Source organism: Campylobacter sp. CNRCH_2013_0898h, assembly GCF_025772965.1.
Classification (GTDB): Bacteria; Campylobacterota; Campylobacteria; order Campylobacterales; family Campylobacteraceae; genus Campylobacter_D; species Campylobacter_D lari_D.
This window is the reverse complement of the sequence record NZ_JAKMTD010000004.1, coordinates 112,743-160,649: the sequence shown is the minus strand read 5'-3', so window position 1 is coordinate 160,649 and position 47,907 is coordinate 112,743. Positions and strand designations below refer to the sequence as shown.

Annotated in this window: 46 protein-coding genes and 1 tRNA gene (1 of these 47 cut by a window edge); 30 read left to right on the top strand and 17 right to left on the bottom strand. The window is 28.7% G+C overall.

All coding sequences use genetic code 11. The annotated features are described in order from the left end of the window. From L8X50_RS03760 to rpsU, 9 genes are all read right to left on the bottom strand, one after another. Positions 1-404 (bottom strand): PepSY-like domain-containing protein (locus L8X50_RS03760; protein ID WP_263660431.1); only part of this gene is annotated, 404 nt, incomplete at its 3' end. A 60-nt stretch (positions 405-464) separates the two neighbouring features. Next, a complete protein-coding gene (locus L8X50_RS03755; RefSeq protein WP_263659245.1) occupies positions 465-2,177 on the bottom strand; it encodes an ATP-binding protein in 1,713 nt (570 codons plus the stop codon). Between the two features lie 8 nt (positions 2,178-2,185). Continuing rightward, entirely contained in the window at positions 2,186-2,665 is a 480-nt protein-coding gene (locus tag L8X50_RS03750; protein ID WP_220566936.1) for a hypothetical protein, read from the bottom strand. After that, entirely contained in the window at positions 2,662-3,153 is a 492-nt protein-coding gene (locus L8X50_RS03745) for a YajQ family cyclic di-GMP-binding protein (protein WP_133319059.1), read from the bottom strand. Before L8X50_RS03745 ends, L8X50_RS03750 begins: the two co-directional genes overlap by 4 nt. Continuing rightward, on the bottom strand, positions 3,143-4,075 hold the full coding sequence (locus tag L8X50_RS03740) for a D-2-hydroxyacid dehydrogenase (RefSeq protein ID WP_263659243.1): 933 nt from the start codon (positions 4,073-4,075) through the stop codon (positions 3,143-3,145). Before L8X50_RS03740 ends, L8X50_RS03745 begins: the two co-directional genes overlap by 11 nt. Positions 4,076-4,078: 3 nt before the next feature. Next, positions 4,079-5,251 carry a glutathionylspermidine synthase family protein gene (locus L8X50_RS03735; protein ID WP_258107722.1) on the bottom strand — a complete coding sequence of 391 codons (1,173 nt, stop codon included), beginning with the start codon at positions 5,249-5,251 and terminating at the stop codon, positions 4,079-4,081. Positions 5,252-5,262: 11 nt separating this feature from the next. After that, a complete protein-coding gene (locus L8X50_RS03730) occupies positions 5,263-5,883 on the bottom strand; it encodes a UPF0323 family lipoprotein (RefSeq protein WP_133319062.1) in 621 nt (206 codons plus the stop codon). A gap of 76 nt (positions 5,884-5,959) precedes the next feature. Further along, positions 5,960-6,565 (bottom strand): LysE family transporter, encoded by a 606-nt coding sequence (locus L8X50_RS03725; protein ID WP_133319063.1) that lies wholly within the window; start codon positions 6,563-6,565, stop codon positions 5,960-5,962. 42 nt (positions 6,566-6,607) lie between these two features. Continuing rightward, the gene (rpsU, locus tag L8X50_RS03720; RefSeq protein WP_002780697.1) at positions 6,608-6,820 is read right to left on the bottom strand and encodes a 30S ribosomal protein S21; all 213 of its coding nucleotides are present in this window, start codon (positions 6,818-6,820) and stop codon (positions 6,608-6,610) included. 185 nt (positions 6,821-7,005) lie between these two features. On the opposite strand from rpsU, the gene ccoG reads away from it, so the two are divergent. The 5 genes from ccoG to L8X50_RS03695 all read left to right on the top strand — a co-directional run bounded on the left by ccoG (position 7,006) and on the right by L8X50_RS03695 (position 14,742). Further along, positions 7,006-8,379 carry a cytochrome c oxidase accessory protein CcoG gene (gene ccoG / locus L8X50_RS03715; protein WP_263660430.1) on the top strand — a complete coding sequence of 458 codons (1,374 nt, stop codon included), beginning with the start codon at positions 7,006-7,008 and terminating at the stop codon, positions 8,377-8,379. Position 8,380: 1 nt separating this feature from the next. Then, positions 8,381-9,004, top strand: a complete 624-nt coding sequence (locus L8X50_RS03710; RefSeq protein ID WP_133319065.1) for a TetR/AcrR family transcriptional regulator — start codon at positions 8,381-8,383, stop codon at positions 9,002-9,004. A gap of 83 nt (positions 9,005-9,087) precedes the next feature. Beyond that, on the top strand, positions 9,088-10,185 hold the full coding sequence (locus tag L8X50_RS03705) for an efflux RND transporter periplasmic adaptor subunit (protein ID WP_263660429.1): 1,098 nt from the start codon (positions 9,088-9,090) through the stop codon (positions 10,183-10,185). Next, on the top strand, positions 10,185-13,307 hold the full coding sequence (locus L8X50_RS03700; protein WP_263660428.1) for an efflux RND transporter permease subunit: 3,123 nt from the start codon (positions 10,185-10,187) through the stop codon (positions 13,305-13,307). The genes L8X50_RS03705 and L8X50_RS03700 overlap by 1 nt, the downstream gene beginning before the upstream one ends. After that, complete coding sequence (locus L8X50_RS03695) at positions 13,300-14,742, top strand: efflux transporter outer membrane subunit (protein WP_263660427.1); 1,443 nt, start codon at positions 13,300-13,302, stop codon at positions 14,740-14,742. Before L8X50_RS03700 ends, L8X50_RS03695 begins: the two co-directional genes overlap by 8 nt. Positions 14,743-14,760: 18 nt before the next feature. On the opposite strand, the gene L8X50_RS03690 is transcribed toward L8X50_RS03695, so the two are convergent. Further along, positions 14,761-14,952: a mini-MOMP protein gene (locus L8X50_RS03690; protein WP_263659238.1), complete on the bottom strand. Its 192-nt coding sequence runs from the start codon at positions 14,950-14,952 to the stop codon at positions 14,761-14,763. 75 nt (positions 14,953-15,027) lie between these two features. Between L8X50_RS03690 and L8X50_RS03685 the strand changes: the two genes are divergently transcribed. Continuing rightward, positions 15,028-16,365: a coproporphyrinogen III oxidase family protein gene (locus L8X50_RS03685; RefSeq protein WP_263660426.1), complete on the top strand. Its 1,338-nt coding sequence runs from the start codon at positions 15,028-15,030 to the stop codon at positions 16,363-16,365. Positions 16,366-16,386: 21 nt separating this feature from the next. On the opposite strand, the gene hemJ is transcribed toward L8X50_RS03685, so the two are convergent. The 3 genes from hemJ to glmM are packed head-to-tail and all read right to left on the bottom strand — an operon-like array spanning position 16,387 to position 18,615. Then, positions 16,387-16,836, bottom strand: a complete 450-nt coding sequence (hemJ, locus tag L8X50_RS03680) for a protoporphyrinogen oxidase HemJ (protein WP_039629243.1) — start codon at positions 16,834-16,836, stop codon at positions 16,387-16,389. Further along, a complete protein-coding gene (gene lspA / locus L8X50_RS03675; RefSeq protein ID WP_263659237.1) occupies positions 16,830-17,285 on the bottom strand; it encodes a signal peptidase II in 456 nt (151 codons plus the stop codon). Before lspA ends, hemJ begins: the two co-directional genes overlap by 7 nt. After that, the gene (gene glmM, locus L8X50_RS03670; protein WP_039629248.1) at positions 17,278-18,615 is read right to left on the bottom strand and encodes a phosphoglucosamine mutase; all 1,338 of its coding nucleotides are present in this window, start codon (positions 18,613-18,615) and stop codon (positions 17,278-17,280) included. The genes lspA and glmM overlap by 8 nt, the downstream gene beginning before the upstream one ends. A gap of 131 nt (positions 18,616-18,746) precedes the next feature. On the opposite strand from glmM, the gene L8X50_RS03665 reads away from it, so the two are divergent. The 7 genes from L8X50_RS03665 (at position 18,747) to L8X50_RS03635 (ending at position 29,618) form a co-directional block, all read left to right on the top strand. Continuing rightward, positions 18,747-19,922, top strand: coding sequence for a YdgA family protein (locus L8X50_RS03665; protein WP_263660425.1), 1,176 nt, complete (start codon positions 18,747-18,749; stop codon positions 19,920-19,922). Continuing rightward, positions 19,919-21,109, top strand: coding sequence for a replication-associated recombination protein A (locus L8X50_RS03660; protein ID WP_039627283.1), 1,191 nt, complete (start codon positions 19,919-19,921; stop codon positions 21,107-21,109). Before L8X50_RS03665 ends, L8X50_RS03660 begins: the two co-directional genes overlap by 4 nt. Before the next feature lie 46 nt (positions 21,110-21,155). Beyond that, positions 21,156-21,231: transfer RNA gene (locus L8X50_RS03655), tRNA-Val, on the top strand. A gap of 114 nt (positions 21,232-21,345) precedes the next feature. Next, positions 21,346-23,256 (top strand): type I restriction-modification system subunit M, encoded by a 1,911-nt coding sequence (locus L8X50_RS03650; protein WP_263660424.1) that lies wholly within the window; start codon positions 21,346-21,348, stop codon positions 23,254-23,256. Next, a complete protein-coding gene (locus L8X50_RS03645) occupies positions 23,253-24,491 on the top strand; it encodes a restriction endonuclease subunit S (RefSeq protein WP_263660422.1) in 1,239 nt (412 codons plus the stop codon). The genes L8X50_RS03650 and L8X50_RS03645 overlap by 4 nt, the downstream gene beginning before the upstream one ends. 11 nt (positions 24,492-24,502) lie before the next feature. Next, positions 24,503-26,704, top strand: coding sequence for an AAA family ATPase (locus tag L8X50_RS03640; protein WP_263660421.1), 2,202 nt, complete (start codon positions 24,503-24,505; stop codon positions 26,702-26,704). Next, positions 26,697-29,618 carry a type I restriction endonuclease subunit R gene (locus tag L8X50_RS03635; RefSeq protein WP_263660420.1) on the top strand — a complete coding sequence of 974 codons (2,922 nt, stop codon included), beginning with the start codon at positions 26,697-26,699 and terminating at the stop codon, positions 29,616-29,618. The genes L8X50_RS03640 and L8X50_RS03635 overlap by 8 nt, the downstream gene beginning before the upstream one ends. Positions 29,619-29,649: 31 nt before the next feature. Here L8X50_RS03635 and L8X50_RS03630 read toward each other — a convergent pair whose 3' ends face one another. Then, positions 29,650-30,270 (bottom strand): DUF305 domain-containing protein, encoded by a 621-nt coding sequence (locus tag L8X50_RS03630; RefSeq protein ID WP_133319078.1) that lies wholly within the window; start codon positions 30,268-30,270, stop codon positions 29,650-29,652. Between the two features lie 121 nt (positions 30,271-30,391). On the opposite strand from L8X50_RS03630, the gene L8X50_RS03625 reads away from it, so the two are divergent. Further along, positions 30,392-31,024 (top strand): hypothetical protein, encoded by a 633-nt coding sequence (locus L8X50_RS03625; protein WP_133319079.1) that lies wholly within the window; start codon positions 30,392-30,394, stop codon positions 31,022-31,024. A gap of 2 nt (positions 31,025-31,026) precedes the next feature. Here the strand turns inward: L8X50_RS03625 and ruvC are convergent, their stop codons facing one another. After that, positions 31,027-31,503, bottom strand: coding sequence for a crossover junction endodeoxyribonuclease RuvC (ruvC, locus tag L8X50_RS03620; RefSeq protein ID WP_263660419.1), 477 nt, complete (start codon positions 31,501-31,503; stop codon positions 31,027-31,029). A gap of 122 nt (positions 31,504-31,625) precedes the next feature. Between ruvC and dnaA the strand changes: the two genes are divergently transcribed. The 13 genes from dnaA (at position 31,626) to L8X50_RS03555 (ending at position 43,220) form a co-directional block, all read left to right on the top strand. Next, on the top strand, positions 31,626-32,954 hold the full coding sequence (dnaA, locus tag L8X50_RS03615) for a chromosomal replication initiator protein DnaA (RefSeq protein WP_133319081.1): 1,329 nt from the start codon (positions 31,626-31,628) through the stop codon (positions 32,952-32,954). Between the two features lie 132 nt (positions 32,955-33,086). Further along, positions 33,087-34,154 carry a DNA polymerase III subunit beta gene (gene dnaN, locus L8X50_RS03610; RefSeq protein WP_039617031.1) on the top strand — a complete coding sequence of 356 codons (1,068 nt, stop codon included), beginning with the start codon at positions 33,087-33,089 and terminating at the stop codon, positions 34,152-34,154. A 9-nt stretch (positions 34,155-34,163) separates the two neighbouring features. Next, positions 34,164-36,482 (top strand): DNA topoisomerase (ATP-hydrolyzing) subunit B, encoded by a 2,319-nt coding sequence (gene gyrB, locus L8X50_RS03605; RefSeq protein WP_115644741.1) that lies wholly within the window; start codon positions 34,164-34,166, stop codon positions 36,480-36,482. 275 nt (positions 36,483-36,757) lie between these two features. Beyond that, the gene (locus L8X50_RS03600) at positions 36,758-36,955 is read left to right on the top strand and encodes a hypothetical protein (protein ID WP_133319083.1); all 198 of its coding nucleotides are present in this window, start codon (positions 36,758-36,760) and stop codon (positions 36,953-36,955) included. A gap of 48 nt (positions 36,956-37,003) precedes the next feature. Continuing rightward, entirely contained in the window at positions 37,004-37,675 is a 672-nt protein-coding gene (gene ureB, locus L8X50_RS03595) for an urease subunit beta (RefSeq protein ID WP_133319084.1), read from the top strand. After that, positions 37,672-39,369: an urease subunit alpha gene (gene ureC / locus L8X50_RS03590; RefSeq protein ID WP_133319085.1), complete on the top strand. Its 1,698-nt coding sequence runs from the start codon at positions 37,672-37,674 to the stop codon at positions 39,367-39,369. The genes ureB and ureC overlap by 4 nt, the downstream gene beginning before the upstream one ends. Continuing rightward, positions 39,369-39,836, top strand: coding sequence for an urease accessory protein UreE (locus L8X50_RS03585; protein ID WP_052243344.1), 468 nt, complete (start codon positions 39,369-39,371; stop codon positions 39,834-39,836). Before ureC ends, L8X50_RS03585 begins: the two co-directional genes overlap by 1 nt. A gap of 2 nt (positions 39,837-39,838) precedes the next feature. Beyond that, complete coding sequence (locus L8X50_RS03580) at positions 39,839-40,507, top strand: urease accessory protein UreF (RefSeq protein ID WP_263660418.1); 669 nt, start codon at positions 39,839-39,841, stop codon at positions 40,505-40,507. Positions 40,508-40,517: 10 nt separating this feature from the next. Then, positions 40,518-41,117: an urease accessory protein UreG gene (gene ureG, locus L8X50_RS03575; RefSeq protein WP_039617044.1), complete on the top strand. Its 600-nt coding sequence runs from the start codon at positions 40,518-40,520 to the stop codon at positions 41,115-41,117. A gap of 1 nt (position 41,118) precedes the next feature. Next, positions 41,119-41,871 carry an urease accessory protein UreD gene (locus L8X50_RS03570; RefSeq protein ID WP_263660417.1) on the top strand — a complete coding sequence of 251 codons (753 nt, stop codon included), beginning with the start codon at positions 41,119-41,121 and terminating at the stop codon, positions 41,869-41,871. Between the two features lie 46 nt (positions 41,872-41,917). Further along, on the top strand, positions 41,918-42,304 hold the full coding sequence (gene queF, locus L8X50_RS03565) for a preQ(1) synthase (protein WP_039617048.1): 387 nt from the start codon (positions 41,918-41,920) through the stop codon (positions 42,302-42,304). A 52-nt stretch (positions 42,305-42,356) separates the two neighbouring features. After that, positions 42,357-43,001 carry a porin family protein gene (locus tag L8X50_RS03560; protein WP_263660416.1) on the top strand — a complete coding sequence of 215 codons (645 nt, stop codon included), beginning with the start codon at positions 42,357-42,359 and terminating at the stop codon, positions 42,999-43,001. Between the two features lie 9 nt (positions 43,002-43,010). Then, positions 43,011-43,220, top strand: a complete 210-nt coding sequence (locus tag L8X50_RS03555; protein ID WP_133319089.1) for an alkylphosphonate utilization protein — start codon at positions 43,011-43,013, stop codon at positions 43,218-43,220. Positions 43,221-43,234: 14 nt separating this feature from the next. Here the strand turns inward: L8X50_RS03555 and thyX are convergent, their stop codons facing one another. Then, entirely contained in the window at positions 43,235-43,867 is a 633-nt protein-coding gene (thyX, locus tag L8X50_RS03550; RefSeq protein WP_039617054.1) for an FAD-dependent thymidylate synthase, read from the bottom strand. Between the two features lie 100 nt (positions 43,868-43,967). Between thyX and L8X50_RS03545 the strand changes: the two genes are divergently transcribed. The 3 genes from L8X50_RS03545 (at position 43,968) to L8X50_RS03535 (ending at position 47,813) form a co-directional block, all read left to right on the top strand. Next, positions 43,968-45,605 carry a CTP synthase gene (locus tag L8X50_RS03545; RefSeq protein ID WP_263660415.1) on the top strand — a complete coding sequence of 546 codons (1,638 nt, stop codon included), beginning with the start codon at positions 43,968-43,970 and terminating at the stop codon, positions 45,603-45,605. Continuing rightward, a complete protein-coding gene (gene recJ, locus L8X50_RS03540) occupies positions 45,595-47,166 on the top strand; it encodes a single-stranded-DNA-specific exonuclease RecJ (RefSeq protein ID WP_263660414.1) in 1,572 nt (523 codons plus the stop codon). The genes L8X50_RS03545 and recJ overlap by 11 nt, the downstream gene beginning before the upstream one ends. Positions 47,167-47,234: 68 nt before the next feature. Beyond that, positions 47,235-47,813, top strand: a complete 579-nt coding sequence (locus tag L8X50_RS03535) for a lytic transglycosylase domain-containing protein (protein ID WP_220566962.1) — start codon at positions 47,235-47,237, stop codon at positions 47,811-47,813. A gap of 8 nt (positions 47,814-47,821) precedes the next feature. Here the strand turns inward: L8X50_RS03535 and prfA are convergent, their stop codons facing one another. After that, on the bottom strand, positions 47,822-47,907 hold the 3' end of the coding sequence (prfA, locus tag L8X50_RS03530; protein WP_133319093.1) for a peptide chain release factor 1. The gene runs 982 nt beyond the window's last position; the window shows 86 of its 1,068 coding nt (coding positions 983-1,068); its start codon lies beyond the right edge, outside the window; its stop codon occupies positions 47,822-47,824.

The window sequence follows — 47,907 nt, the reverse complement described above, 5'->3', positions numbered from 1 at the left end:
TGGCCTAAAATATTACCTTTAAAATCTGTATAAATTTCCATCATATTGTTTGTTCTAAATTTATAGCCATTTATTTTTTTATCTACTTCTACAATAGCTGCATTTGGTTGTACTGCTTGTACTTTTGCAATAATTTCTTTTGGGATAAATCCTGTTGGAATGCCTTTGTATTTACCATCAACTTCTTTCCAGTCTCCATTGATGATAAAGTCAATTTCAGTCCCATCAACTAAATTTACTTCATAAGAATCTACATCTTGTTTTACATAACCTATATTTACACCTTTAAAATGAGTGTTTAAAAACTCTTGAGCTTTTTGAGGTAGAGCATTTGGACTTACAACCATATCTGCAAACATAGAACTTGCACAAACTAAACTAGCTAACATTAATTTTATTTTCATTTTTTCTCCTTTAAATAAAAGTAAAAAATGATATTAACTGCTTGTGAAATTTATGTGAATTTAATTTTTAAAACCAACTATTTTATTTTTATCAAATGAAGATTCTATTTCTTTTTCTATTGTATGTAAAAAATCACTCATTTTAAAAACACCGTCCTTAGAAATAGCTGCTTTCAAAGCTGTATTTTTAACTACCATAGCAATTTGAGCTCCACTTAGATCATACAAAGCAAGGTTTTTTAAATCAAAATTATCATCAAATTTAGCATTTTTAGGTATAGCTTTTTGCCATATCATCAAGCGTTGTTCGTAATTTGGCTTTTTAAATTCTATTTTATACTCAAATCTTCTTGAAAAAGCCACATCTAAACTTTCTAAAAAATTAGTCGTAGCTATGATAACTCCGCTAAAACGCTCAATTTGTTCTAGAAAAATATTTTGCATTTGATTGTGCATTTTATCAGCACCGCCACTACTTTCTACCCTAGTACTTAAAAATTGATCAGCTTCATTTAAAAGCAAAATAGGACTTTGTTTGCTTGTTTGACAAAGCTCTTTATAAGTATCAAAAATTTTTCTTACATTTTGCTCACTCTCGCCCACATATTTGCTTAAAATTTTAGAACAATCAAAACTCAAAATAGATTTTTTCATAGCTTTTGCCATACTTAGCGCACTCATAGTCTTACCCGTGCCAGCAGGACCATAGAAAATTATCTTAGCTTCTATGTTTTTATTTGTTTTTATACCCCATTTATTTAATCTTTCCAAAACCTTTTTATCTTGTTGTTTTAATATACTTTCCAATAGATCTTTAGTGCTTTGGGGCATAATAACATCATCTATATTAATATTTGGCTCAATTAGCTCAAAAATATCTTGTTCTTTAACTAAATTTTGAAGTTTAATTTTTTTATTCTTCTTTGGTTCTTTAAAATTAATAATTCTTTGTAAAATATCATCACTTAAATAAAAAATCTTAGTTATATCACCCAAAGAATTAACAAATTCATCATATTCTAAAAGATTTGAACTAAGTAGCTTAGAATCTTCTTCTAGTAAGACTTTGTTTTCTTGTTTTTGAACATCATCTTCGCTAATTAAATGAAGTAAAAAATTAAAATCTCTACTATAAGAATTTTCAGTATTTAGCAAATACTCTTCTTTTAATAAACTAATAAATATCAAACATTCTTTATCGTTTAAAGCATACTCTTTAAAAATATCTGCCAAAACATTAGAAATTTTACTCTTTTTTAAACGCTCTTTAATATATGCTTCAAATATAGCTATATCTTTTTTAATATTCTTACTTTGAGAGCTTTTAGCAAAAAAACGCAATCTTTGATATAGCTCGATTTTAAAAAATTCATCTTTTAAATATGCAATATGATCTTCATAAATTTGATCTTGCATAAAATCTTGTATAGTTTTATTTTCTAAAATTTGTAAAAAAACCTCACTTAAACTTAACTCGCATTGTAACAAATTTAAAAATAAACTTGAGTTTTTACTCGATTTAAAATCAGAAAAAATTTGAATAATAAAACCTTTTTCTATAAGATTTTTAAGATCTTTTAAATGATCTAAATACTCATATTCATCATTTTTAAAAACTTCACTAAGAAGATTATAGGCATTAATGCTTACATTTGCTTGTAAATAATTTTTACACAAATGCTTTAAAATTAAAATTTCATCTTCACTGCATTGTAAGTTTTTATAAATATTGCTTTTAAAAGTATCATTAAGAAAAAGTTTTAAATCTTTCATATTTTCCTTTATATTGATTTTATGCTAAATTTAATTTTAGATTTTTTGTCACTAAAACTCATATTTTTATCACAAACCTCATAAAAAATATCATAATTTTTGCTTATAATATTTTGAGTAAAACCACAAGAAGTGATTTGCTTATTTTTCCCATAAAAAATAGGTTTTTTGTAAATTAAATCTTGCAAAAAATCATCATAATATTCATTATTAAAAAATCTTTTATTAAAAAAAGTTTTTGCATAACATACACCATTAATGCAAATTTTATCCATGATTTTTAACTCAAGTAAAGCCTTAGAGGCACTATAAAGTTCTAAACTTGTAAAATTTTTTCCCTCATATAAAAAGCCATAATCAGCAAATCTAAATTGAGGGGTTTTTAAAACAATATAAGCACTTTGTGATTGTGTTTTACTTTTTAAAGCACAAGAGCTTAAAAAAACACACACAAAACACAAAAAAATTATTTGAAGTGACTTTATCATTTAAGGTTTTTAAAACTAAGATTAAGTTCTAAATTTAACTCTTTTACTATTTTCATCACGCTTTGTAAATCATCAATTTGCTTACCAACTACGCGAATTTCATTGCCTCTAATACTTGAAGTTACCTTTAGCTTACTATCTTTTATAGCTTTATTAATCTTCTTAGCACTATCAGCATCAATGGCATCATTAACTTTTAAATTCAATCTAAAATTTGCTCCACTCTCCCTGTTTAACTCTTTAATACCATTAGGGTTAATCCCTCTTTTGATAAGTTTTGAAATAACAATATCTTTTAGCACTTCAATTTTTGCTTCACTTGAACAAGTAAGCTTATAAATACTTTCTTTTTCATTTAGCTCTATTTCACTTTTAATGCCTTTTAAATCATATCTGCTATCAAGCTCTTTTTTAGCTTGCTCTAAAGCATTTTTTAGCTCTTGTTTGTCAATTTCCCCACTAATGTCAAAACTATGTTCATTTGCCATTTTCTATAAACTCCTTAAGATTATTAAATACGATTTGGACTAAATTTTGTATGGATTCTTCACTAGCCCATGCAACATGTGGAGTGATAATTAAATTTTCTTTATTTTTTATATTAAGCAAAGGATGATTTTCAACCATAGGTTCTACTTCAAGTACATCAAGCCCTACTCTAATATTTTTTTCATCCATAATTTGAGCTAAATCTACTTCATTAATAATCCCACCACGACCTACATTAATTAAAATGGCCTCATCTTTTAAAAGCATTAATTCTTTCTTGCTTAATAAATTTTTTGTTTTTTCATTTAAAGGTGCATGGATACTTATCACATCAGAAGTTTTTAAAAGCTCTTCAAGGCTTACTTTCTCATATGTATCATCATTATTAACCCCTGAGGTAGAATAATAACAAACATTTGCTCCAAATATTTGCGAAGCCTTAGCTACCTCTTTACCTATAACTCCAAGCCCTATAATACCATGTTTTTTTCCTGTTAGAGTATGTAAAGTTCTACTAAAATCAGTGAATATTGGGCTTTTTACCCAAAGCCCTTGTTTGGTCCATCCATCATAATATGGGATTTGATTTAAAAAAGCAAAAAGCAAAGCAAATGTATGACTTAAAACACTTTTGGTAGAATACCCAGCTGCATTTTTTACTATTATACCTTTAGAATTTGCATAAGCTACATCTATATTATTTACCCCTGTGCCAAGCTGCAAAATGAGCTTTAAATTAGTGTTATCTATAACTTCTTGATCAATGATGACTTTATTTATCATCACAACTTGTGCATCAGATATTCTTGAGATAACCTCATCTTTAGATGTAAGTTCATAACTTATAAATTCCCCAATACTTTCAAAAGCTGTTAAATCAGCTCCACCTAAAGTAGCAGCGTCTAAACATACTATTTTCATTTTTTATCCTTTAACAATGTGCCCTACAAATTTAGAATAATTATCAAGCACCAAACCACCTTTTCTAAAACCTAAACCACAACCCTCATAAGCAAAGAAAACTCCTGCTTGATAATAATCATTTTCATTTTGATTAAACTCAGCAAATTCTTGATACACAAAACGATTGTTTTGATAATCTCCACTTGTTTCAAAACTTATATCTCCATTAGCCTCTATAATAGAAACATTTGCTCCTTCTCTACCAAAAACAGGCTTTTTAACACATTTTTTACCCACTAAAGGTTCATCACTTGTTTCAAGCAATAAAGGATGATTTGGATAAAGCTCCCATAAAATTTTCATTATACCCTTGCTTTGAAAAAGTAAAGTATAAGCAGGATTTAAAATAATTGCTTTTTGATTTTGCATAATTTGAGTTAAGAGCATAGCAAGTTCACCCTCTTCTATAGCTATACTTTCCCAAGGAATGAGTTTGAAAAAATACTCAAAATTTACATCATTTTTAAAAATTCCTTCGGGTGAAAATTCTACCTCATCAATATAAGAAAATTCACTCTCAAAACCAGCTTCACTAGCAATGTGTGCTAAAAGTTTTGTTGTAATCATATCCTCATCACTACCTGCAATTGAAGAAAACAATATTTTCCAACCTTCATAATATTTTTCAAATTCACTTACATCTTCTTCTAAGGTTATAAGTCTCTTAAAATTATCTCTTAAAGCTTCATATATATTATTAAATTGCGAGCTTTCATCTAGGTTGTTTTGCTTTAAAATAGCCCATTGCAAAATAGCACTTTCAAATAAAGATGTTGGAGTATCAGCATTAAATTCTATTAGTTTTATAGGCTTACCATCAAGCCCACCTGCTAAGTCAAACCTACCATATAAATGCCAATGCACATCATTTTCCCAACTCATCTTAATCGCATCAACCAAATTAAAAGGAATTCCAAGCTCGTCAAAACGATCATTATCAATCACTTCTTGTGCAGCAGCTACAAACATATCATAAAGCTCATTAACTGCTTCATAGTATGCATTTGCTTCATCTTCCCTTACACAAACTAAATTAGAATCTAAATAATCACTTCCATCATTATCCGTATGCCATGAAAAACCTATTTGCTCTAAATAAGATTTTTCTAAAGGATTTACTTTTAAAAAATTCATTTTTTCACCTTTTAAGAGCCAAAAGAATTTGTAGAGCTTGAAGTAGCTTTAGAGCCACCACCAAAAAAGCCTGATTTTTTTGCATTTGATCCTGAAGTAGCACTTGTACTTGCTTTATTAAAGCTATTTACACTTCTTTGATAAGCACTTTGATTTGAAAATGCTCCTCTTTGTTGATTTGCAAAATTTTGATTGTTAAAAAGCTTTGAACCTATCCAACTTCCCAAAATAGCTCCAGCCGCACTCGCAAGCAATGTCTCGCCTAAAGAAAGCCCCCCGCTACTCATTTGAGCATTGTTTGGATTTGTTAAATTTGAAGTACCATTGTCTATTTTAGCAGCTTCTTCTTGGATTAATTTATCCATTTCTTCTTTGCTTAAAACCCTTTCAGTTCCATCAAGTTGTTTTAAGACTACCCTAGTTTCATCACTTGGAAATTGATCTTTGATTTTGTATTGATTTGGAGCGGTTTCTTCAATAATAACAAAGGCCCCTTGAGTATTTGCCGCTTGACTTAAAGCGTTATTGCTAGAATCATTTGTATTATTACTACATGCACTTAAAGCACCTGCACTAATTGCAGCAATACCACTTATCATACTAAGTTTGAGTATAGTTTTAATGTGTTTCATAATCTTTCCTATAAAAATTTATAAATTTAACTTAATAAGATTTTAACAAAAAAAGTATTAATAAAAATTAATTGTTTTAGTTTATCATAGTCATTAAATTACTACTTAAAATAAACACAGCAAAAACAAAAAATATAAAAGCACTTAGATAATCAATAAGTTTTAAATTCTTTTGATAAATTCTTACCATAAATGGTTTAGAAAATAATAAAGAAATCAAAGAAAAATAAATTATAGTTTCTAAAATCAAAACAAATATCAAGACTATCAACATCCATCGCATTTGTGTAAAATCAAAACTTGCAAAAACACTGGCGAAATAAAAAATTGCTTTAGGATTAGATAAATTTGTAATCATTCCACTTAAAAATGCAGATATATAAGTTTTTTGAACTTTAATTTTGTCATTTTTTGTATTCTTGTAAATCTTAAAAGATAAATACAAAAGATAAAATGCTCCAAAACTTGATAGTATAATTTGTAAAAATGGGAATTTATGAAAAACGACATTTAATCCGAGTATAGAAAGTATAATCCATATACTAACAGCTAAACTTACTCCCAAGCTTGCCTTTAAAGCACTTTTAACCCCTTCTCTTAATGCATATGAACTTACTAAGAAAAAATCAGGTCCTGGTAAAATAAGTCCGAAAAAATGAATAATTATAATCCAAAAAAACATAAATATTTTAACGAAGAAAGCCGATTTCTCGGCTTTTTGGTATTAGAGTCTTGACTCGTAGCGTCTAAGCATATAAAGTCTTTTAAGCATTTTTTTGCGTGCTGAAATTTTTTGTTTTTTGCGAATTTCAGTCATAGGCTCAAAAAATCTTCTAGCGCGAACTTCAGTAACAACTAGATTTCTATCTACTTGCTTTTTGAATTTTCTATACGCTTCATCAAAAGACTCATTAGGATGTACCTTGATTCCTGGCACGACCCTCACCACCTTTCTTTAAATAAATTTTAAAATAAAGATTATATCATAATTTTCTTGAAAAGAAAACTTATTTTTGTAATAATTATATAAATAAAAATTAAATATAAATTATTAATTAAGACAAAGTTTGATTTAATTTTTCTAATACTACAATATAAAGAAATATTTCTAAGGAAAATAAAATGAATGCTCACATCACAAACTATACTAAAAAAAGATATATAGCTTATATCATTTCTATGATCATTTTTATAGCACTACCTTTTATAAAAATAAATGGAAATCATTTCTTTTTATTAAGCTTTGATCATAAAAAACTTAATTTATTTTTTATCGCTTTTGATACTCAAGAGCTGTATTTAATGCCTTTTGTTATCATGGGTATGTTTTTAACTATACTTTTTGTTACTACTTTAGCAGGAAGAATTTGGTGTGCTTGGAGCTGTCCTCAAACTATTGCTAGAGTTATTTATAGAGATCTTTTACAAACAAAAATCTTTAAAATTCATAAAAGCACAGCAAATAAACAAAAGCAAGTCAGTGGATTTTTCGTCAAAAAAGCTTTAAGTATTGTGATTTTTTATCTTTTTTCATTGTTAATGATGAGTGCATTTTTATGGTATTTTGTACCACCTGAAGATTTTTTTACATACATTCAAAATCCTGCTGATCATTTATTACTTTTAGGGATTTTATTTTGCGCTTCTTTGGCTTTTACTTTTGATATAGTATATTTGGGTGAAAAATTTTGTGTTTATGTATGTCCTTATGCAAGAATTCAATCTGTAATGTTTGATAATAACACCGTTCAAGTAATATATGATGATAAAAGAGGAGGTATGATTTATGATGGACATACCAAACTTTATCAAAAGCCACCACAAGGTGAATGTATAGGATGTGAAGCCTGTGTAAAAATTTGTCCTACACATATAGATATACGCCAAGGAATGCAACTTGAGTGTATTAATTGTCTTGAATGTGCCGATGCTTGTTCAAAAGTTCAAGCCAAATTTAATCGTCCTAGCTTAATTAATTGGACTAGTGCAAAAGCTATTGAAACAAGGGAAAAAGTAAAATATTTTAGATTTAGAACTATTGGATATTTAGTTGTTTTGTGTGGTGTTTTTGTGGCTTTAGTTTTTATGGGAAGTAAAAAAGAAAATATGCTTTTAAATATCAACCGTTCTAGTGAGCTTTATCAAATCAGAAAAACCCATGATGGAGAATTAATTATTAGTAATGCTTATGTATTTTTATTTCAAAACACCGATAATAAAACTCATGAGTATTATTTTGATGTAAAATTACAAGGCATTGAAGATGGCTTAGAAATCATTAGACCTAAAAAATCTTTTAAACTAAAAGCTGGCGAAAAAGATAAACATATAGTTGTTTTAAAAGCTACTAAAAAATTAGCCGATAATGATAGAAAAGACACTGTAATACCATTAACCATCAAAGCCTATGCACTTGATGATAAAAATATTGTCATATTACGCGAGAGTAATTTTGTATATCCTAAAAATTCTATCATAGAGCATAAAAAATACTAAAATGAAAAAAAGAATTTCTTCAAAATCTCAAGCAAGGCTTGAAAAAATCAAACAAATCGCTGCGGAGTCATTTTTAAAAAATGGCTACGAAGCAACTAATCTTAAAGATATTATCAAACAAGCTGGTGGATCTTTTTCTTGCGTATATGAGCATTTTAAAAGTAAAGAAGGTTTATTTGAAGCAGTTTTAAATGATTTTGCAGAAAATCATTTTTTAGCTATTTTGAAAAAGAATATGCGACTTTCACCTGATGCTAATTTAGAAGAATTCTTATATCAATTTGCAAAAGCTTATTTAGGGATTTTTAACGACACCAAAACTATAGCTATAGTAAGACTTTTGTATTCTGAAATTTATAATGAAAAATTTGATTTTGGAAAATGGTTTAAAGGAAGCAATAGAAAAGAAGTAGAATATGTTCTTCGAAAAAGATTTGAAGAAGAAAATGAAATTTTAGCTCAAAATGCTGAATTTTTAAGTTATACTTTTTGTGCTATGCTTAGAGGGACATTTTTTATACAAAGCACTTTTGAAAATAAAGTTTCAATGAATAAAAAAGAACAACAAAGCCATGCAAAAAAAATCGTAAAGCTTTTTACTCAAGGACTTGTTAATTTTAATTAACTAAAGATTGATAAAATAATATTTATTAATTTTGTAATATAAATTACTTTTTATTTAGCTAAATAAATAACTTAAGGAAACAAATGAAAACAAAACTTTTAACTCTAGCTTGCGCTTCTCTTATCTTTATAGCATGTTCAGATGATAAGAATGCACAAGTTAAACAACTCCCTCCTCAACCTGTTAGTATTATGACTATGCAAAGTGCTAATTTACCTTTAGAGTTTACTTATCCTGCGAGATTAAGCACTGAATTAGATGTAGTAGTCAAACCTAAAGTAAGCGGTGAAATCAAAGCAAAATACTTCAAAAGTGGTCAAGCTGTAAGAAAAGGCGATAAGCTTTTTCTTATAGAACCTGACAAATACCAAGCAAGTGTAAATATGGCTTATGGAGAAGCTTTGGTGGCAAGAGCTAATTTTGATGATGCTGAAAAAAATTTTAAAAGAGATAGTATTTTAATAGAAAAAAATGCTATTTCACAAAAAGAATTTGATGCAAGTTTAGCTAAATTTAACTCCACAAAAGCTAATCTAGAAAGCGCTAGAGCAAAACTTGCTAATGCAAGATTAGACTTAAAATACACCATAGTAAGTGCTCCTTTTGATGGAATTTTAGGTGATGCATTAATAGATGTGGGTGATTATGTAAATGCTTCATCTACTGAACTTGTACGCATTACAAACATTAACCCAATTTTTGCAGATTTTTATATTTCTGATGTAGATAAAATCAATATGAATAAAAATATTCAAAGCGGCAATTGGAAATTAGAAAATATCCAAGTACAAGCTAATGTTGGTGGAGAACTTTTCAATGGAAAATTATATTTCGTAGATAGCGTTATAGATACTCATAGTGGTGGAGTAAAAGCAAAGGCTATTTTTGATAACAACAATTCAAACTTAATGCCTGGCTCTTTTGCAAATGTTCATGTTGGTGGTTTTGTTCAAAAAGATGGTTTTGAAATTCCTCAAGTTGCGCTTTTGCAAGATGATAGTGCTACTTATGTTTATACCCTTGTAGATGGAAAAGTAGTTAAAACTATTGTTAATGTTATTTATCAAACTTCTGATAAAGCAATTATTGATAAGGGCTTAAAAAATGGGGATAAAGTGATTTTAAATAACTTCAAAAAAATCCGTCCTGGTGCAAGTGTTAGCGTAATGGAGAATAAATAATGTTTTCTAAATTCTTTATAGAAAGACCTGTATTTGCTTCTGTTGTAGCTATTATCATTTCTTTAGCAGGTATTATAGGACTTTATTCTTTACCCGTGGAGCAATATCCTTCCTTAACTCCACCCGTTGTTAAGGTAAGTGCAACTTACTCAGGAGCTGATGCTCAAACGGTGGCTCAAACGGTGGCTATTCCTCTTGAAGATGCAATCAATGGGGTTGAAAATATGATTTATATGGATTCAACTTCAAGCTCTTCAGGAGATATGAGCTTAAGTGTATATTTTAATATAGGTACAGATCCTGACCAAGCAACAGTTGATGTTAATAATAGAATTTCAGCTGCTATGGCAAAACTACCTGAAGATGTTAAAAAAACTGGCGTTAGTGTAAGAAAAACCGGTTCAAGTATATTAGAAGTTGCTACTTTATATTCTCCTGATGGCTCTATGGATTCACTCGAAGTGTATAATTATGCTGCATTAAATATTTTAGATGATCTTGCTAGGGTTCCTGGTGTGGGTAATGCCGTAGCTATTGGTGCAAGAAATTATTCTATGAGAATTTGGCTTAATCCTGATTTGTTAAACAAATATCAAGTTACTGCAACTGATGTTATTGCTGCAGTTAGCGAGCAAAATGCTCAATATGCTACTGGTAAGATAGGTCAAGAACCTGTGGTGGAAAGATCTCCTTATGTGTATTCAGTAACTATGCAAGGAAGATTAAAAAATACTAAAGAATTTGAAGATATTATCATAAGAGCAAATAGTGATGGCTCTTTTTTAAGACTTAAAGATGTAGCCGAAGTTTCTTTAGGATCAAGAGAATATACTTTTAAAGGTAGATTAAACGGAAATGACGCTACTCCTATTTTGATTTTCTTACAAACCGGAGCAAATGCTGTAAATACAGCAGAATTAGTGCAGAAAAAATTTGAAGAACTTTCTAAAAATTTCCCTGAAGGATTAACTTATAAAGTGCCTTATGATACAACTATATTTATTAAAGCTTCCATTAAAGAAGTGGTAAAAACTTTCTTTGAAGCATTAATTTTAGTTGTAATTGTAATGTATTTGTTCTTAAAAAATTTCCGCTCAACTATTATACCAATGATTGCTGTTCCTGTTTCTATTTTGGGAACTTTTGCAGGATTATATGTCTTAGGTTTTAGTATCAATCTACTTACGCTTTTTGCCTTAGTATTGGCTATTGGTATTGTTGTTGATGATGCAATTATAGTAGTTGAAAATATCGATAGAATTATGCATGAAGATCCAAATATAAGTATAAAAGAAGCAGCTATTAAAGCTATGGATGAAGTTGCTGCACCTGTTGTTTCTATAGTTCTTGTACTTTGTGCGGTTTTCATACCCGTTTCATTTATATCAGGTTTTGTAGGAGAAATCCAAAAACAATTTGCCATAACCTTAGCAATATCTGTTACTATATCAGGCTTTGTAGCTTTAACACTAACTCCTTCTTTATGTGCAATTTTTTTAAGAAGAAATGAAGGTGAACCTTTTTACTTTGTGAAAAAATTTAATGATATTTTTGATTGGTCTACCGAAGTTTTTGGCGCTGGTGTGGCTTATATACTTAAAAGAACAGTGCGTTTTATGTTAATTTTTGTAATCTTTTTGGGTGGTTTATATGGACTTTTCAAACTTGTTCCAAATTCACTTGTTCCAAATGAAGATCAAGGAAACTTTTTAACTATTGTCAATCTACCCGCAGCATCTTCGCTTAATAGAACTACTCAATCAATGGATGCTATGGCAGAAGAAATCCGCAAAAATGAGAATGTAACTAATGTGGTAGGACTTATAGGCTATGATCTTTTTACAGGTTCTTTAAAAGAAAATTCTGGAGCAATGTTTGTTAATTTGAAAAATTGGGATGATAGAGATATTAGTAGTTTTGATTTAGTTGGATCTTATAACAAACAATACTTCTTAAATCCAAATTTTCAAACTTTCTTTGTTAATCCACCACCAATCCAAGGTTTAAGCTTAACTGGTGGTTTTGAGATGTATGCACAAAATCGTAGCGGAAAAAGTTATGATCAAATTCAAATTGATGTAAATAAATTAGTTGAAGCAGCAAACAAGCGTCCCGAACTTCACAATGTAAGAACAACGCTTGATACTAATTTTCCGCAATTAAAACTAGAAATTGATCGCGATAAAGTAAAACTTTATGGTTTAAATTTAGCTGATGTATTTAGCACTCTAAATGCCACCATAGGAACTTATTATGTAAATGATTTTTCTATGCTTGGAAAAAATTATCGTGTAAATATAAGCGCAATTGGAGATTTTAGAAATACTCAAAATGCTTTAAAAAACATCTTTGTTAGATCAAAAGATGGTTCTATGATAGCTCTAGATAGCGTTTTAACATTACAAAGAAGTGTTGGTCCTGATGATGTAAAACGCTTTAATATGTTTCCATCGGCTTTAGTGCAAGGTGATCCTGCTCCTGGCTATACTTCAGGACAAGCCATTGATGCAATTGCACAAGTGGCAAAAGAAACTTTAGGAGAGGATTATTCTATTGCTTGGTCAGGTTCAGCTTATCAAGAAGTTACAAGTAGCGGTGCTGGACAAATAGCATTTATGCTAGGACTATTATTTGTATTTTTAATTCTAGCAGCACAATATGAAAGATGGCTCATGCCTTTAGCAGTAATTACGGCTGTGCCTTTTGCAGTATTTGGTTCTTTGCTTTTTGTATGGCTTAGAGGATTAGAAAATGATATATATTTTCAAACAGGACTTTTACTTTTAATAGGCCTTTCTGCTAAAAATGCCATTTTGATTGTTGAATTTGCTATGGAAGAGCATCTTAAAAAAGGAAAGAGTATTTTTGAAGCTTCTATTAGTGCAGCAAAATTGAGATTTAGACCTATTGTAATGACTTCATTGGCATTTATTTGTGGTATTTTACCGCTTTTCTTTGCATATGGAGCAGGAAGCGCAAGCCGCCATGCGATAGGTACAGGTATTATAGGTGGTATGATAGCAGCTTCTACTATAGCCATTTTCTTTGTACCTTTATTTTTCTATTTACTAGAAAGTTTTAATAAATGGCTTGATAAAAAAAGAGGTAAAATCAATGCGTAAGTTAATAATTTTTGCAAGTTGTTTTTTAATAACAGCTTGCAGTTTAAAACCAAATTTAGAAATTAAAGATGTAAATTACACTAAAAGCTTAGATCAAAACATTAGCATTAACAAACAATGGTGGAAAGCTTTTGATGATAATTATTTAAACACCTTAGTCGATCAAGCTTTAAAAAACAATAACGACTTGCAAATTGCATATATGAATTTACAAAAAGCTTATGAAGCTTTAGGTATAGCAAGAAGCGATCTACTTCCTAAACTAGACGGAAGTGCTAGCGGAGCAAGAGCAAAAACTAGCATCAATGCTCCAAGCAACAAAAGTAATGAATTTGTCTATGGCAATGATTTTAATATGGGTTTAAATTTAAGTTATGAAGTAGATTTATGGGGTAAATACAGAGATACTTATAATGCTTCAAAAGCAAAATTACAAGCTAGTGAGTTTGACTATGAAAGTGCAAGATTAAGCTTAATTTCTAATGTAGTAAAAACTTATTTTAATCTAGCAAGCTTAAGTGAGCAAGTAAAAATTTTAGAAGAAACAACCCAAAGTTACCAAAAAACTTATGAGTTAAAATTAGAGCATTTTAAACTTGGAGTAATTAGTGAGTATGAGCTTAACAAATTTAAAGCTGAACTTGAAAATTCAAGAGTTTTACTCACAAATGCTAAAATTCAAAAAGAAGCTAATATCAAAGCTTTAAAAATCTTAACTTCAAATGATATTGATGATATACTTTATAATAGCATAGAGTATAAAAAAATAGGACAATACGAGCTTAGCATACCTGAGGGCATTGGTAGTGAAATTTTGCTTCAAAGACCTGATGTACAAGCTAGTTTAAAAATTTTAGAAGAAAAAAACTATCTTGTTGGAGTAGCCAGAACTGCATTTTTACCAAACCTTTCTTTAACAGGACTTTTGGGCTTTCAAAGTAATGATTTAGATCTTTTAGTCAAACATGGAAGCAATACTTGGAATGTGGCTGGAAATTTTGCAATGCCGATTTTTCATTGGGGTGAGATTATGAATAATGTTAATATCGCAAAACTTACCAAAGATGAAGCGTTTTTACAATATGAAAACACCTTAAAAACAGCCTTTGGGGAAATAAGACTTGCTTTATTTAACCGCCAAAGCTATTATGAAAATGAGCAAAATTATAAAAATTTATTTCTAGCTCAAAGTAAAATTTATGAAATTTCTACCTTAAGATATGAAAATGGCGTGATTAATTTAGCTGATTTTTTACAAGATCAAAGAAATTACCTAAATGCTAAACTTTCTTATACTAACTCATCTTATGAGCTTGCAAATTCCATTGTAGATGTTATGAAAGCCTTTGGTGGTGGATTTAACGCTAAAGAAGAATCAAAAGAAAATATCAAAGCTATGGAAGAAAACTTAAAAGAAAACTTTTATAACAACTGAGCCTTTAAGGCTTAGTTATTAATGCATTTGAATTTGAATTCTTTGATTAAAATTATTATTTCCTCTATCTTTTGGGCTATTATGCTCAAAACGATAACGCATATTACCTGAAACATTAACATCTTGAAAAATTTCATCTAAAGGTGCAGAATTTGACACGCTTATAAGCCCTAATAAAAATACAAAAAATGCTATAAAAATATTTTTCATTATAAAGCCTTTGTAAAAATATGATACAATTATAGTCTTTTTAAATAACTACAAAATGAAATTTTTAGGAAAAATATGAATTTTTTACAAAACTTAGCTCTTTCTTACTCACATAAAGCCATGCAAAAATCTTTAGAGAATGGTTTTGATGTGAAACTTTTAAAAGAAGGACAAGAAAAAAAAGTTAATCCAAAAAAATCTTATATGCTCTATGCTCATATACCATTTTGCCATACTTTTTGTCCATATTGTAGTTTTCATAAGTATTATTATAGTGAAGATTTAGCAAAAAGATATTTTGAAAGCTTAAGAGAAGAAATCAAACAAATCAAAGACAAAGGATTTGATTTTACTTCTATGTATGTGGGTGGCGGCACTACTTTGATCAACGAAGAAGAACTTGCTAAAACTTTAGAACTTTGCAAAAAATTATTTAATATTAAAGAAATTTCTTGTGAGAGCGATCCTAATCATATCGAACCTAAAAAGCTAGAAATGTTTAAAGGGCTTATAGATCGTTTAAGTTGTGGTATACAAAGTTTTGATGATGATACTTTAAAAAAAGTAGCAAGATATCATAAATTTGGTTCAAGTAAAGAGCTTCAAGAAAAGCTTTCTAAAGCTATAGGCGTGCTTCCTATTATGAGTCTTGATTTGATTTTTAACTTTCCTTCTCAAACTAAAGAGCAATTACTCAATGATTTAGAAATAGCCAAAAATTTAAAACCTCAACAAATCACAACTTATCCTTTAATGAAATCAAACCTCACAAAAGATAATATCGCAAAAACTCTAGGAGTAAGTTTTAAAGATAATGAATTTGAGTTTTATAAAATCATTATAGATTTTTTCAAAGATTATGAAAGAAATAATGCATGGTCATTTTCTTTAGAAAAAAGTAGCTTTAATGATGAGTATGTAAGTAGCCACCATGAGTATTTAGGCGTGGGAAGTGGGGCTTTTAGCTTTTTAGATAGAGAGCTTTTAATCAATGCTTTTAATTTAAATGATTATTCTAAACTCATCAAAGAAAAGCAAAATGCAAATATTGCTAAAGCTAATTTTGGTAAAAAAGAAATCATCAAATATGTCTTTTTAACTGAAATGTTTGCAGGTAAAATCGAGATTGATAAATTTAACAAAACTTTAGATTGCAATTTAGAAAAAGATCTTTTCATAGAACTTTTAGGTCTTAAGCTAAGCAAGGCTATAAAAAAAGAAAATAATACTTTATACACAAGTGAATTTGGGCGTTATTTGTTTATGGTATTAATGAAAGATTTTTACACCGGTATGGATTTAGTGCGTGCTGTATTTAGAGATAATAAACGCTTACAAGATAAAGAACACATTAATATCATGCAAGAAAATGTTGATCCACTTGATTTTAAAAGTATGGAGTTTAAAGGATAAAAAGCCTTTAAAGGCTTTTTACTAAAATGGTCTTACCACCATCATAATAGCAATAATTATAAATAATATCGTTGGAATTTCATTATAAGCTCTAAAAAATTTCCCACTCTTTTTGCAAGTATCATTTTGAAGTTGTTTTAAATAATAATAATTTTGCAAATGATAAATAATCAAAAGCAAAGCACAGGTTAATTTAGCATGCATAAATCCTGATCCAACCATCAAAACTTTATTTACATGCAACATCAAACTTCCACTTATTAAAGTTACTATCATCGCAGGAGTTTGGATATAAAAATACAATTTTCTTTCTTGAATTTTTACCACTTCTACAAAGCCTTTATTATCTTTATGCTCTGTATGATAGACAAAAAGTCTTGGTAAATAAAACAATCCAGCCATCCAAGAAACAAAAGCTAAATAATGCACCATTTTAATCCACAAATACCAGTCAGTTAAAAAATCTAACATTTTTCTCCTTTTTTATTAAAAATTTCTTTTATTAAAATCAAAGCTACACTAATGTTTATCATCACATCAGCTAAATTAAACACAGCAAATTCAAACCACTTATGCCAAAATACAAAATCCACCACACCTATATGCACAAAGCGATCAAGTAAATTTGAACACCCAGCAGATAGCATAATAGCAAAAGCGATCAAATGTGTTTTAAAAAATTCTTTTTGATAAAGCAAATACGCAAACAAAGCCAAAATAAAAACAAGTTGTATGTATTTTAAATACTCTCCTAAAAATGCAAACATTGAAAAGGCTACACCGGTATTATAGGTTAAAACTAAATCAAAAAATTCACCCTTATACTCAAGCCCTTGCAAAAACAAATACTTACTTACTTGATCTAGTATAAAAACTAAAGCAAAAACAAGCCAAAATTTTAAAGATAAAATTTTAAGCATTCAATGCTTTCATAAAAAAGCTTTCAACAGCTTTCATTTCTTTTTCTAAAAGCTTAATATCTTTTGCTTCAAGTAATAAGCGTATTAAATTTTCCGTACCTGAATACCTAAACAAACTAGCAATTCCTTTTTTTTCTAAATCTTTTTTCAACTCTTCTAAGCCTGCAAGCTTGCTTAAGTCTTTTTTCTCTGAAATTTTAAGATTATGCAAAAGCTGTGGGTAAGGTTTAACTTGATTTAAAATTTCACTTGCACTTTTTGCTTCACTTAGCATTAAAGCACTAAATTGTAAAGCAGCTACCAAACCATCTCCAGTTTTTGCATAGTCACTAAAGATAATATGCCCACTCTGCTCACCACCAAAATTTCCACCGCATTCTTTGAGTTTTTCAAGTACATATTTATCGCCTACATTGCAAGTTTCATGTGTGATTTTATGTTTAGTTAAAAACTCTTTTAAAGCACCATTGCTCATTATAGTGCTAACTACACTTGATTTTAACTTGCCTTGTTTTTTCAAAAATAAAGCTAAAACACCCAAAAGACTATCTCCATGAGCTACTTCGCCTTTTTCATCCACAACAACCAAACGATCCGCATCCCCATCAAAAGCAAAACCCACATCTGCTCTAAATTTCTTTACCTCTAAAGCTAAATTTAAAGGATGTAAAGCCCCGCAATTTTCATTGATATTTAAACCATTTGGCTTATCATTGATCACAATCACATCTGCACCAAGTTCTTTAAAAACCGTAGGTGCTACCTTATAAGAAGCTCCATGAGCCACATCTAACACAACGCGTAAAGACTTTAAAGTCAGCTCTTTAGGAAAAGAATTTTTTATAGAAACAATATATCTTCCTATCACATCATCAATTCTTTTTGCTTGACCAATTTGTGATTTTGTTGTTCTTGCTTCTTCTATGAGTTTATCATTAAAATAAATTTCTTCTATTTTTGCTTCTGCTTGCTCATCAAGTTTATTTCCGTGTGCATCAAAAAATTTAATGCCATTATCATAGTAAGGATTGTGTGAAGCTGATATCATAATCCCTGCATCACAACGCATATCTTCAGTTAAAAACGCAATAGCAGGTGTTGGCATAGGGCCTATTTCTATAACATTATAACCTATAGAAGTAAGTCCTGAAACGATAGCATTTTCTATCATATAACCACTTCTTCTTGTATCTTTTCCTACTAAGATATTGTTTGTAAGGGCTTTGTCTTTAAAATAAATTCCAGCAGCCATAGCCAAACGCATTGCTAAAAATGAATCCAAAAACTCCCCCGCTTTACCGCGTACTCCATCTGTTCCAAAAAGTTTCATTTTTTTACCTTTGATTTTAAATAGTGCAATTATAAGTAAAAAAGTTAAGTAATGTATAAATGTGAGAATTTTATAAGCATTAGTTAGTAATAAAAATATATAATTTTTAAAATTTCACTTAAGGAAAATGAATGAAAAAAATCATCGCAGGGGTTGTAGTAGTAATTTTACTAGTTATAGGGTTTTTTACCTCAGCTTCTTATATTAACTCAATCAATGAAAAAATCTTTGCACAAATGAGTCAAGATACAGCATATTATAATGTTGAAGATACTAATTACACTAAAGGACTTTTAAATTCCAAAGGAAGTTTTATAGCTACACTTAATGATTTACCTTATAGTTTTAAAGTGAATGTGGATTTTTCCAATAATTTTTTTGCAAGTAATAATGCCATCGTTTCTATTTTGAATGAAAATGAAGACTTAAAAGGCATTTTCCCAAATGAAGAAATCTTTAAAATTTTAGTTAGTGCAAAAGGTGGAGACATTAACATCGATGCAAAAATAAATGATATTAATTTTACCCGCAATGATACAAATTTAGTTTTAAATAATACATCTTTTAAGATTACAGGTTCTGAGGAATTTGTAAAAAATATGGAACTTAATCTAGGTTATGTTTTATTAGAACAACTATCTCATGAAGAAAAATTAGAAGCAAAAAATATCAAAATTTCTGAATTTCCTATACAAAAATTAAGTTTTAGTGATATTTTTAGCCCTAGTAGAAATAGTGAGCAAAACATAAGCATTGATAGTGCTAATTTTATAAGTTCTATTGCTTTTGACTTTGATAAATTAAAAATTTTTGCAAAAACAGCTCAAAATGCTCAAAATGATTATGATAGTGTTTTAAAACTAGATTTAGCTAAATTTAACCTTGCAAATGAAAACTTTATGCTAAATAACATTAACTTAGATATGAATTTTAATAATCTTTCTAAAAAAGCTTATGATAGCTTAATGCAAAATTCAAACACTGATATTTTTTCTATGATGCTTTTAGCAAGTCAGTTTTTAAAAGCAAACCCACAAATCATCTTAAATAACCTAAGCTTTGAAAAAGAAGGTAAAAAATTTGACGCAAATGGACAAACTATTTTCACTGAAAATAATATAAAATCACAATTTCACGCAAACACTGAAATTCTTCCAAGTCAAATTTGGCCTGATTTTGCAAATTTTGATACTTATTTTGTAGATAATAATGGCTCTTATATGCTTGATTTTATCTATGATGATTCTAACAAAAGTGATGTTACAACTATCATTAATGGTGAAAGACTTACCATAAATCCACAATGACAAATTTAAGCTTAACTTTTCGTCCTAAAACTTTAGATGAGGTTTTAGGACAAGAAAATTTAGTAGAAATTTTTAAAAAATTCATACAAGTTTCAAAACTCCCTCATAGTGTATTTTTTGGCCCAGCAGGTTGCGGGAAGACTTCTTTTGCAAGAGCAATAGCGTATGAGTATAAACTTGATTTTTATGAATTTGATGGAGGGAATTTTAAACTTGAAGAGCTTAGAAAAATACTAAGTAATTATGAAAATTCTTTATATAAACCTTTGATATTTATTGATGAGGTACATAGGCTTTCAAAAACCCAACAAGAAATGCTTTTAATCCCTTTGGAAAATCAAAAATGCCTTTTCATAGGTGCAAGCACTGAAAACCCTTATTTTACTTTAACTTCAGGCATAAGAAGCAGAAGTATGCTTTTTGAATTTAAAGGTTTAGAGTATAAAGACTTAGAAAAACTTGCCACAAAGGTACAAGAAAAACTCCAATGCAAAATCGATGATGATGCCAAAGACTTTTTAATCACTTCTAGTGCAAATGATGCAAGAAGCTTTTTAAATTTATGTGAGTTTGCTTTGGCTTTAGATAGCACTCATATCACACTTGAAACTTTGAAAAAATTAAGAGCAAATGTTTTAAGCGATGGCACTTCAAGCAAAGACACACACTATAAACTAGCTAGTTCTATGATAAAAAGCTTAAGAGGAAGTGATGTAGATGCGAGTTTGTATTATCTTGCGAGGTTGATCGATGGGGGCGAAAGTGCGGATTTTATCGCTAGAAGATTAGTGATATTTGCAAGTGAAGATATCTCAAATGCAAACCCACAAGCACTTAACCTAGCCACAAGCACACTCATAGCAGTAAAAAACATAGGCTATCCTGAAGCTAGGATCATCTTAGCACAATGTGTGGTGTTTTTAGCAAGTTCGCCTAAGTCAAACTCAAGCTATCTTGCTATAAATGAAGCACTAAATTATGTACAAAACAACCCTGCATTAAAAATACTCCCTTATCTTGATAATAACAACCCACAAAGAAAAAACTACCTTTACCCGCATGATTTTGGGGGTTGGGTTAAACAAAGATATCTAGAAAAAGATTTGAAATTTTATCATAGCAAAGGCATAGGTTTTGAAGCACAGCTAGACTTATGGCTAAATGATATGAAAAGAGTTAAAAAGTGATTTTAAGCACAATGTAAAAATATTTTTATATAATTTTCATTTTTAAGGTTCCGTAGCTCAGTTGGTAGAGCACCACCTTGACATGGTGGTGGTCGTTGGTTCAAGTCCAATCGGAGCCACCATTTTTTATTTCTTTCGATTTTTCATATTTATAGCTTAGATTTTAAAACTGTTTATAAGATTTTTATTGATGATTTTATATAATATATTATAAATAAAAACAAAAGGAAATCATCATGAATCAAAGTCAATTCCAACCCATTATCAACTTTATATGGAGTGTGGCAGATGATTTACTTCGTGATGTTTATGTAAAGGGCAAATACCGCGATATTATTTTACCTATGACGATTATAAGAAGAGTAGATGCGGTTTTAGAACCTACAAAAGATAAAGTTCTCGAAACTTACGACACTTATAAAGATAAATTTGAAAATTTAGATTTTATACTAGGTGGAAAACAAGGAAATAACCTAGGCTTTTCTAATTATTCTAAATTTAGCCTACAAACCCTTCTAAATGATCCAAAAAATATCAGAATAAATTTTGAAAATTATTTGGATTGTTTTAGTGAAAATATCAAAGATATCATCTCAAAATTCAAATTCAAAAACCAACTTGACACCCTAGAAGAATCAAACATACTTTTTGGAGTGATAGAGAGATTTTGCTCACCTAGGGTAAATTTTGGCATAGAAGATATCTTAGATGAAAAAGGAAATGTTATCCACAAAGGCTTAAGTAACCTTGGCATGGGGTATGTTTTTGAAGAACTCATTCGTAAATTCAACGAAGAAAACAACGAAGAAGCCGGAGAGCATTTTACTCCAAGAGAGATCATAGAGCTTATGACTCATCTTGTATTTTTACCCGTAAAAGAACAGATCAAAAAAGGAACATGGCTTATTTATGATAATGCTTGTGGAAGCGGTGGAATGCTCACAGAGTCAAAAGAATTCATCACAGATCCTGATGGCCTTATACAGTCAAAAGCAAACATCTATCTTTACGGACAAGAAATCAACCCCGAAACCTACGCCATATGCAAAGCAGATATGCTAATAAAAGGCGAAGATCCAGATCATATAAAATTTGGCTCCACTTTAAGCAATGATCAACAAGATAAAAAATTTGATTTCATGCTTAGCAATCCACCTTATGGCAAGTCTTGGGAAAATGATCAAAAAATTCTAGGTGTAGAAAAGAAAGGCTCAAATTCAACTTGCAATGACCCAAGATTTAGCGTAGGTATCACAAGCAAAAGCGATGGACAAATGATGTTTTTGCTCAATATGCTTAGCAAGATGAAAACAGATACCCCTTTAGGCTCTCGCATCGCAAGCGTGCATAATGGCTCATCACTTTTTAACTCAGATAGTGGCATGGTAGCCATAAGAAAACACATCATAGAAAAAGACTATCTTGAAGCTATAGTCGCTCTACCTACAAATATGTTTTACAATACAGGAATTCCTACCTTCATATGGATCATCACCAACAAAAAGCCAGAACATAAAAAAGGCAAAGTCCAGCTTATAAACGCTACAAGCGAAGAATATTTTTCTAAGATGAAAAAGTCTTTAGGCTCTAAACAAAATGAAATGACAAAAGAACATATAGAAAAAATCACTAAGTTATTTTTAGAAAATATTCCTAACAAAGACTGCAAAATTTATGACAATGAAGACTTTGGCTATATTAAAATCACCATAGAAAAACCAAAAAGTATAGAAGTTTTAAAAGATGATGAAAAATTTGCAAAATTCAAAGACAAAGACAAAATCTTAGAAAAATTACAGGAGTTAGAACAAAACCCACAAGATTTTGAAGATAGAAACGAATTCATAAGCTTTTTAGATGTAAAACTCAAAAAAAGCGAAGAAAACCTCATCATCGATAGTGACAAAACCAACAACACCGAAAAAATCCCACTCAAAACAAACATACAAAGCTACTACGACACAGAAGTAAAACCCTATGTGAAAAATTCTTGGATAGCTTGGGATAGTGCCAGTGTGGGTTATGAAATACTTTTTAACAAATACTTTTATACCTATACTCCACCAAGAAAACTAGAAGAAATAAACAGCGAATTAGAAAAGCTAGAAAAAGAAGTGCAAGATCTTTTAAAAGAGATAATGCAATGAAAAATTTCAAAGATAGTGGTATAGAATGGCTTGGGGAAATTCCAGAGCATTGGGAAATTAAACCATTAAAAGCAGTTTTTAATCAAAGAAATGAACAAAATACAAATTTGAAATTACACACTATTCTTTCTTTAATTAAAGATATCGGTGTAGTTCCTTATGAAGAAAAAGGCAATATAGGTAATAAATCAAAAGAAGATTTGCAAAGCTATAAAATTGCAAGAATTAATGATTTAGTATTAAACAAAATGAATGCCGTAATTGGTTCTTTAGGAGTTTCTGCATATAATGGTTTAGTTAGTCCTATTTATTTGGTTTTTTATATAAATAGTCCAAAATATTTAATGAGTTATTATTCTTATTTATTTCAAATTAAAAATGTACAAAAATTTTTAAAAATATATGCTTATGGTATTATGGAAATTAGAGAAAGTATAGATTATTTAGATTTTAAAAAAATGTCTTTACCTATCCCACCACTAAAAGAGCAAGAGCAAATCGCAAATTTCTTAGATGAAAAATGCGAGCAAATTAAAAATTTCATAGAGAAAAAAGAAAAACTCATTAGCCTTTTAAAAGAACAAAAGCAAGCCTTGATAAACGAAACCATCACAAAAGGACTTGATAAAAATGTAAATTTCAAAGATAGTGGCATAGAATATCTTGGCGAAATTCCACAGCATTGGGAAATAAGGAAACTTAAATATATCACTTATTTGAGAAATCAGAAAAACAATAATATTGATTTTAAAGTTGGGCTTGAAAATATAGAAAGTAAAACCGGCAAATATATTCCAACAAGTGAAATGGTGTTTGAAGAAGATGGAATAGGATTTGAAAAGGGAGATATCTTATTTGGAAAATTACGCCCATATCTTGCAAAAGTATTTTTAGCCAATAAGGATGGAATTTGCGTTAGTGAATTTTTAGTTTTAAAGATAAAATCAGAAAATAATAAATTTATAAAATTTTTAATGCTTTCATTTTTATTTATAGATATTGTAGATAGTTCAACCTATGGAACAAAAATGCCACGAGCAAGTTGGGAATTTATAGGAAATCTTAAAATTCCACTTCCACCATTAAAAGAGCAAGAACAAATCGCAAATTTCTTAGATAAAAAATGCGAAAAAATAGATTTATTGATAGAAAAAACCGAAAAACAAATAAAACTCATAAAAGAATACAAAACCACACTCATAAACCAAGCCGTTTGTGGTAGGATTGATTTATAAAAGGATAGAAGATGATTACCAAAATTTCTATGAAAAATGTAGCAAGTTTTAAAGATGAAACAACTCTAGAAACAAATAAACGCATTAATTTGATTTATGGTTTAAATGGAGCAGGAAAAACGCAAATTTCTAAATTTTTAGCAAATCAAGAAGATGAAAACTTTAAAGATTGTAAAATAGAAGGTTTAAGCAATGAACAACAAATTTTAGTTTATAATCAAGATTTTATTGAAAAAAACTTTTATGATACAGACAAACAGCAAGGAATTTTTACACTATCTGAAGAAAATACAAGCATAAAACAAGAAATTGAAAATTTACAAAAAGAATTAATAAAATTAAAATCTAACCAAGATGAAAATGAAAGAAAATTAAAAGAAAAGCAAAAAGATATAATAAAAATAGAAAATGATTTTAAAGATGATATTTGGAAAATCAAGCAAAATCATAGTGATAATTTTAAAGATTTTTTTGAAGGAAAAATGGGAAGCAAAGATAGTTTTCTTAATTTTATAAATCCGAAAATAAAAGAATTTTTAACTCTTGATGCAATAAATCAAAATATAAATTTAGAAGAATTAAAGAAACAATATAACATTCTTACTGACACAACACAAATTAAATTAGAAAATATCAATGAAATTTCAAATATAGAATTTAAAAATATAGAAAATAACTTAATATTTAATGAAATAATAGTAGGTAATCAAGATAGTATTATCGCAGATTTAATTAATAAGCTAGGAAATGAAGATTGGGTAAAAGATGGTTTTGATAAGTATGTTTTGCAAGATTCTCAAACTTGTCCTTTTTGTCAAAAAGATACAATCACTCAAGAATTTAAAAGCTATTTAGAGGATTATTTTGATAAAACATATGAAGAAAGAATAAAAGAATTGGAAAAATTAAATGATGAATATCAAAATTTATTTTCAAATATACCAAGTATAGAAACTTTTTATAGAAGAGATATTTTAGATAGTAAAGATTTGGAATTTGAAAAATTACATTCTCAAGTAAAATCAAAACTTGAAGAAAATATTAAAAAAATTCAAGAAAAACTTAAAGAACCTAGTAAAAAAATAGAATTAGAAAAAACCAAAGAACTATTTCAAAATTTAAATAATTATCTTAAACAAATACAGCAAAAAATCATAGAATTTAATAGCAAGTTAGAAAATCCAGAAGACGAACGAGAAAAACTAGAAAAACAATTTTGGGAATTTGCGATTTTTGAAAAAAAAGAGATTATAGAAAAATACAACAAAAATAAAAAGGAACAGGAAATAAATAAAAGAGTTTTAGATAAAGAAAATCAAACTATCAAAGATAGCATACAACATATAGAAAATACCATAAAAGAAAAACAAAAAGAGGTAATTAATATCCAAGAAGCAGTTGATAGGATAAACAATTATTTAAAAGATTTAGGAATTTTAAGTTTTTATATCAAAGTTCAAGATGATGAAAAACAAGAATACATTATCGTAAGAGAAGGAGAAAATAAACCTAGTTTTAAAACCTTAAGCGAAGGTGAAAAAACTTTAATTTCATTTTTGTATTTTTTACAGCTATGTCAAGGCAAAAAAGAAAAAGATGAAGCAATTTTAGATAAAATTATCGTAATTGATGATCCTATTTCTAGCCTTTCTTTTAATTATGTTTATGAGATAGCCCAACTTATAAAACACATTTTTTTTAAAAATGCTTTATATAAACAAATTTTTATTTTTACACATAATTTGTATTTTTATCATGAATTTTTTATAATTATTAAAAAAGAAGAACAAAAGAATAATGTTAATTCATTTAGAATATTTAAAAATCAAAACAATTTTTCTTGTATTAGTAGCTTAAAAAGAGATGAAATTTTAAATGATTATCAAGCTTATTGGCAAATATTAAAAGATTATAAACAACAAAAAGCACATAAAGCGATAATACCTAATACAATGAGAAATATTTTAGAAAATTTTATAGGCTTTGTGTATGCAAAAAAATTGATTGATATTATTAATGAGTATTTTGCAAATGATATACAATATAAAGCTTTCTATAGATATATAAGTAGAGAATCTCATTCTGATAGAGAAAATATATCAGATATAAAAGACATTGATATAAATATGTTTTTTGAAGCATTTGAGAATTTTTTTAATAAATTAAAATATGAAGAACATTATGAAAAGATGATGGGAAAAAACAATGACTAACTACAAAGAGAAAGATTTAGAAAATTTTATAGAATCATATTTGTTAGAAAACCATGCTTATATCAAAAGAACAAATGAAAATTACGATAAAAATTTATGTTTAGATGTAGAGCTTTTTGAAAATTTTTTACAAGCTACGCAAAGTGTAGCATTAGAAGAGCTTAAAAAGCGTTGTGGGCAAAACTATAAAAAAGAACTTTTTAATCGTATTTTCTCACAGATTAAAACCAAAGGCATAGTCAAAGTCTTACAAAGCTATGTGGAGATCAAAGGCATTAAAATTTACCTAGCCTTTTCAAAACCAAACACTAGTGCAAACGAAGAAAGCGTGAAAAAATACGAGCAAAATACCCTTTCTATCATACGCCAGCTTCACTATAGCACGCAAAATAAAAACTCCCTTGATATGGTGATCTTTTTAAATGGCTTGCCCCTTATCACTATAGAACTTAAAAGCCATTTCACCGGACAAAATGTCTTCCATGCTATAGATCAGTATAAAAAAGACAGAAACCCAAAAGAAGCTATATTTAGCCTTACTATAGTGCATTTTGCACTAGATAATGATCTTTGCTATATGAGTACAAAATTAGATCAAGATGCGACTACATTTTTGCCTTTTAATCTTGGTTTAAACAATGGTAGTGGCAAAATAGGCTTAGCAAATGGAGCAGGCAACCCACCAAGTGATGGCATAAAAACAGCTTATTTATGGGAAAAAATCTTTAAAAAAGATACTTTGCTAAATTTATTTTTTAATTTTGTACAAGTTGTGAAAAAGAAAAATGAAGAAATCATCATCTTTCCTAGATACCATCAATTTGATGTAGTAGAAAAACTACTCGCCCATGCAAAAGAAAACGGCACAGGGCAACGCTACTTGATACAACATAGTGCAGGAAGTGGCAAGAGTAATTCTATATCTTGGCTTGCACATAATCTCGTAAGCTTGCATAGACTTGAAAAAAATATCTTTGATTCTATCATCGTAGTAACCGATAGAAAAGTGCTTGATAGGCAAATAAGAGAAAATGTAAAATCTTTTTCACAGAAGACAAAAGACCTAGTCGAAGCCATCACTCATGGAAGCAAACAGCTTAAAAATGCTTTAGAAGAAGGTAAGAAAATCATCATCACAACCATACAAAAATTTCCTTTCATTTTAGATGAGATCAAAACCTTAAAAAGCAAAACTTTTGCTATCATCATCGATGAAGCACACTCTAGCCAAAGCGGAAGCAATGCTCAAAAAATGGCTGAAGTCATAAGAAGCAAAAGCTATGATGAAAATCAAAATTTAGATGATGAAATTTTAGAAATCATAAAAAATAAAAAACTCCAAAGTAATGCTTCTTATTTTGCATTTACCGCTACGCCTAAGCCAAAAACCTTAGAAATGTTTGGTATGCCTTGTGATGTTAATGGAGAACAAATGTTTATCCCTTTTCATCTTTACTCGATGAAACAAGCCATAGAAGAAGGTTTTATACTCGATGTATTAAAAGGCTATACAACTTATAAAAGTTACTATAAACTCATATCTTGCACAAATGACAATCCAAAATACGATAAAAAAAGAGCAAACGCAAAACTAAAAGCCTATGTCCAAAACAATATAAAAACAATCGAACAAAAATCACAAATCATGTGTGAGCATTTTTTCCAAAATAGTTTTAAAAAGATAAATGGCAAAGCAAAAGCTATGGTTGTAACAAGCTCAAGAGAAAATGCTGTGAAGTATTATCTTGTTTTTAGAGAGTATTTAAGAAAAAATTATCCACATTTTAAAGCTATAGTGGCTTTTTCAGGTGAAGTAAATTTAGAAGGTGAAATTTATAGCGAAAGTGGTTTGAATGGTTTTTCAGAAAATGCTTTAAAAGATGAGTTTAAAAAAAATGAGTATCGTTTTTTAATCGTTGCGGAAAAATACCAAACCGGATTTGATGAGCCATTATTACATACGATGTATGTAGATAAAGCATTAAGCGGAGTAAGTGCAGTGCAAACTCTATCAAGACTAAACCGAACTTGCAAAAACAAAGAAAATACTTTCGTACTAGACTTTGCAAACACCCATGAAGATATAGCAAAATCTTTTAGTGTATTTTATGAGCAAACTTACTTAAGTGAAGCTACAGATGATAATAGAATTTTTGATTTAAAAGCAAATCTAAATGAATATGAAATTTACACCCAAGAAGAAATAGATGATTTTACAAATGCCATTTTAAAAAATGAAAAAGAAAATGTCATTCATTCAAAATTAGACACAATGTTAACTAGATTTGATCAAAAAAGTGATGATGAAAAATTAGATTTTTATAATAAAGCAAGGACTTATCTTAAAGAGTATTCTTTTTTAGCTCAAATATTACCCTATGAAGATATAGAACTTGAAAAGCTTTATATACTACTTAAAAAACTTACTAGTAAGATTATCTTACCTAAACCAGAGGATTTAGCTAAAGGAATTTTAGATAATGTGGATTTTGATAGTTATCGCTTACAACTTGATAAAACACAAGATATCATTTTGCAAGGAAATGGAGAGCTAAAACCTTCTTTTGCAGATGGTTCGAGTAAAAGTGCCGAAGCTGAATTAGAAGAGCTTTCAAACATCATTAAAGATTTTAACAACAAATACGCAAATATAGACTTTAACGAAAGCGACAAAATAGCTAAAATCTTATATGATATAAAAGATGATATAGCAAAAAATGAAGAAATACGCGAAACTTTTAACAAATCAGGTATGCAAAATTCGCGCATTAGATTTGATGAAATTTTAGAAGACAAAATTCAAGATCTTTTAAATTTAAATTTGGAACTTTTTAAACAATTTACTCAAAATAATGACTTCAAAGACAAAATAGCAAATACAATGTTTAATATGATCTATGAAAATGCAAAATGATATCTAGGTAGTTTTACCAAACTACCTATTTTTACATATACTTTAACAAATTCGTAAATTCTTGAATTTCTTTTTCTTGATCTAAGATGATTTTTTTAGCAATATCAGTGATAGTTTTATCTTTAGAGTAAAATAAAATTTGTTTTGAAGCATCTACTGCACCTTGATGATGTGCTATCATCGCTTCTAAAAAGTCTTTATTGATGTTTTTGCTTTCTTTAACCGAACTCATTAAAATCATCATTTTTTGCATTAACTCTTTTTCTTCTTGAACGAATTTTTTATAAGTTTCTTCATCAATTTGAGTTTTTGTATAAAGATTTTTATCTAGAATTTCTTGAAATTCTTGGATTTCTTTTTCTTGAGCTTTTATGATATTTTGAGCGATTTTTTTCATCTCTTCACTTTTAGTATGTTCTAATAAAAGCTTAGATGAATCAATAGCACCTTGGTGATGTGGAATCATATTAGCTAAAAAATCTCTTTCTATGTCATTGCTTTGTACTAAAGGATTTTTCATCATAGGTTCATGCATACTCATCATGATTTGTGATGAAATACTTCCAGAAGCTCCATGATGAGCATGATGAGAATTTGCAGCAAATAAAGTACTTGCTAAAACTAAACTTGAAACTATAGTTTTAATTTTCATTTTTTTCCTTTTTTTAAAATAACTTTGGAATGTTATAAAAATTATATAAACTAAAATTAACAAAGAAAAAAACATTTTTTTGTTATAATCTATAATACTAAAAAAATAATAAGGATGTTATATGCTAAAAGAACTACTTGAAATAAAAAAAGAAATGGAACCTATAATTCATGATTGTTCAGTAAAAATTCAAGTAGCCGCAAGAGAAGTAATCGTAAGAAAAAGAGAATATGAAATCTATGGTCCTATGATAGATAGAGTATATCTTGATAATGCTATATATATAAAAGTTTTTGGTAGTGGGCGTGATACTAAAAGCACTAAAGTAGATATTAAAAATGGACTTTATATGGTTTATGTAGCACCTGATAAACCTACTAATCAAGAAATTATGAATAAACTAAAAATAGCATTTGAAAGTATAGATAATAAATTCATCTCAAGAATTTTAGAACTCAATAGAAGAATGAAAGAAGTGATTAACAAAACTCAAGCAACCCTAGCAAAAGCATCAAATATGAATGTTTTGATAGAAACAAATCTAGGCGAAGCTACCGCGGCACATAAATTTGTAATAACTATTAAATATTTAAAAGATAATCAAAAATTAGAATTAAAAAATTCAAAATCTGCAGGAAGTTTTAGAGATACCAAAAATCATATCAACCTAGTAGTAGAAAAAAATACTGATTCTGCTGTATGTGAAAAACTTCTACATGATGTTGAAATTTATTTTATAGGAAATGGAAAGTAAAATCACTTTTTTACTCTCAAATTTGCTAAATGCGTCAAAGCTACTGCGATAGCATCGGTAATATCAAGTGGCTTGATGTCTTTTGAAATTCCAAGTAATCTTTTTACCATAAAAGCTACTTGCTCTTTAGTAGCTTTTGCTTTACCTGTTACGGTTTTTTTCACTTGTAAAGGTGTATATTCTGCAAATTCTCCATGAATTTGTAAGATTTTTAAACTCAAAGCTCCACGAAATTGTGCTAGTTTTAGAACCGTTTTTGGATTATAAGCAAAAAATATATCTTCTATAGCTACCTCATCAAACTGATGATTTTTAAAGATTAGATCAAGTCCTTCACATAATTCTGTGATTTGATACTGTAAATTATTGGGTTTGATTTTGATAAGTCCTGCTTCTATGAGTTGATTTTTATTATTTATTCTTTCTACAATAGCATATCCACAATATCTAGAACCAGGATCTATCCCTAAAACTTTCAAACTTTTCACCTTTTTATTCACATAGATGTGAAATTTAAATTTTTATGTGAATAATTTTAACCATTTTTTATAAAAAATAAGCTAGAATTTCAAGTTTTACATCATAATTTATAAGAATAATAATGAATATAAAAGATTTTTTACTTGAATTTAAAACTGAAATTAGCAATAACGAATACAATACTTACATTTCTCACTTACAATTTAGTGAAAAATTAAGTAAAAATAATATCTTAGTATTTATCGCACCAAATCATTTTTTGGCTAAATTTATACAAACAAAATACGCACAAAAACTAGCTTATTTTTATGAAGTAAAAACAGGAATTAATCCTCAAGTTAAAATCATCACAAATGATCAAAAGATAGAGAAAAAACATTTTTCTACAGATATTTCACAGATTAAATTTCAAAGTACTATTTTAAATCCTTCTTTTACTTTTGAAAGCTTTGTTGTAGGAGATTCTAATCAATTTGCCTATGCAACTTGCAAAGCCATTACCGATAAAAGCAAACTTGGAAAATTATACAACCCTATCTTTATCTATGGTCCTACAGGACTTGGAAAAACTCACTTGCTTCAAGCTGTCGGAAATGTGTGCTTAGATAATGGATATAAGGTTATTTATGCTACAAGTGATAATTTTATCAATGATTTTACCATGCATTTAAATAACAAAACTATGAGTAAATTTCATGAAAAATACAAAAATTGTGATGTCTTACTCATCGATGATGTGCAGTTTTTAGGTAAAACAGATAAAATTCAAGAAGAATTTTTCTTTACTTTTAATGAAATCAAAGAAAAATTTGGACAAATCATCATGACAAGTGATAATCCTCCAAATATGTTAAAAGGTATAACAGAACGCTTAAAAAGCCGTTTTGCAAATGGGATCATCGCAGATATCACTCCACCTCAGCTTGATACAAAAATCGCAATTATCAAGAAAAAATGTGAATTTAATGCTATTTATCTCAAACCTGAAGTTATAAGCTACATCGCTACTTCAATGGGAGATAACATCCGAGAAATTGAAGGTATGATTACAAATCTAAATGCCCAAGCAAGGCTTTTTAATCAAGAAATCACTTTAGAAATCGTTAAAAGCTTTATGAAAGATCACATTAAAGAAACAAAAGAAAATATTAGTGTTGAAGACATACTTGCTGATGTTTCAAAAAGCTATAATCTTAAATCAAATGATATAAAATCAAATAAAAAAACACAAAATATCGTTATGGCAAGAAGGGTTGTGATATATTTAGCAAGAGAGCTTACAACTATGTCTATGCCTCAACTTGCTAGATTTTTTAATATGAAAGATCACACTGCCATTTCACATAATATTAAAAAAATTCAAGAGTTAATGAGCGAAAATGAAAACCTAAAAGCCATAGTAGAAGAATTAAGAAATAAAATTTTAACAAAAATAAAAAGCACCCTGTGAATAAAAGTGAAAAATAAAAAATTTTATTCTATGAGTAAAATTTCTATAAAAAAAGGCTTTTAAAAAGCATTTCACATTTTCACATTGCTTATTATTATGATAAAATAAATTTAAAAAACAAAGGAAGTAAAAATGAAAATTAGCATTAATAAAAACACTTTAGAATCTGCCATAGTTTTAACTAACTCTTATGTAGATAAAAAAGACTCAAGCAACATCGCTTCTCACTTACTTTTTGAAGTAGTTGAAGATAAATTAATCATAAGAGCAAGTGACTATGAAATAGGTATTAACTATAAAATCAAAAAAATCAAAGTTGAAAGTGCAGGTTTTGCAACTGCTAATGCTAAAAGTATTTTAGATATCATTAAAAGTTTAAATAATGAAGATGTGGTCTTAGAAACTATAGAAAATTTCCTTTTTATTAGACAAAAAGGAACTAAATATAAACTTCCTATGTTTAATTATGAAGATTTTCCAAATTTCCCAAGCACTGAAGGAAAAGATAAATTTGATATTGATTCAAGTGATTTAAGTAGATCTTTGAAAAAAATCCTACCTGCAGTTGATACAAATAATCCAAAGTATTCTTTAAATGGTGCTTTACTTGATATAAAAACAACCCACATTAGCTTTGTAGGAACAGATACTAAACGCTTAGCAGTTTTTACACTAAATAAAACAAATGAAAAAGAATTTAATCTTTGTATCCCTAAAAAAGCTATTTTAGAAATGCAAAAAATCTTTTTTGAAAAAATTGAAATTTATTATGATGAAAATATATTGATTGCAAAAAATGATAATTTTGAGTTTTTCACAAAACTTATTAATGATAAATTCCCTGATTATGAAAGAGTAATTCCAAAAAATATTACAAAAGAATTTATTTTTAAAACAGAAGAATTTATGGATGCATTGAAAAAAATCAATGTAATTACTGAAAAAATGAAATTAAATTTCCATAAAGATAAACTTGTATTTGAAGGTATTAGTTTAGATAATATGGAAGCAAAAACTGAACTTGAAATGGAATTAAACATAGATGAAGAATTTAATCTTTGCATTAAAAATAAATTCATCACTGATTTTTTAAATTCTATTGAAAGTGAAACATTCAAACTTAGCATAAATGAACCTCATATGGCGTTTTTAGTTTCAAGTGAAGAATTACAAACAGTAATTATGCCAGTTATTTTATAAGGAAAATAAATGCAAGAAAATCAAAATTATGGCGCAGGAAATATTAAAGTTTTAAAAGGCTTAGAAGCTGTTAGAAAACGTCCTGGTATGTACATAGGTGATACCAACATAGGCGGTCTTCATCATATGATTTATGAAGTAGTGGATAATTCTATCGATGAAGCTATGGCAGGTTTTTGTGATACGATTAATGTAGAAATCACCACAGAAGGTTCTTGTATAGTAAGTGATAATGGTAGAGGAATTCCTGTGGGAATTCACCCTACTGAAAATATCCCTACTTTAACTGTAGTTTTAACCGTGCTTCATGCAGGTGGAAAATTTGATAAAGATACTTATAAAGTTTCAGGTGGTTTACACGGGGTTGGTGTAAGCGTTGTAAATGCTTTATCAAAAAAATTAGTTGCTACAGTGCATAGAGATGGAGAAATTTATCGCCAAGAATTTTCAGAAGGTAAAGTTACAAGTAATTTTGAAACCATAGGTAAAAGTAAAAAAACAGGAACAATCATAGAATTTTGGCCAGATGATCAAATTTTTGAAGTGACTGATTTTGATTATGAAATTTTAGCTAAAAGATTTCGTGAACTTGCATATTTAAATCCAAAAATTACTATAAATTTTAAAGATAACCGCGTAGGAAAAGCAGAAAGTTTTCATTTTGAAGGTGGTATAAGTCAGTTTGTTACAGATTTAAATAAAAAACAAGCTCTAACTAAGGCTATATTTTTTAATGTAGATGAAGAAGATGTAAATGTTGAAGTAGCATTGCTTTATAATGATAGTTATAGTGAAAATTTACTTTCTTTTGTAAATAATATCAAAACTCCAGATGGTGGAACGCACGAAGCAGGTTTTAGAATGGGCTTAACTCGTGTTATTAGCAATTACATTGAAGCAAATGCTAGTGCTAGAGAGAAAGACTCTAAAATCACAGGTGATGATGTAAGAGAAGGTTTAATAGCAGTTGTAAGTGTTAAAGTACCTGAGCCACAATTTGAAGGACAAACTAAAGGAAAATTAGGTTCAAGTTATGTTAGACCTATAGTTTCTAAGGCTTCTTTTGAGTATTTGACAAAATATTTTGAAGAAAATCCTATTGAAGCAAAAGCTATCATGAATAAAGCTTTAATGGCAGCTCGTGGTAGAGAAGCAGCTAAAAAAGCTAGAGAATTAACCCGTAAAAAAGAAAGTTCAAGTGTAGGGACTTTGCCAGGAAAATTAGCTGATTGTCAAAGTAAAGATCCAAGTGAAAGTGAAATTTATTTAGTTGAGGGTGATAGTGCGGGAGGTTCTGCAAAACAAGGTAGAGAAAGAACTTTCCAAGCGATTTTACCTTTAAGAGGTAAAATACTCAATGTTGAAAAAGCAAGACTAGATAAAATTTTAAAAAGTGAACAAATTCAAAATATGATCACAGCTTTTGGTTGTGGTATTGGTGATGAGTTTGATATAGAAAAACTAAGATATCATAAAATTATCATTATGACAGATGCTGATGTAGATGGTTCTCACATACAAACTTTGCTTTTGACATTTTTCTTCCGTTTTATGAATGATCTTGTAACAAATGGACATATTTATTTAGCTCAACCACCTTTATATCGCTATAAAAAAGGTCAAAAAAAAGAAATTTATCTAAAAGATGAAAAAGCTTTAAATGATTATTTGATCGAAACAGGTATAGAAAGTTCTACTTATGAGGGTATAGGATTAAACGATTTAAAAGATTTTCTAAAAATCGTTGCAGCTTATAGAAGTGTTTTAAAAGAATTAGAAAAAAGATTTAATGTAATTTCAGTGATTAGGTATTTGATAGAAAATCCTGATTTGATAAAAGCTTCTAATGAAGAATTATTTAAAGTCATAAAAGAATTTTTAGAAAAACAAAATCACAATATCTTAAATTCATATATCAATGAAAATGAAATTCGTGTTTATGTACAAACTGAAAATGGTTTAGAAGAGCTTATCATCAATGATGATTTATTTGCTAATCCTTTATATGAAGAGGCAAATTATATTTATCAAAAAATTAAAGATAGAGACTTAAAATTTGATAAAGATATTTTAGAAATTTTAGATGAAGTTGAAAAAAATGCTAAAAAAGGTGCTTATATACAACGCTATAAAGGTCTTGGTGAGATGAATCCTGAACAACTTTGGGAAACAACTATGGATCCAAGTAATCGTCGTTTGTTAAAGATCACCATAGAGGATGCTCAAAGAGCAAATGATACTTTCAACCTTTTCATGGGTGATGATGTAGAACCACGCCGTGAGTATATACAAGCTCATGCTAAAGATGTTAAACATTTGGATGTTTAATTTTTAAATGATTTTTTTAACTGGAGGGCAAGGTCATAGTGGAAAGACCTTGCTTGCTCAAAGACTTCTTGAAAAATTGTCCTTTTAGAGTAGATGAGGATGAAAAAATAACTGATTTTTTGTTTCCTATTGTAGATGGTATGATTTAAATTTGTATAGAAAATAAACAAAATTTAATCATTGAAGGATTTTATCTTACTCCAAAAAAGTTACAAAAATTTCAAAATCATTCTGATATTAAAATACTTTATATCGTTTTTTCAAAAGAATATATTTTGCAAAATTATGAATTAATCTATCAAAATGAAAATGTTATAGAAAAGCGTTTATTTAGTGAAAAAGAAGAAATAAACACTCTTATTTTAAATCATCAAAAATTTAAAGCTCAATGTGAAAATTTAAATCTTCCTTTTATAGAAATTCAAAAAGACTATAAAATAGAATTAAAAAATGTAATAGAATTTTTTGCTTAAAAGCAAGCAAATAGTTATATAATATCTAAAAAATTTATAAGGATTAAAATGCATTTTACTCAGCAGCAATTGCAACGATTAATGCTTCATTATGCAGGGAAAATCGCTAAAGATAGAAAAGAGCAAAAAATAAAATTAAATTATAATGAAGCTTTAGCTTATATATGTTATGAATTAATGGAACTTGCAAGAAAAAATTTAAGTGTGAGTGAATTGATGAGTATAGGGAAAACTTTACTTACAAGTGAAGATGTGATTGATGGTGTTGCAAGTATGCTTGAAGAAATTCAAATAGAACTTCCTTTTGAAGATGGCACAAAATTAGTTACTATACATGAGCCTATAGCAAATGATGATAAAATAAAAGCTGGAGAGATATTTTTATCATCAGAATTTATTGTGCTTAATGAAAATAAAACTTCTATAGAAATTAAAGTAAGCAATAAAGGTGATCGTCCTATACAAGTTGGTTCGCATTTTCATTTCTTTGAAGTTAATCGCTTTTTGTCTTTTGACAGAGAAAAAGCTTATGGTAAAAGGTTAAATATCGCTTCAGGAACAAGTGTGAGATTTGAACCAGGTGAAGAAAAAACAGTAAGTTTAATAGAATTTGGTGGTTTAAAAAAGGTTTTAGGTTTTAATAATCTTTGTGATGATTTTATCAATGATGAAAATAAAACTAAAGCTTTATCAAAAGCAAAAGAGAAAGGATTTCTTTGATTAAGATTAGCAAAAAAGACTATGTGAATATGTATGGTCCAACAACTAATGATAGAGTAAGATTAGCAGATACAGATTTGATTTTAAGAGTAGAAAAAGATTATACTTTATATGGCGAAGAAGTTAAATTTGGTGGTGGTAAAAATATTAGAGATGGTATGGCTCAAAGTGTAAGTGAGGGAGAATTTCCGGATTTAGTTTTAACTAATGCTTTGATTGTTGATTATACCGGTATTTATAAAGCAGATATTGGGATAAAAAATGGCTATATAGTAGGTATAGGAAAAGCAGGCAATCCTGATATACAAGATGGAGTTGATCCTAGCTTAGTTATAGGCACAAGTACAGATATTATCGGTGCAGAAGGTTTAATAGTAACTGCAGGTGGTATTGATACTCATATACATTTTATCTCCCCAACTCAAATTGAATGTGCCTTATATAGTGGTGTTACTACTATGATAGGAGGTGGCATAGGACCAAGTGAGGGAACAAATGCTACAACTTGCACAAGTGGGGCTTATCATATACATTCTATGTTAAAAGCTACGCAAAATTACCCTATGAATTTTGGCTTTTTAGGTAAAGGAAATTCAAGTAATAAAAATGCTTTAAAAGAGCAAATCATAGCCGGTGCATGCGGCTTAAAAATTCATGAAGATTGGGGTGCTACTTCTAGTGTGATTGATGCTAGTTTAAATATAGCTGATGAAATGGATATACAAGTAGCTATCCATACAGATACTTTAAATGAAGCAGGTTTTGTAGAAGATACGATTAAAGCTATTAATGGTAGAGTTATCCATACTTTTCATACTGAAGGTGCAGGTGGTGGCCATGCTCCTGATATTATTAAAATGGCAGGTTTTGAAAATGTTTTACCTGCAAGTACTAATCCTACTATGCCTTTTACTAAAAATACCATTGATGAACATTTAGATATGCTTATGGTTTGTCATCATTTAGATAATAAAATCAAAGAAGATGTTGAATTTGCAGATAGTAGAATTCGTCCTGAAACTATAGCAGCAGAAGATAAACTTCATGATATGGGTGTTTTTAGCATTATGAGTAGTGATTCTCAAGCTATGGGACGCGTAGGTGAGGTGATTTTAAGAACATGGCAAAGTGCTGATAAATGTAAAAAAGAATTTGGTGCCTTGAAGGAAGATAATGATTTAGATGATAATTTCCGTATTAAACGCTACATAGCAAAATATACTATAAATCCTGCTATTGCACATGGGATTGATAGTTATGTTGGTTCTATTGAAGTAGGAAAATTTGCTGATTTAGTACTTTGGCAACCTAAATTTTTTGGAGTAAAACCAAAGCTTATTTTAAAAGGTGGCTTGATAGTAGGTGCAAAAATAGGCGATGCTAATGCTTCTATCCCAACACCTGAGCCTATTATCTATGAAAAAATGTTTGGTGCAAATTTAAATGAAAATGCTTTACATTTTGTTTCTAAAGCTTCTTTAGAAGCTAATATGCCTGAAAAATTAAGCTTAAAAAGAAAATGTGTTGCAGTAAAAAATTGTAGAAATATCACTAAAAAAGACTTAAAATTTAATGATAAAGTTCAAGATATAGAAGTAAATCCACAAACTTATGAAGTAAAAATAAATGGTGAGCTTATTAGCTCTAAGAGCGTTGATTCTTTAGCTTTAGCTAGAAAATATTTTATGATTTAATGATTTTACTTCAAAATAAAATAACGCATTATGATTTAAACAAAGAATGCGATTTTTTAGAGCTTAGTTGGTTTGATACTTTTAAAAAGATATTAAGAACAACGACTTTAAAAGGACTAGATGTCGCTATAAAAATGCCTGATAATAAAGGTTTAAATCATAATGATTGTTTATATGATGAGGATTTTTTGATTTTAGTGAAGATTAAACCTGAAAAGGTTTTAAAAATTCACATAGAAAATGAATACAACCTTGCTTTAATAAGTTATCAAGTGGGTAATATGCACTTAAATTTATTTTATAAAGATCATAAACTTCTTACTTTAGAACAAAACTCTATCATAAGGTTTTTAGAAAAATTTAATATAAAATACGAAAAATGTGAGGAAATTTTAGAGCCAAAATATATGCTTGATATGCCAAGTTTTATCCAAGTTGATCCAAATTTTAAACTTATCAAAGAGTAAAGATGAATAAATTAAATTTTTTACTTTTACAAATTAGTGATTCTTCTTTTCCTATAGGAGCTTTTTCACATTCTTTTGGTTTAGAATCTTATGTGAATTTTGCTTATATAAAAAATATAGAAGATGCTAAAAAAGTTTTAAAAACTCAGCTTTATTCTAATATTTTATATTTTGAGCTTTTAGCTTTGAAAATAGCTTATGAAAATGCAAATGATGTAAAAAATTTACTAGTCTTTCAAAGAAAATTTTTATCAAGTATAGTTGCAAAAGAACAAAGTCAAGCTTATGTTTTTTTAGCTAAACGCTTTGTAAAAAATGTCAGTCTTTATGGATTATCAAATCCTTTATTAAATCAATACATTAAAGAAAATCAAACTCCTATTTATCCTTTTGTGTATGCCTTATTTTGTAAAGATAATGAACTTGATTTTATGTATGAAAGTTTTTTATTTGCTTTAATGAGTAATTTTGTTAATATTCTTGTGAAAATTGTGCCTTTATCACAAAATGAAGGGCAGATTTTACTTTTTCAATTACAGCAAGATTTTCAAAAGGTTCTTTCTAAATTACAAAATTTAACTTTAAAAGATTGGTGTGAAAATCACAATATCTTAAATGATTATTTGAGTATAAAACACCAAAATTTAGCATTTAAAATTTATATTTCTTAAAAGGGTTATAATGGTTAAAATAGGCATAGGTGGTCCTGTAGGTAGTGGTAAAACAGCTTTAGTATTAAATTTATGTCAAGCTTTAAAAGATGAACTTTCTTTGGCTGTAATTACGAATGATATTTATACAAATGAAGATGCAAATTTTTTAATCAAACAAGGCGTTCTTGAAAAAGAAAGAATCATTGGAGTGCAAACTGGAGGTTGTCCTCATACAGCCATTAGAGAAGATGCTTCTTGTAATCTTGAAGCTGTTGAACTTTTACAAGAACGCTTTAGCGATTTAGATCTTATTTTTATAGAAAGTGGTGGAGATAATTTATCAATGACTTTTTCACCTGAACTTGTGGATTTTTTTATCTTTGTTATAGATGTTGCTCAAGGAGAAAAAATTCCACGCAAAGGTGGTCCTGCTATTTGTAGGTCTGATTTAATGATTATCAATAAAATAGACTTAGCTCCTTATGTAAATGCTTCTTTAAAAATCATGCAAGAAGATACTTTAAAAATGCGTGGAGATAGACCTTTTATCATGAGTAATCTTCAAACTAAAGAAGGTTTAGAAGAAATCATTACTTGGATTAAAAAATACACACTTTTAAAGGATTGATTTGTTTGCTCAAAAGAGTGTTTTTAAACTTACATTAGATACTATCAATGAAAAAACTATCATAAAAAATTCTTTTTTTACTCCTCCTTTTAAACTTATGAGGAATTTTTATGATAAAAAATTAACTAGTATATATGTTTTAAATTCTAGTGCCGGAATTTTTAAAGAGGATCATTTAAGTTTTGAAATCATATGTAAGAAAAGTACAAACACCGCTATACTCACACAAAGTTATGAAAAGGTATATGATACTAAAGATTCTTTTGCGAGTAAAAATATTGATTTTACTCTTGAAGAAAATGTAAGCTTTTTTTATATGCCAAAGCCACTTTTGCTTCAAGAAAATGCAAATTTTATACAAAATACAAAGATTAATCTAGCTTCTTTTTCAAGATTAGTTTATGTTGATTTTGTTATTTTTGGTAGAGTGGCTATGGATGAAAAATTTGCTTTTAAAAATTATGAGAGTTTAACTCAAATTTATAGAAATGATACTTTAATTTTAAATGATAAAATTAAAATCAATCCTTCTTATATGAAAGAAAATGATTTAAATTTTTTTGCAAATTATACGCATTATTTGAGTATTTATCTTTTTGGATATGATGAGTTTTATGAAGAATTAAAAGCTTCATTTGACGATATAAATCAACTTTTTTATGAGGGTTTGTGTATAAAAATTCTTAGTAATGAAAGTGAAAAATTACTTTTACTTCAAGATAAGCTTTTTAAATTTTGTCAAAATAAAATATAAAATATTGTGGTATTATAAAGTTTTAAAAACAAACTAAGGATTATAAATGCGATATGGTGAAAAAGAAATCAAAGAATTTAGTGTAGAAAATATGGAAGTTTGGCCAAATGATGCCAAAAATGATTATGTGATTAAAATCACTTTACCTGAATTTATGTGTTGTTGTCCGCGTAGTGGGTATCCTGATTTTGCTACAATTTACTTAGAATACATTCCAAATAAATTAGTAGTAGAACTTAAAGCAATCAAACTTTATATTAATACCTTTATGTATAGAAATGTTTCACATGAAGCAAGTATTAATGAAATTTATAATACTTTAAAAGAAAAACTTGATCCAAAATGGATAAAAGTAGTAGGTGATTTTAACCCTCGTGGTAATGTGCATACTGTGATTGAATGTAGATCTGATTTAGTGGTACCACAAAATTAAATTTTTATTAAAAATAAAAGGATATATTATATCTTATTTAAAGGAGGAAAATATGAAATTAAAATTATTTAGTTTAGTTGCAAGTATTGCTTTGGTTTCAAATTTAGCTTTAGCTGATGAAAATTCAGGAATATTATTAGGTATTGATGCTGGTTGGTTTCATACTAAGGTAAAATCTGATCTTGATCATACTAAAAATAATAAAAAATTTAATGGTGATTTAGAAGGAAATGTTCCTGTTTTTGGTTTAAGAGTTGGTTATCGTTTTAGTGAAAATCATAGAATTTATGGTGCTTATAATTATTCAAGCGAATTTAGTGATGTAATCAATACCACAAGATTAAAAATTGATGGAGAATTTACTACACATAAGTTTTTGCTTGGTTATGATTTTACTCCAAAAATCTTTGAAAAAACAAGAGCTGTTTTAGGTGTATATGGTGGCTATGCAAGAACGGATATTACTTTAAAAACAAGCTTTTTATCATTATCTCAAGATTTTGATGGTTATACTTATGGAGCAAAAATCGGTGCTTTATATGAGTTAAATCAAGCAAATGAAATTGAGTTTGGTTTTAAAGCTGAGCAAACTCATTATAATACAAGAAATTTCTACCAAAGTAAGGTAGGTTCAAACTTTTACGATCCTAAACAAACAAATTATGGTCTATATCTAGGATATACTTATAAATTCTAAGGAGAATATATGCCAAAAGATGCAAATGGAACTGAGCTTAATACAGGTGATAGTGTAAGTGTTGTGAAAGATTTAAAGGTAAAAGGTGCAAGCACTACTTTAAAGCGTGGCACGACTATAAAAAATATTAAGCTTACAAACAAAGACACTGAAATTGAAGCTAAGGTAGATAAATTTGGTGTGATTGTTTTAAAAACTGAATTTCTTAAAAAAATATAAGTAAAAATTCCCAATCAATCTTGGGAATTTTCTTCTTGATAAACACAATGTTTAAAAATAAATTGATGTTCCTCAGGTAAGTTTTCAAATAAAGCATTTGCGAGTTGTCTTATCTCCCAAAGAGCTGATTTTGAGCTTCTTAGAGTGATAAAATTTTGCAAACTTCTTGCATTAATTGTTAAAGTTAATTCTGTTTTATAGCTTTCTGGTAAGCAGTATTTTGCTATGTCTAAACTAATGCTATTTTGCAAAATCAAACGCAGATTTTCTAAAGCTTTGATGCTTGCATTATCCACTACTTCATTTCCGGTTAATACTAAGTATCTTTTAGCATTTTCAAAGTCATTTTCTTTAAATTCGCTTTCATTTCTTAGTTCTTTTAAAGTATATCTTGTGCTTTTTACACTAGGACTAGTGTGGCGGTGTCTTGCAACTTCTTGTAAGCATGCTCTTGAAATACCTTGTATATAAAAAGTATAATTTAAATGCTCTAAGGTTGAAGCATGTTTGAATTTATTTCCCACTCGATCGATTAATTCTTTGTCTTTCTCACCACCACAATCACCTTTGTCAAAACTTTGCCAACATGTTCTTGTTGCATGAGAGCATACAGAAAGTGGAGTATGATTTAATAATGTGATTTTCATCGAAAATTTCCTTCAAAAATAATTGAATTTTACACAAATGTTTATAAAAATAAAATTTTTTATTCGTTATAATTTTAAAAAAAGAAATTAAGGTTATTTTATGAAATTAAAACAAACTAAATATATTTTTGTAACCGGTGGTGTTTTAAGCTCATTAGGAAAAGGTATAGCAGCAGCATCTATTGCTACTATTTTAAAAAATTCAGGTTTAAAAGTAAGTATTTTAAAAGCAGATCCTTATATTAATGTAGATCCTGGCACGATGAGTCCTTTGGAGCATGGGGAAGTTTTTGTAACTGAAGATGGAGCTGAGACAGATTTAGACTTAGGACATTATGAGAGATTTTTAAATGAGAATTTAACTCAAGATAATAACTTTACCACAGGAAGAGTTTATCAAAGTGTTATAGAAAAAGAAAGAAGAGGAGATTACTTAGGAAAAACTATACAAGTAATCCCTCATATAGTTGATGAGATAAAAGATCGTATTAAAAAGGCTGGAGTTGATAAAGATATTTTAATTGTTGAAATAGGTGGTACGGTAGGAGATATAGAAGGCTTACCATTTTTAGAAGCTATTAGAGCTTTAAAACTTGGAGTGGGTAAATACAATGCTATTAATATTCACTTGACTTTAGTGCCATTTATCAAAGCAGCAGGAGAACTTAAAACAAAACCAACTCAACATAGTGTGGGAGAATTACGCCGTATAGGTATAAGCCCTGATATGATCATTTGCAGAAGTGAAAAATCTTTAGATAGAGAGTTAAAAGACAAAATCGCAATTTCATGCGGAGTTGAAAAAAACTGCGTTATAGAAAGTGTGGATGCAGCTAGTATTTATCAAATTCCACTAAATTTTTTAAAACAAGATATTTTAAATTCTATTGCAAGTTTATTAGATCTTCAAAATTTAAAGCCAAATATGAACGAATGGGATTCTTTAGTAAAAAGAGTCATCGCTCCAAGTAATGAACTTAGCATTGCTTTTGTAGGAAAATATGTAGATTTAAAAGAAAGCTATAAAAGCTTAACAGAGGCCATTATCCATGCAGGTGCAGCACTTGATGCAAGAGTAAATTTAAAATGGATTGATAGTGAAAAATTAGAAAATGCAAATGTCGAAGAAAGCTTTAAAGATGTAAATGGGATTTTAGTAGCAGGTGGTTTTGGCTACCGTGGAGTAGAAGGAAAAATCAAAGCCATACAATATGCAAGAGAAAATAAAATTCCATTTTTAGGAATTTGTTTGGGTATGCAGCTTTCTTTAGTGGAATTTGCACGCAATGTTTTAAAACTAGAAGATGCAAATTCTCATGAATTCAATCCAAATTGTAAAAATCCTATCATCTTTTTGATTGATGAATTTATTGACGCAAGTGGAGAAAAGCAAATTAGAACAAGTAAAACTCCACTTGGTGGAACTATGCGTCTTGGAGCTTATGAGTGTCATATCAAGCCAAATACACTTTTAAGTAAGGTTTATGATAATCAAAAAAGCGTAAAAGAACGCCACCGCCACCGCTATGAAGCTAATCCAAAATATAAAGAAATGTTTGAAAAAAATGGGCTTATTATAAGCGGGGAAAATGAAGGTTTAGTTGAGGCTGTAGAGCTTAAAGATCATCCATTTTTCTTAGCAGTGCAGTTTCACCCTGAATTTACTTCACGCTTAGTTAGGGTTAATCCGGCTATTTTTTCTTTTATCAAGGCATCTTTAACAAATCATGCTAAATAAAGCCAAAATAAAAGAAATTTTACACCAGCGTTTTATCAATGATACACATGTAAAGCTTTGTGATTTACCTATGCCATCTTGTTTAAAAGATGTCTATAAGGGTGCTTTGCGTATTAAAGAAGCGATTGAAAAAAATCAAAAGCTTGCTATTGTTGGAGATTATGATGTAGATGGGGTGATTTCTTGTGTGATTTTATCTGAATTTTTTGATGATATCGGATATGACTATGTGGTAAAAATTCCAAATCGTTTTAAAGATGGATATGGTCTAAATGAAGAAATCATCAATGAACTTAATGGGGTAGATTTAATCATCACTGTAGATAATGGTATAGCAGCTTTTGATGCAGCAGATCTTTGTTTGCAAAAAGGAATTGATTTAATTATTACCGATCATCATATGCCTCCAGCTACTTTACCAAAAGCTTATGCGATCATTAATCCTAAACAACAAGATTGTGAATTTCCTGATATTGAAATTTGTGGTGCTCAAGTGGCTTGGTATTTAGTTGCTGCTATAAAAGAAGTATGTAAGATTAATTATAATATGTGTAAATTTATAGAGCTTTTATCTATCGCAATTATCGCAGATATGATGGAGCTTAGAGATTTAAATAGAGCCTTAGTTAGAAAAGGCATAGAGTGTATTAATGATTCAAAACGAGTTGCATTTAAAGCTATCAAACAGTATTTTGGTAAGGATAAATTTGAACTTGATAATATTAGTTTTTTAATTGCACCTTTGATTAATAGTGCAGGTAGAATGGATGATGCGATTATTTCTTATAAATTTTTGCATTCTAAAAATATTAATGAGGTTATGGGTTATTTAGAACAAATCATTACTTATAATAATAGCCGTAAAGATGAAGAGCGCGAGCTTTTTAAACAATGTTTAGAACAAGTTGATGAAAATGATCCTGTGATTATTGTCAATGGCCAAAATTGGCATGAGGGTGTTTTGGGTATAGTTGCAAGTCGTTTAGCAAAGCATTTTAACAAGCCTGCCTTTGTTTTTTCAGAATGTGAGCAAAAGGCTAAAGCTAGCGTTAGAAGCGTGGGTAGGATAGATATTTTAAATGTTATAGAACAAGCTAAAGAATTTGTTTTAAGCTATGGTGGACATAAAGGTGCAGCTGGAGTTTTAGTCGAGCTTGAAAAATTTGGTATTTTTAAAAATAAGCTTTATGAAATTTGTCAAAATATCCCTAAAGATGATTTTTACAATACTGATGAGGTTTTAGGTAGTATTGATCCAAATGAAGTTGATTTTGAACTTTTAGAGATATTGGAATTTTTTGAACCTTTTGGGCATAAAAACCCAAGACCATATTTTAAATTTGATAAGCTTTTTGTAAAAAACAAAAAAAGACTTGGTAAAGATGAAAATCATATAAAACTTATTTTAACACAAGGAAATAAGACTTTAGAAGCTTTATTTTTTAATTTTGACTATGAGCCAGAAATTGGTGAAAATATTGATTTTATAGCTAGTATTTCTAAAAATAATTTTAGAGGATTAATCACCCCTCAACTTACTATAAAAGAAATTCTTAGATAATTTATTAACTTATTTGCATAATTTTTATTTATAAATTTGCTATAGCATAAGTACTATAAAGGAGTAAAATGTTAAAAAGGATTTTATTATTAGCAATATTTTTTAATTTTACTTTTGCTTTTGATACAAAAATTTTTATAGGTGATACTTATATACCTGAAAATTTTTATAAATATGATAAAGATTTTAAAATCGCGGCTAGAAAGTATAACATACCCATGGCATTACTTAAAGCCATAGCTTTGACAGAGAATGCAGCTTATGAACATAATATCATTGGTAGAAATAAAAATCAAACAAGAGATTATGGTTTAATGCAAATTAATAGCATTCATTTAAAGCGTTATGGTGTTAGCGAAAAAGAGATTGTAAAAGTTAGTGCAAATATAGACATAGCAGCAAGATTACTTTATGAAATTATACAACGATACGGGTTTAATTGGAATGCTATTGGAAGATATCATTCAGCAAATGATAAATATAAAAATATTTGGCTTGATAAAGTAATGAAAAATTTAGTTGCTATAGTTTTAAAAGATAGTAAAGATCTTTTTGTAATGGAAAAATTTAGAGCTTTTAAATTAGTTTCGCTTTTGATAAATGTTGATAAAGAACAATATAGAATTTTATTAGCAAGCAATAATTAAAACAAGAATTATAAATTTTCTTGTTTTAAAGCCTCTGCTTGATAATAAGCGATTAATGGCTCGATGATTTCATCAAAAAGTCCACCTTCTAAAA

Excerpts from the sequence above, each read along its gene's own strand:
- L8X50_RS03730 (WP_133319062.1), bottom strand. The coding sequence starts at position 5,883 with ATGAAACACATTAAAACTATACTCAAACTTAGTATGATAAGTGGTATT.
- L8X50_RS03665 (WP_263660425.1), top strand. The coding sequence starts at position 18,747 with ATGAAAAAAATCATCGCAGGGGTTGTAGTAGTAATTTTACTAGTTATA.
- thyX (WP_039617054.1), bottom strand. The coding sequence starts at position 43,867 with ATGAAAATCACATTATTAAATCATACTCCACTTTCTGTATGCTCTCAT.
- dnaA (WP_133319081.1), top strand. The coding sequence starts at position 31,626 with ATGAATATAAAAGATTTTTTACTTGAATTTAAAACTGAAATTAGCAAT.
- ureG (WP_039617044.1), top strand. The coding sequence starts at position 40,518 with ATGGTTAAAATAGGCATAGGTGGTCCTGTAGGTAGTGGTAAAACAGCT.
- L8X50_RS03735 (WP_258107722.1), bottom strand. The coding sequence starts at position 5,251 with ATGAATTTTTTAAAAGTAAATCCTTTAGAAAAATCTTATTTAGAGCAA.
- L8X50_RS03755 (WP_263659245.1), bottom strand. The coding sequence starts at position 2,177 with ATGAAAGATTTAAAACTTTTTCTTAATGATACTTTTAAAAGCAATATT.
- L8X50_RS03625 (WP_133319079.1), top strand. The coding sequence starts at position 30,392 with ATGCTAAAAGAACTACTTGAAATAAAAAAAGAAATGGAACCTATAATT.
- L8X50_RS03635 (WP_263660420.1), top strand. The coding sequence starts at position 26,697 with ATGACTAACTACAAAGAGAAAGATTTAGAAAATTTTATAGAATCATAT.
- glmM (WP_039629248.1), bottom strand. The coding sequence starts at position 18,615 with ATGAAACTTTTTGGAACAGATGGAGTACGCGGTAAAGCGGGGGAGTTT.
- L8X50_RS03695 (WP_263660427.1), top strand. The coding sequence starts at position 13,300 with ATGCGTAAGTTAATAATTTTTGCAAGTTGTTTTTTAATAACAGCTTGC.
- L8X50_RS03745 (WP_133319059.1), bottom strand. The coding sequence starts at position 3,153 with ATGGCAAATGAACATAGTTTTGACATTAGTGGGGAAATTGACAAACAA.
- L8X50_RS03555 (WP_133319089.1), top strand. The coding sequence starts at position 43,011 with ATGCCAAAAGATGCAAATGGAACTGAGCTTAATACAGGTGATAGTGTA.
- L8X50_RS03690 (WP_263659238.1), bottom strand. The coding sequence starts at position 14,952 with ATGAAAAATATTTTTATAGCATTTTTTGTATTTTTATTAGGGCTTATA.
- L8X50_RS03630 (WP_133319078.1), bottom strand. The coding sequence starts at position 30,270 with ATGAAAATTAAAACTATAGTTTCAAGTTTAGTTTTAGCAAGTACTTTA.
- L8X50_RS03560 (WP_263660416.1), top strand. The coding sequence starts at position 42,357 with ATGAAATTAAAATTATTTAGTTTAGTTGCAAGTATTGCTTTGGTTTCA.
- lspA (WP_263659237.1), bottom strand. The coding sequence starts at position 17,285 with ATGCTTAAAATTTTATCTTTAAAATTTTGGCTTGTTTTTGCTTTAGTT.
- L8X50_RS03580 (WP_263660418.1), top strand. The coding sequence starts at position 39,839 with ATGAATAAATTAAATTTTTTACTTTTACAAATTAGTGATTCTTCTTTT.
- L8X50_RS03725 (WP_133319063.1), bottom strand. The coding sequence starts at position 6,565 with ATGTTTTTTTGGATTATAATTATTCATTTTTTCGGACTTATTTTACCA.
- L8X50_RS03750 (WP_220566936.1), bottom strand. The coding sequence starts at position 2,665 with ATGATAAAGTCACTTCAAATAATTTTTTTGTGTTTTGTGTGTGTTTTT.
- L8X50_RS03645 (WP_263660422.1), top strand. The coding sequence starts at position 23,253 with ATGAAAAATTTCAAAGATAGTGGTATAGAATGGCTTGGGGAAATTCCA.
- dnaN (WP_039617031.1), top strand. The coding sequence starts at position 33,087 with ATGAAAATTAGCATTAATAAAAACACTTTAGAATCTGCCATAGTTTTA.
- L8X50_RS03660 (WP_039627283.1), top strand. The coding sequence starts at position 19,919 with ATGACAAATTTAAGCTTAACTTTTCGTCCTAAAACTTTAGATGAGGTT.
- ureB (WP_133319084.1), top strand. The coding sequence starts at position 37,004 with ATGCATTTTACTCAGCAGCAATTGCAACGATTAATGCTTCATTATGCA.
- L8X50_RS03640 (WP_263660421.1), top strand. The coding sequence starts at position 24,503 with ATGATTACCAAAATTTCTATGAAAAATGTAGCAAGTTTTAAAGATGAA.
- ccoG (WP_263660430.1), top strand. The coding sequence starts at position 7,006 with ATGAATGCTCACATCACAAACTATACTAAAAAAAGATATATAGCTTAT.
- L8X50_RS03685 (WP_263660426.1), top strand. The coding sequence starts at position 15,028 with ATGAATTTTTTACAAAACTTAGCTCTTTCTTACTCACATAAAGCCATG.
- queF (WP_039617048.1), top strand. The coding sequence starts at position 41,918 with ATGCGATATGGTGAAAAAGAAATCAAAGAATTTAGTGTAGAAAATATG.
- recJ (WP_263660414.1), top strand. The coding sequence starts at position 45,595 with ATGCTAAATAAAGCCAAAATAAAAGAAATTTTACACCAGCGTTTTATC.
- L8X50_RS03740 (WP_263659243.1), bottom strand. The coding sequence starts at position 4,075 with ATGAAAATAGTATGTTTAGACGCTGCTACTTTAGGTGGAGCTGATTTA.
- L8X50_RS03705 (WP_263660429.1), top strand. The coding sequence starts at position 9,088 with ATGAAAACAAAACTTTTAACTCTAGCTTGCGCTTCTCTTATCTTTATA.
- L8X50_RS03700 (WP_263660428.1), top strand. The coding sequence starts at position 10,185 with ATGTTTTCTAAATTCTTTATAGAAAGACCTGTATTTGCTTCTGTTGTA.
- L8X50_RS03650 (WP_263660424.1), top strand. The coding sequence starts at position 21,346 with ATGAATCAAAGTCAATTCCAACCCATTATCAACTTTATATGGAGTGTG.
- gyrB (WP_115644741.1), top strand. The coding sequence starts at position 34,164 with ATGCAAGAAAATCAAAATTATGGCGCAGGAAATATTAAAGTTTTAAAA.
- hemJ (WP_039629243.1), bottom strand. The coding sequence starts at position 16,836 with ATGTTAGATTTTTTAACTGACTGGTATTTGTGGATTAAAATGGTGCAT.
- L8X50_RS03585 (WP_052243344.1), top strand. The coding sequence starts at position 39,369 with ATGATTTTACTTCAAAATAAAATAACGCATTATGATTTAAACAAAGAA.
- L8X50_RS03545 (WP_263660415.1), top strand. The coding sequence starts at position 43,968 with ATGAAATTAAAACAAACTAAATATATTTTTGTAACCGGTGGTGTTTTA.
- L8X50_RS03535 (WP_220566962.1), top strand. The coding sequence starts at position 47,235 with ATGTTAAAAAGGATTTTATTATTAGCAATATTTTTTAATTTTACTTTT.
- L8X50_RS03710 (WP_133319065.1), top strand. The coding sequence starts at position 8,381 with ATGAAAAAAAGAATTTCTTCAAAATCTCAAGCAAGGCTTGAAAAAATC.